Annotated in this window: 54 protein-coding genes and 1 other RNA gene (2 of these 55 only partly in view); 45 read left to right on the forward strand and 10 right to left on the reverse strand. The window is 64.9% G+C overall.

What is annotated here, in order from left to right; translation table 11 throughout:
* From GSQ92_RS22930 to dut, 3 genes are all read left to right on the forward strand, one after another.
* On the forward strand, window positions 1-108 hold the 3' portion of the coding sequence (locus tag GSQ92_RS22930) for a class I SAM-dependent methyltransferase (protein ID WP_158805986.1). Its footprint begins 654 nt before the window's first position; 108 of the gene's 762 nt are visible here — the last part of the coding sequence; its start codon lies beyond the left edge, outside the window; it ends in the stop codon at window positions 106-108.
* Window positions 109-198: 90 nt separating this feature from the next.
* Window positions 199-1,422, forward strand: a complete 1,224-nt coding sequence (gene coaBC / locus GSQ92_RS22935; RefSeq protein WP_158805987.1) for a bifunctional phosphopantothenoylcysteine decarboxylase/phosphopantothenate--cysteine ligase CoaBC — start codon at window positions 199-201, stop codon at window positions 1,420-1,422.
* On the forward strand, window positions 1,419-1,874 hold the full coding sequence (gene dut, locus GSQ92_RS22940) for a dUTP diphosphatase (RefSeq protein WP_158805988.1): 456 nt from the start codon (window positions 1,419-1,421) through the stop codon (window positions 1,872-1,874). The genes coaBC and dut overlap by 4 nt, the downstream gene beginning before the upstream one ends.
* Before the next feature lie 13 nt (window positions 1,875-1,887).
* On the opposite strand, the gene GSQ92_RS22945 is transcribed toward dut, so the two are convergent.
* Window positions 1,888-3,381 carry a DUF2142 domain-containing protein gene (locus GSQ92_RS22945; protein ID WP_159014099.1) on the reverse strand — a complete coding sequence of 498 codons (1,494 nt, stop codon included), beginning with the start codon at window positions 3,379-3,381 and terminating at the stop codon, window positions 1,888-1,890.
* 130 nt (window positions 3,382-3,511) lie between these two features.
* On the opposite strand from GSQ92_RS22945, the gene GSQ92_RS22950 reads away from it, so the two are divergent.
* From GSQ92_RS22950 to ftsZ, 24 genes are all read left to right on the forward strand, one after another.
* Window positions 3,512-5,233, forward strand: a complete 1,722-nt coding sequence (locus GSQ92_RS22950) for an ABC transporter permease subunit (protein ID WP_158805990.1) — start codon at window positions 3,512-3,514, stop codon at window positions 5,231-5,233.
* A gap of 31 nt (window positions 5,234-5,264) precedes the next feature.
* Entirely contained in the window at window positions 5,265-6,623 is a 1,359-nt protein-coding gene (locus GSQ92_RS22955; RefSeq protein ID WP_158805991.1) for an AAA-associated domain-containing protein, read from the forward strand.
* Between the two features lie 248 nt (window positions 6,624-6,871).
* Window positions 6,872-8,050, forward strand: coding sequence for a pyridoxal phosphate-dependent aminotransferase (locus GSQ92_RS22960; RefSeq protein WP_158805992.1), 1,179 nt, complete (start codon window positions 6,872-6,874; stop codon window positions 8,048-8,050).
* A complete protein-coding gene (locus GSQ92_RS22965) occupies window positions 8,047-8,736 on the forward strand; it encodes a hypothetical protein (RefSeq protein ID WP_158805993.1) in 690 nt (229 codons plus the stop codon). Before GSQ92_RS22960 ends, GSQ92_RS22965 begins: the two co-directional genes overlap by 4 nt.
* Window position 8,737: 1 nt before the next feature.
* The gene (locus GSQ92_RS22970) at window positions 8,738-9,427 is read left to right on the forward strand and encodes a ribonuclease HII (protein ID WP_158805994.1); all 690 of its coding nucleotides are present in this window, start codon (window positions 8,738-8,740) and stop codon (window positions 9,425-9,427) included.
* 50 nt (window positions 9,428-9,477) lie between these two features.
* The gene (locus tag GSQ92_RS22975; RefSeq protein WP_158805995.1) at window positions 9,478-10,566 is read left to right on the forward strand and encodes a DNA methyltransferase; all 1,089 of its coding nucleotides are present in this window, start codon (window positions 9,478-9,480) and stop codon (window positions 10,564-10,566) included.
* 17 nt (window positions 10,567-10,583) lie between these two features.
* A complete protein-coding gene (locus tag GSQ92_RS22980; protein WP_158806102.1) occupies window positions 10,584-11,273 on the forward strand; it encodes an N-acetylmuramoyl-L-alanine amidase in 690 nt (229 codons plus the stop codon).
* 32 nt (window positions 11,274-11,305) lie between these two features.
* Window positions 11,306-11,728: RNase P RNA component class A (gene rnpB / locus GSQ92_RS22985), an RNA gene on the forward strand.
* Between the two features lie 327 nt (window positions 11,729-12,055).
* Window positions 12,056-12,523, forward strand: a complete 468-nt coding sequence (mraZ, locus tag GSQ92_RS22990; RefSeq protein WP_158805996.1) for a division/cell wall cluster transcriptional repressor MraZ — start codon at window positions 12,056-12,058, stop codon at window positions 12,521-12,523.
* Complete coding sequence (gene rsmH / locus GSQ92_RS22995; protein ID WP_158805997.1) at window positions 12,523-13,464, forward strand: 16S rRNA (cytosine(1402)-N(4))-methyltransferase RsmH; 942 nt, start codon at window positions 12,523-12,525, stop codon at window positions 13,462-13,464. Before mraZ ends, rsmH begins: the two co-directional genes overlap by 1 nt.
* A complete protein-coding gene (locus tag GSQ92_RS23000) occupies window positions 13,461-14,459 on the forward strand; it encodes a hypothetical protein (protein ID WP_158805998.1) in 999 nt (332 codons plus the stop codon). The genes rsmH and GSQ92_RS23000 overlap by 4 nt, the downstream gene beginning before the upstream one ends.
* Before the next feature lie 12 nt (window positions 14,460-14,471).
* Window positions 14,472-16,487, forward strand: a complete 2,016-nt coding sequence (locus GSQ92_RS23005) for a penicillin-binding protein 2 (protein WP_254065938.1) — start codon at window positions 14,472-14,474, stop codon at window positions 16,485-16,487.
* Window positions 16,474-17,958 carry a UDP-N-acetylmuramoyl-L-alanyl-D-glutamate--2,6-diaminopimelate ligase gene (locus tag GSQ92_RS23010; RefSeq protein ID WP_158805999.1) on the forward strand — a complete coding sequence of 495 codons (1,485 nt, stop codon included), beginning with the start codon at window positions 16,474-16,476 and terminating at the stop codon, window positions 17,956-17,958. Before GSQ92_RS23005 ends, GSQ92_RS23010 begins: the two co-directional genes overlap by 14 nt.
* Entirely contained in the window at window positions 17,955-19,334 is a 1,380-nt protein-coding gene (gene murF / locus GSQ92_RS23015; protein WP_158806000.1) for a UDP-N-acetylmuramoyl-tripeptide--D-alanyl-D-alanine ligase, read from the forward strand. Before GSQ92_RS23010 ends, murF begins: the two co-directional genes overlap by 4 nt.
* Window positions 19,334-20,422, forward strand: coding sequence for a phospho-N-acetylmuramoyl-pentapeptide-transferase (mraY, locus tag GSQ92_RS23020; RefSeq protein WP_158806001.1), 1,089 nt, complete (start codon window positions 19,334-19,336; stop codon window positions 20,420-20,422). The genes murF and mraY overlap by 1 nt, the downstream gene beginning before the upstream one ends.
* Window positions 20,422-21,759 carry a UDP-N-acetylmuramoyl-L-alanine--D-glutamate ligase gene (gene murD / locus GSQ92_RS23025; protein ID WP_158806002.1) on the forward strand — a complete coding sequence of 446 codons (1,338 nt, stop codon included), beginning with the start codon at window positions 20,422-20,424 and terminating at the stop codon, window positions 21,757-21,759. The genes mraY and murD overlap by 1 nt, the downstream gene beginning before the upstream one ends.
* Entirely contained in the window at window positions 21,759-22,880 is a 1,122-nt protein-coding gene (locus tag GSQ92_RS23030; protein WP_158806003.1) for an FtsW/RodA/SpoVE family cell cycle protein, read from the forward strand. The genes murD and GSQ92_RS23030 overlap by 1 nt, the downstream gene beginning before the upstream one ends.
* Window positions 22,877-23,998 carry an undecaprenyldiphospho-muramoylpentapeptide beta-N-acetylglucosaminyltransferase gene (gene murG, locus GSQ92_RS23035; protein WP_158806004.1) on the forward strand — a complete coding sequence of 374 codons (1,122 nt, stop codon included), beginning with the start codon at window positions 22,877-22,879 and terminating at the stop codon, window positions 23,996-23,998. Before GSQ92_RS23030 ends, murG begins: the two co-directional genes overlap by 4 nt.
* Window positions 23,995-25,434 (forward strand): UDP-N-acetylmuramate--L-alanine ligase, encoded by a 1,440-nt coding sequence (gene murC / locus GSQ92_RS23040; protein WP_158806005.1) that lies wholly within the window; start codon window positions 23,995-23,997, stop codon window positions 25,432-25,434. The genes murG and murC overlap by 4 nt, the downstream gene beginning before the upstream one ends.
* Window positions 25,431-26,381 carry a UDP-N-acetylmuramate dehydrogenase gene (gene murB, locus GSQ92_RS23045; RefSeq protein ID WP_158806006.1) on the forward strand — a complete coding sequence of 317 codons (951 nt, stop codon included), beginning with the start codon at window positions 25,431-25,433 and terminating at the stop codon, window positions 26,379-26,381. The genes murC and murB overlap by 4 nt, the downstream gene beginning before the upstream one ends.
* The gene (locus tag GSQ92_RS23050; RefSeq protein WP_158806007.1) at window positions 26,378-27,295 is read left to right on the forward strand and encodes a D-alanine--D-alanine ligase; all 918 of its coding nucleotides are present in this window, start codon (window positions 26,378-26,380) and stop codon (window positions 27,293-27,295) included. Before murB ends, GSQ92_RS23050 begins: the two co-directional genes overlap by 4 nt.
* The gene (locus tag GSQ92_RS23055) at window positions 27,283-28,206 is read left to right on the forward strand and encodes a cell division protein FtsQ/DivIB (protein ID WP_158806008.1); all 924 of its coding nucleotides are present in this window, start codon (window positions 27,283-27,285) and stop codon (window positions 28,204-28,206) included. The genes GSQ92_RS23050 and GSQ92_RS23055 overlap by 13 nt, the downstream gene beginning before the upstream one ends.
* 18 nt (window positions 28,207-28,224) lie before the next feature.
* Window positions 28,225-29,511 (forward strand): cell division protein FtsA, encoded by a 1,287-nt coding sequence (gene ftsA / locus GSQ92_RS23060; RefSeq protein WP_174246747.1) that lies wholly within the window; start codon window positions 28,225-28,227, stop codon window positions 29,509-29,511.
* A gap of 97 nt (window positions 29,512-29,608) precedes the next feature.
* The gene (gene ftsZ, locus GSQ92_RS23065; protein WP_158806010.1) at window positions 29,609-31,174 is read left to right on the forward strand and encodes a cell division protein FtsZ; all 1,566 of its coding nucleotides are present in this window, start codon (window positions 29,609-29,611) and stop codon (window positions 31,172-31,174) included.
* 220 nt (window positions 31,175-31,394) lie between these two features.
* Here the strand turns inward: ftsZ and GSQ92_RS23070 are convergent, their stop codons facing one another.
* Complete coding sequence (locus GSQ92_RS23070) at window positions 31,395-32,366, reverse strand: glycosyltransferase family 2 protein (protein WP_371418087.1); 972 nt, start codon at window positions 32,364-32,366, stop codon at window positions 31,395-31,397.
* Window positions 32,367-32,602: 236 nt separating this feature from the next.
* Between GSQ92_RS23070 and glgX the strand changes: the two genes are divergently transcribed.
* From glgX to GSQ92_RS23090, 6 genes are all read left to right on the forward strand, one after another.
* Window positions 32,603-34,735 (forward strand): glycogen debranching protein GlgX, encoded by a 2,133-nt coding sequence (glgX, locus tag GSQ92_RS23075; RefSeq protein WP_216856923.1) that lies wholly within the window; start codon window positions 32,603-32,605, stop codon window positions 34,733-34,735.
* Window positions 34,732-36,522, forward strand: a complete 1,791-nt coding sequence (gene treZ, locus GSQ92_RS23080; RefSeq protein ID WP_159014100.1) for a malto-oligosyltrehalose trehalohydrolase — start codon at window positions 34,732-34,734, stop codon at window positions 36,520-36,522. Before glgX ends, treZ begins: the two co-directional genes overlap by 4 nt.
* Before the next feature lie 65 nt (window positions 36,523-36,587).
* Window positions 36,588-38,411, forward strand: coding sequence for a DNA helicase RecQ (recQ, locus tag GSQ92_RS23085; RefSeq protein WP_159014102.1), 1,824 nt, complete (start codon window positions 36,588-36,590; stop codon window positions 38,409-38,411).
* Between the two features lie 112 nt (window positions 38,412-38,523).
* Entirely contained in the window at window positions 38,524-38,826 is a 303-nt protein-coding gene (locus GSQ92_RS31840; protein ID WP_371418084.1) for a DUF6932 family protein, read from the forward strand.
* A complete protein-coding gene (locus tag GSQ92_RS31845) occupies window positions 38,817-39,101 on the forward strand; it encodes a DUF6932 family protein (protein WP_371418088.1) in 285 nt (94 codons plus the stop codon). The genes GSQ92_RS31840 and GSQ92_RS31845 overlap by 10 nt, the downstream gene beginning before the upstream one ends.
* Window positions 39,098-40,033: a hypothetical protein gene (locus GSQ92_RS23090; protein ID WP_158806014.1), complete on the forward strand. Its 936-nt coding sequence runs from the start codon at window positions 39,098-39,100 to the stop codon at window positions 40,031-40,033. Before GSQ92_RS31845 ends, GSQ92_RS23090 begins: the two co-directional genes overlap by 4 nt.
* Before the next feature lie 108 nt (window positions 40,034-40,141).
* On the opposite strand, the gene GSQ92_RS23095 is transcribed toward GSQ92_RS23090, so the two are convergent.
* Window positions 40,142-40,372 carry a hypothetical protein gene (locus GSQ92_RS23095; RefSeq protein WP_216850606.1) on the reverse strand — a complete coding sequence of 77 codons (231 nt, stop codon included), beginning with the start codon at window positions 40,370-40,372 and terminating at the stop codon, window positions 40,142-40,144.
* 163 nt (window positions 40,373-40,535) lie between these two features.
* On the opposite strand from GSQ92_RS23095, the gene GSQ92_RS23100 reads away from it, so the two are divergent.
* The 5 genes from GSQ92_RS23100 (at window position 40,536) to GSQ92_RS23120 (ending at window position 44,177) form a co-directional block, all read left to right on the forward strand.
* Window positions 40,536-40,805, forward strand: coding sequence for a hypothetical protein (locus tag GSQ92_RS23100; RefSeq protein WP_158806015.1), 270 nt, complete (start codon window positions 40,536-40,538; stop codon window positions 40,803-40,805).
* Window positions 40,806-41,109: 304 nt separating this feature from the next.
* Window positions 41,110-41,925 carry an ABC transporter ATP-binding protein gene (locus GSQ92_RS23105; protein WP_158806016.1) on the forward strand — a complete coding sequence of 272 codons (816 nt, stop codon included), beginning with the start codon at window positions 41,110-41,112 and terminating at the stop codon, window positions 41,923-41,925.
* 34 nt (window positions 41,926-41,959) lie between these two features.
* Window positions 41,960-42,736 (forward strand): transporter substrate-binding domain-containing protein, encoded by a 777-nt coding sequence (locus tag GSQ92_RS23110; protein WP_174246741.1) that lies wholly within the window; start codon window positions 41,960-41,962, stop codon window positions 42,734-42,736.
* A gap of 69 nt (window positions 42,737-42,805) precedes the next feature.
* The gene (locus GSQ92_RS23115) at window positions 42,806-43,480 is read left to right on the forward strand and encodes an ABC transporter permease (RefSeq protein ID WP_216850607.1); all 675 of its coding nucleotides are present in this window, start codon (window positions 42,806-42,808) and stop codon (window positions 43,478-43,480) included.
* A 4-nt stretch (window positions 43,481-43,484) separates the two neighbouring features.
* Entirely contained in the window at window positions 43,485-44,177 is a 693-nt protein-coding gene (locus tag GSQ92_RS23120; protein ID WP_158806017.1) for an ABC transporter permease, read from the forward strand.
* Between the two features lie 193 nt (window positions 44,178-44,370).
* Here GSQ92_RS23120 and GSQ92_RS23125 read toward each other — a convergent pair whose 3' ends face one another.
* Window positions 44,371-44,991, reverse strand: coding sequence for a YqgE/AlgH family protein (locus GSQ92_RS23125; RefSeq protein WP_158806018.1), 621 nt, complete (start codon window positions 44,989-44,991; stop codon window positions 44,371-44,373).
* A gap of 153 nt (window positions 44,992-45,144) precedes the next feature.
* Here GSQ92_RS23125 and GSQ92_RS23130 point away from each other — a divergent pair, with 153 nt between their 5' ends.
* The gene (locus tag GSQ92_RS23130) at window positions 45,145-45,624 is read left to right on the forward strand and encodes a peroxiredoxin (RefSeq protein WP_158806019.1); all 480 of its coding nucleotides are present in this window, start codon (window positions 45,145-45,147) and stop codon (window positions 45,622-45,624) included.
* 12 nt (window positions 45,625-45,636) lie between these two features.
* Here the strand turns inward: GSQ92_RS23130 and GSQ92_RS23135 are convergent, their stop codons facing one another.
* Window positions 45,637-45,909, reverse strand: coding sequence for a DUF2312 domain-containing protein (locus GSQ92_RS23135; protein WP_158806020.1), 273 nt, complete (start codon window positions 45,907-45,909; stop codon window positions 45,637-45,639).
* 258 nt (window positions 45,910-46,167) lie between these two features.
* On the opposite strand from GSQ92_RS23135, the gene GSQ92_RS23140 reads away from it, so the two are divergent.
* Entirely contained in the window at window positions 46,168-46,683 is a 516-nt protein-coding gene (locus tag GSQ92_RS23140) for a hypothetical protein (RefSeq protein WP_158806021.1), read from the forward strand.
* 62 nt (window positions 46,684-46,745) lie between these two features.
* Here the strand turns inward: GSQ92_RS23140 and GSQ92_RS23145 are convergent, their stop codons facing one another.
* Window positions 46,746-46,994, reverse strand: coding sequence for a DUF1244 domain-containing protein (locus GSQ92_RS23145; protein WP_158806022.1), 249 nt, complete (start codon window positions 46,992-46,994; stop codon window positions 46,746-46,748).
* A 220-nt stretch (window positions 46,995-47,214) separates the two neighbouring features.
* Here GSQ92_RS23145 and GSQ92_RS23150 point away from each other — a divergent pair, with 220 nt between their 5' ends.
* Window positions 47,215-47,715, forward strand: coding sequence for a hypothetical protein (locus GSQ92_RS23150; RefSeq protein ID WP_158806023.1), 501 nt, complete (start codon window positions 47,215-47,217; stop codon window positions 47,713-47,715).
* Window positions 47,716-47,797: 82 nt separating this feature from the next.
* Here GSQ92_RS23150 and GSQ92_RS23155 read toward each other — a convergent pair whose 3' ends face one another.
* The 3 genes from GSQ92_RS23155 to GSQ92_RS23165 form a co-directional block, all read right to left on the reverse strand.
* Entirely contained in the window at window positions 47,798-48,052 is a 255-nt protein-coding gene (locus tag GSQ92_RS23155; RefSeq protein ID WP_158806024.1) for a DUF1244 domain-containing protein, read from the reverse strand.
* Between the two features lie 8 nt (window positions 48,053-48,060).
* A complete protein-coding gene (locus GSQ92_RS23160; RefSeq protein WP_158806107.1) occupies window positions 48,061-49,665 on the reverse strand; it encodes an electron transfer flavoprotein-ubiquinone oxidoreductase in 1,605 nt (534 codons plus the stop codon).
* 81 nt (window positions 49,666-49,746) lie between these two features.
* Window positions 49,747-51,159 carry a short-chain fatty acyl-CoA regulator family protein gene (locus tag GSQ92_RS23165; RefSeq protein WP_158806025.1) on the reverse strand — a complete coding sequence of 471 codons (1,413 nt, stop codon included), beginning with the start codon at window positions 51,157-51,159 and terminating at the stop codon, window positions 49,747-49,749.
* 137 nt (window positions 51,160-51,296) lie between these two features.
* On the opposite strand from GSQ92_RS23165, the gene aceA reads away from it, so the two are divergent.
* The 4 genes from aceA (at window position 51,297) to GSQ92_RS23185 (ending at window position 55,134) form a co-directional block, all read left to right on the forward strand.
* The gene (gene aceA / locus GSQ92_RS23170) at window positions 51,297-52,583 is read left to right on the forward strand and encodes an isocitrate lyase (protein ID WP_158806026.1); all 1,287 of its coding nucleotides are present in this window, start codon (window positions 51,297-51,299) and stop codon (window positions 52,581-52,583) included.
* Window positions 52,584-52,593: 10 nt separating this feature from the next.
* The gene (locus GSQ92_RS23175; RefSeq protein WP_158806027.1) at window positions 52,594-52,776 is read left to right on the forward strand and encodes a hypothetical protein; all 183 of its coding nucleotides are present in this window, start codon (window positions 52,594-52,596) and stop codon (window positions 52,774-52,776) included.
* Between the two features lie 166 nt (window positions 52,777-52,942).
* The gene (gene pyk, locus GSQ92_RS23180; protein WP_158806028.1) at window positions 52,943-54,391 is read left to right on the forward strand and encodes a pyruvate kinase; all 1,449 of its coding nucleotides are present in this window, start codon (window positions 52,943-52,945) and stop codon (window positions 54,389-54,391) included.
* A gap of 5 nt (window positions 54,392-54,396) precedes the next feature.
* A complete protein-coding gene (locus GSQ92_RS23185; protein ID WP_158806029.1) occupies window positions 54,397-55,134 on the forward strand; it encodes an SDR family NAD(P)-dependent oxidoreductase in 738 nt (245 codons plus the stop codon).
* 545 nt (window positions 55,135-55,679) lie between these two features.
* On the opposite strand, the gene GSQ92_RS23190 is transcribed toward GSQ92_RS23185, so the two are convergent.
* Window positions 55,680-56,242, reverse strand: the final stretch of a protein-coding gene (locus tag GSQ92_RS23190) for a GNAT family N-acetyltransferase (RefSeq protein ID WP_158806030.1). 898 nt of this gene lie beyond the right edge of the window; the window shows 563 of its 1,461 coding nt (coding positions 899-1,461); the start codon falls outside the window, past its right edge; the stop codon is at window positions 55,680-55,682.

The following is a 56,242-nucleotide window of genomic DNA, read 5'->3' on the forward strand; positions in this document are numbered from 1 at the left end:
GACCAGCAGGAACTCGCGGAGATGATGCGATCGGCAGGACTGGGCCGCGTGGTCCTGCGGAATCTTTCCGGTGGCATCGCGGCGATCCATTCGGGCTGGCGGCTATAGGAGCCAGAGGCTCAGACTGTTGTCATACCAACTTCCGTCGGCCTCGGTCGTTACCGATAGCGATGGGTCGTTGGCTGAGTAGGAATCACGATGGCTGATCTCTCTGGCCTGGCCGGAAAACGTGTTCTCCTCATCGTCTCCGGCGGGATCGCGGCCTACAAGGCGCTCGAACTTATCCGCCTGCTCAAGAAAGAGGATGTCGGCGTGCGCTGTGTGCTGACGCGCGGCGGGGCGCATTTCGTCACCGCGCTCTCCCTGCAAGCGCTGTCGGAAGAAAAGGTACATGAGGACCTCTTCTCGCTGACCGACGAGAGCGAGATGGGACACATCCAGCTTTCCCGCTCAGCCGACCTCCTCGTCGTGGTGCCCGCCTCGGCTGATCTGCTGGCACGGATGGCAGGCGGTCTGGCCGATGACCTCGCGACGACCCTGCTGCTGGCCACCGACAAGCCCGTTCTGGTAGCGCCGGCGATGAATGTGCGGATGTGGCAGCATGCCGCGACAGTCGCCAACCTCGCCACGCTGAAGGCGCGCGGCGTGCAGGTGGCGGAGCCGGGCGAAGGTGCCATGGCCTGCGGTGAATGGGGCCCTGGCCGTCTCGCCGAGCCGCCGGAGATTCTGGAGGCCATCGCGGGCCTTCTGGCGCCTCGGCCGAAGCCGCTCGCCGGGCGTCATGCTCTCGTCACCAGCGGCCCGACCCATGAGCCCATCGACCCCGTGCGCTACATCGCCAATCGCAGCAGCGGCCGCCAAGGCCGTGCCATCGCCGCCGCCCTCGCGGCTCTCGGCGCGCGGGTGACGCTGGTGCGTGGGCCCGTGTCGATCGCCGACCCAACCGGCGTGACGGTGGTGCCGGTCGAGACGGCGGAGCAGATGCGGGACGCCTGCCGTGATGCGCTGCCGGCCGATGTCGCCGTCTTTGTCGCGGCGGTGGCGGATTGGCGGGTCGCGGCGCCTGAGGCGCGGAAGCTCAAGAAGGTGCCGGGCGGTGCGCCGCCGGAACTGCGGCTCGTCGCCAATCCGGATATCCTGGCGGAATTTTCGCTTCCTGGCCCCGATCGCCCGCGTCTTGTCATCGGCTTTGCCGCGGAGACGGACGATCTCGTCGCCAATGCCGTGAGCAAGCGACGGCGTAAGGGATGCGACTGGCTCCTGGCGAACGATGTTTCGAAAGCGGGAGGTGCCATGGGCGGCGCCACGAACAGCATCCAATTCGTGACCGCCGAGGGCGTCGAGAGCTGGCCGCAATTGCCGAAGGAGGCCGTGGCGGCGAGGCTGGCAGAACGCATCGCTGTAGCGTTGGACCCGTCATGACCGGCGGTTCGGCCGAGATCGCGGTTCAGCGGCTGCCTCATGGTGAGGGCTTGCCGTTACCCGGGTATGCCACCGCCGGGGCCGCCGCGATGGATCTGCTCGCGGCGGTGGACTCCCCGCTGGTTCTGGCTCCGGGCGCTCGGGCCGCGGTGCCAACCGGTTTGATGGTGGCGCTACCGTCGGGCCACGAGTTGCAGATTCGGCCGCGCTCGGGGTTGGCGCTCAATCACGGGCTGCTGGTGGCGAACTCGCCGGGAACGGTGGACGAGGATTACCGGGGGGAGATCAAGGTCATCCTCCTCAACACGGGCGACGCGGCCTTCACCGTCACACGAGGCTTGCGTATCGCCCAGGCGGTGCTGGCGCCGGTGACGCGGGCGGTGTGGCGGGAGGTTGAGGCGCTGGACGAGACGGCCAGGGGTTCCGGAGGCTTCGGATCGACAGGCACATAACGAAAACTGCATGTCACGGCCAGTAATAGGCTCGCAGGATCACCAGCGGCGTGGCGATAAGCCCGGCGCAAAGCGCGGCGACGGGCAGAATGACCCAAACGCCTCGCGGCAGGCGAAGCAGTATGCGGAACCTGGGTATCGCGAGGATGAGAATGGGCAGGAGGGGCAGAAAGTAGCGCCCCTGCACACCCTCGATCAGCGACGCGCCGACCGGCGTCCAGGTCATATAAAGGGTTAGATATATAAGCAACAAACAACACAGGAGCATGCCCAGCACGGCGAGACGCCCGAGCGTCGCGTGGGGGCTCGCTTCAGGCGTTGCGCGAGTGGGTTCCGGCTTGGGGATCGCAACGGCGGTCAGTCCCGCCGCGATGGCGGCGAACCACAGAGCATAGACTGGCAAGGGCAGGGGGATGTCGAGGAAGCCGAAGAGGCCGACGCACTCCTCGCTCAGGGTCTTCCAATGTGCCGCCAGGGAATGCAGCGGCAGAAGCACGGCCTGGACGGGATGATGCAGCAGCACTGTGAGTTGCGCGCCGGCATTGGACGAGCGGAAGAGCCGATGAGGATCGCCCGGCCAAAGCGGACCGGGCAGGTAATCGACGCCCGCCCGGAGCGGCACGGCGACCCAACGGGCCACCGCCGCTGACCATAGAAGTGCGGGTGCAGCCATAAGAGCGCTCTTCAGCAGGCGCTCGCATAGCGGGCGGCCAGGTGATCCCGCGACGAATGGCAGCAGGACGAGCGGCAAATACGGCGGCCTCTGCATGATGACGAGCGCGAAGATCACCGCGCCCCACCAGTCGCCCCGGCGATCTCCGCGCGTGAAGAGAGAGACGCCGAGGCAGGCGAGTGCGATCAGCAGCCCGTCCTGCCCGGCGGCGGAGGCAAGGGCCAGCGTCATCGGCAGGCCCAGCACGACCAGCAGCATCAGGCGGCCACGACGCGCGAGCAGCAAAGCGAGGCCGCCGATCGCGAGGAAGACGGCCACATTGGCGAACCTTGCCCAATGGATCGCGGCATAGGGGCCGAAGCCCAGCAGGCGCGCCGTCCCGAGGCCCATCGCGGCGGGAATGTAGGTCAGCGGTCCGTAAGCGGCCGTGTTCGGCGCGCTCATGAAAATCGGCTTTGGCCACCAGGGTAGCGACCGCAGCATCTTCAGCCGCGCCGGAGAGACCTTCTTCTGTGCCAGAGGCGTAAGAAGATCGAAGCCCTGGGCGGCGACCGCGAGGCCAGGATCGGAGGTCACTCCGGCGTCCGGCGCTCCGGTTCCCGGGTTGAGCGTCGCGACCCTGTGCCCGATCAACTGGCCGTGGAGCAGGCTATCCGCGCGCATGAGATGCATCGGCTCGTCGGGCGGCTCGCCTGTCGGCATCATCACGGCGAGGATCAGCAGCACCGGGGCCGCCAGCAGCACGAAGGCGAGAACGGCCAGCCAGCGTTCCGTGACCTTCGGCCGCGCCCTGGGCTCGGCGGTCTCTGCGAGGCCGCGGCGATCCAGTTCCAAGGAAGCGCGCCCTGTCATCGCTTCGTCATCCAGCATCCAGGTGACAGGCGGCGGCGCACTAGGATAGAGGCCCCTACACAAACCGTCGGCGTCCTCCTAAGCGATCAATCCCACCTATCCAAGGCGCCGCATGACGATTTTGGCTCCGCCTGCCTTCGTGAACGGCCGCCGCATGCCCAATCTTTGGGACGGTGCGGCGATCCTCTGCGTGCTCGGTGTCCTGGTTCTGGTCGCCCATGCGGCGCAGGGAACGCTGGCGCCGCTGCCGCATCCGAATGCGACGCCAATCCATCTCGATCCGCGCTATCTGCCCTTCTACGCGCTCCGCACCACCATGCGGATGTTCGCCGCGCTCTTCTTCTCGGGCCTCTTCACCCTGACCGTGGCGCCGCTGGCCGCCAAAAGCCGACGTATCGGGCTCATTCTGATCCCGGCGCTCGATATCCTGCAGTCTGTGCCGATCCTGGGCTTTCTCTCTTTCACAGTGCTGTTCTTCATGAGCCTGTTTCCCGGCCGCGTGCTGGGGGCGGAACTCGCGGCCATCTTCGCGATCTTCACAAGCCAGGCCTGGAATATGGCCTTCAGCTTCTATCAGTCTCTCACCACCGTGCCGCGCGATCTCGACGAGGCGTCCCGCGCCTTCCGGCTGACCACCTGGCAGCGGTTCTGGCGGCTGGAGGTTCCCTTCGCCATGCCGGGCCTGGTGTTCAACACCATGCTGTCGATGTCCGGCGGCTGGTTCTTCGTGGTCGCGTCGGAGGCGGTGACGGTCGGCAATACGACCTTTCTGCTGCCAGGGATCGGTTCCTACGTCTCGGTCGCGCTCCAGCAGCGCAACCTGCTCGCGGTTTTCTACGCCATCCTCGCGATGCTCGCGGTCATCCTGATCTACGACCAGCTTCTGTTCCGCCCGCTCGTTGCCTGGTCGGCGAAGTTCCGCTTCGAGATGACGAGCGGCGGCGGCGTGCGCGACCCCTGGGTGCTGAGCCTGGTCCGCCGCACCCACCTGTTGCGGGTGATGGGCGAGGCGCTCGGGGATTTCGCGGCGCGGCTCGGTGGCCTCCGCCTGCGGGTCTCGGTCTTCGCCGGGCTGGAGCGGCGCGCCAATCCCCGGGTCGTCGATGTATTGTGGTTCGGCTTTATCGGTATCCTGGTGGCGCTCGCGCTGTGGCGCATCGTTGCCTTCGTCGCCGGCACGATCACGCTTAGCGAGTTCGGCCATGTGGTTCTGCTCGGAGCCTATACGCTCGCGCGGGTTGCCGCTGCGATCGTGATCTGCACCCTCGTCTGGGTGCCCATTGGAGTATGGATCGGGCTGCGGCCGCGCTGGGCGCAGCTTATCCAGCCGATTGCGCAGTTCCTCGCGGCCTTCCCGGCGAACCTGCTGTTCCCGGTCATCGTCATCGTCATTGTCCGCTTCGCGCTCAATCCGAATATCTGGCTGACGCCGCTGATGATCCTCGGCACGCAGTGGTACATTCTGTTCAATGTCGTGGCCGGCGCCTCGGCCTTCCCCACGGATCTCAAGGAGGCTTCCGCCAATCTGCGCGTGCGGGGGCTGCTATGGTGGCGCCGCGTCATCATTCCCGGCATTTTCCCCTATTACGTTACGGGCGCGCTAACCGCTTCGGGCGCCGCCTGGAACAGCTCGATTGTCGCCGAGGTGGCGTCCTGGGGTCACACCACGCTGACGGCCACCGGCCTCGGCGCCTATATCGCTGAGGCAACGACCAATGGGAACGGCGCCGGCATTATGCTCGGCGTCTGCGTCATGACGGGCTACGTCTTCCTGCTAAACCGCGTGCTGTGGCGCCCGCTGCATGCTTATGCCGTCCGCCGCCTGACCTTCTAACCGAGAACCCCCGGCTTCCGGAGTGCCGCCCATGGACCAGATCGCACCCGTCGAGGGCAAGGCCGCGGGAGAATTGCTCGTCCGCGTCGAGGGCTGCCGCCAATCCTACCACAAGGAAGCTTCGGCCGACGTCATCGTGCTCGACGATGTCAATCTGTCGCTGCGGCAGGGCGAGATCGTCGGGCTGCTCGGCCGCTCCGGCTCGGGGAAATCGACGCTGCTGCGCATCGTTTCCGGCCTGCTCAAACCGACAGCGGGCGAGGTGCGTTGGCGCGGCAAGCTGCTCGATGGCCCGGCCGAGGGCGTGGCGATGGTTTTCCAGAGCTTCGCGCTGTTTCCGTGGCTGACAGTCGAGGAGAATGTCGAGCTTGGGCTGGAGGCGCAGGGTGTGGCGCGCGCGGAGCGTCATAGCCGCGCCGAGGATGCGATCGATCTGATCGGGTTGGGCGGGTACGAGAACGCCTATCCGAAGGAGATGTCAGGCGGCATGCGCCAGCGCGTCGGCCTCGCCCGCGCCTTGGTGGTCCATCCCGACCTGCTGCTGATGGACGAGCCCTTCAGCGCGCTCGACGTGCTGACGGCGGAAACGCTGCGCACCGATCTCATCGAGCTTTGGTCGGAAGGGCGGCTGCCGGTGAAGTCGATCCTGATCGTAACGCATAACATCGAGGAGGCGGTGCTGATGTGCGACCGCATCCTGGTGTTCTCCTCAAATCCGGGCCGTGTCGCGAGCGAATTGCTGGTGTCATTTCCGCATCCGCGCAATCGGCTGGACCCCGCGTTCCGCCAGATGGTGGACGACATCTACGCGCTGATGACGCGGCGCCCCGTCGAGCCGCCCAAGCCGCTGGTGGCGGAGCGCGGCACTGTGGCCGCGGCGCCGCAGAGGACAACGGAACCTCTCCCGACGGTTTCCACCAATCTCATGGCAGGACTCATGGAGACGATCGCTGGCGAGCCTTACAATGGCCGCGCCGATCTGCCGGCCCTCGCGAACGCCTTTCAGATGGAGGCGGATGAGTTGCTGCCGATTGGCGAGGCCTTGCAGCTACTCGGCTTCGCGGTGTTCGAGGAGGGCGACATCGGCCTCACCGATAACGGCCGTGGTTTCGTTGAGGCTGAGACCGACGAGCGCAAGGAGCTTTTCGCCGCCGCGGCCCGGCTGCATGTACCGCTGATCGCCCAGATCAAGCAGGTGCTGGAGGAGCGCTGGAATCACCGCGCCCCGGCGCTGCGCTTCCGCGATGAGCTGGAGGACCACATGTCTCCGGATTACGCAGCAGCCACGATGCGCGTCGTGATTTCATGGGGCCGCTACGGCGAATTGTTTGGCTACGATCAGGAGGCTGATCAGTTCACGTTGGAAGACGAGGACGAGAAGGAAGATTGAGAGGGGTTCCCTGGGCGTTTTCGATTTCCACCTTGAGTAATTGGCGAGTGTGATGATCGATACGGAACCGTTTCGCAAAGATCCGTCATGGCACGCGGAGGCGTGCCATCCACGCCTTGCCTTCGTCACGCAAGCAAAGGCGTGGATGCTCGGCCTTCGCCGAGCATGACGTGAGAGAGTGGTTCCCGACCAACAATCCTGAAATCCGCCTCTCGCTTCGGCGCGGCGGGCTGTGGTAGCCGGGGCAGATGGTGTCGCCACAGTTTGATCTCGCAAAACTTCCCGGTTCCCGGATCGTCTCGGTGGCCCGTCTCGCCTTCGGACATCCGGAGACCGACATTCTGTGCTTCGGCGAATCCGACCAGCCGAGCCCCCATGGCGCGCGCACGGCATTGCTGGAAGCGCTCGACCGCGGTGAGACGCGCTATCCGGATGTGCGCGGCTTGCCATCCCTGCGGGAATCGATCGCCGAATACCTCACCGGACTGCATGTGCGGCCGGTCGATGAAAGCCGCATCCTCGTTACCGCCTCGGGCATGGCGGCGCTCGCCATCGCGCTGAGCGCCATCGTGACGCCCGGCAGTCGCGTCGTTTTGCACGAGCCCGCCTGGCCCAATGCCGGCAATGCCGCGCGGCTCCGTGGTGCCGAGGTGGTGGTGGTGCCGTTGGACGCGTCGCCGGAGGGGCGTTTCAGCCTGGACCTCGCCAAGCTGGATGCCGCGCTGGCCGGCGCGCGCTGCTTCATCCTGAACTCACCGAATAACCCGACCGGCTGGACCGCGACGGCGGAGGAATTGCGCGCCATTCTCGAACTCTGCCGGCGGCACGGCTGCTGGCTGTTGTCGGACGAAGTCTATAGCCGGCTCGTCTATGACGGTTCAGGCGTGGCACCCTCCATCCTGGACATCGCAGGGCCGGATGATCGGGTCATCGTCTGCAATAGTTTCAGCAAGACCTGGGTGATGACCGGCTGGCGGCTCGGCTGGCTGGTGGTGCCCGAGGGCACGCGTGATGACCTCGCCGAACTCATCGAGGTCACGCATTCCGGTGTCGCGCCCTTCATCCAGCGCGGCGGCCTCGCGGCCATCGCTGATCCCACGGCGCTGCTCGGCTTCCGTGCCCATTGCGCCGAGGGGCGGGAGATCTTCCGGCAACAGGTCGCGGGACTGCCGGGCGTCATCTACGCATCGCCCGATGGCGCCTTCTACGCTTTCCTCAAAGTGGCCGGTGTGCGGGATACCGTCGCCCTCGCCCAGGATCTGGTGATCCATCACAAGGTCGCCGTCGCACCCGGCTCGGCTTTTGGCGAGAGCGGCGAGGGGTGGTTGCGCGTCTGCTTCGCGATCGCGCCGGACCGTTTGTCGCGTGCGGTCAGCCGGCTTGCCCAGGGATTGGCGGCGCTCGCGCCGGCGAACCGGGCGGCATGAACCTTTGTTCGGTCTGTGGCGCCCCGGTGCGCCCGCCCTATGAACCACCGGCGGCGGAACTCTCGCCCGATCTGGACTTTCGGCAGGGTGAGCCCGCGCGTTCGACGCTGAAGCGCTGGATTGCCGAATGTTCGGGCTGCGGCGCCGCCGCTCCGGACCTCACTGCGCTCTCGACCGAGAGCGGAGAAGTCGTGCGGAGCGATCCGGAATATGCGGCGATCCGAAGTCAGGCGCCGGCTTTCGCGCGGCCGTTTTTGCTCTGGGCGCTGATTTGCCAGCGCGGGGACAAGCAATGGGGCGCCGCTGAGGCGCTGCTACAAGCCGCCTGGTCGGCCGATGATGCCGACGAAGCCGAATGGGCTGTGGCGTGGCGCGCTCAGGCCGCCGGGCTTTGGCCGGAGAGCAAGGAAACTCGCCCGCGCCTTTGCCTGATCGATATCTACCGCCGCGCCGGAGACTTCCCGAATGCCGCCGCGGTCGCGGAATCCTTGGCCTTGTCCGAACTCGACGAGTCCTCCGTCGCGATCCTCGATTTCCAGCGGCGGCTGGTGGCGGCGCGAGAGACGGGTCGGCAATTGCTGAGCAGCGCGCTGCGGCCACCGGCGACGCGCCCGCATGTTTCCTACAAGCAGAAGATGGCGCCGCGCCCTGGCGGGTTCTGGCATCGCCTGATGGGACGCGGCTGACATGGCGCCGCATTTCCGCATCGAGAAGTCGCTCGGCGGCCGGGTGGCGGGGCTGGACGAGGTTGGGCGCGGGCCGCTCGCCGGTCCGGTCGTCGCGGCGGCCGTGGTTTTCCCGCGTGGTCTGCCGCGCGGCCTGGGTAAGCTGCTCGATGACTCGAAGCGCCTCACCGCGGAAAAGCGGCTGGCCGCCTCGATCGCGCTCTATGCTTGCGGCGCGGCGGAGATCGGGGTCGGCGCGGCTTCGGTGGCGGAGATCGCGCGCCTCAACATCCTGCATGCGAGCCTGCTTGCCATGCGCCGCGCGGTCGCCAAGCTGCCGAGCCCGCCGGATCATGCGCTGGTCGATGGCAACATGCCGCCGAAACTGACTTGCGCCGTGCGCTGCGTGATCGGCGGCGACGCGACCAGCTTCTCGATCGCCGCTGCCTCGATCATCGCGAAGGTGGCGCGCGACCGGCTGATGGCCCGACTCGCTGTGCGCTTCCCGCATTACGGCTGGGAGACCAATGCCGGATACGGCACGCCCTTCCATTGCGCCGCGCTGGCCGAGGTCGGGGTAACGCACCACCACCGCCATGGTTTCGCTCCGGTGCGGGCGATTCTGGCGGGGGCGCTGGGGTCGCAGGCTAGCCTGGATTGGGAGATGCTTGACCCGGCATCGCCGATGCTGATCAACTCGCCAGCCGGATAGACTTCTTGCATGCGGAACAGATGCGCCGTGCGGCGCCGGTGGCGCGCGGCATGAGGGGAAACGTGGACCTCACCCGCGACCTGCCGCTCGACCAGCTTCTGCTGGGCGACTGCATCCAGCACATGCGGATGCTGCCGCCGGCCTCGGTTCACTGCGTCTTCGCGGATCCGCCCTATAACCTGCAGCTACAGGGCCAGCTTCGCCGCCCTGATGACAGCCTGGTCGATGGCGTTGACGAGGAGTGGGACCGCTTCACCGACTTCGCCGAATACGACCGCTTCACGCGCGAATGGCTCACCGAATGCCGCCGCCTGCTGCGGAAGGACGGCACGCTGTGGGTGGTCGGCTCCTACCACAATATCTTCCGCATCGGCGCGATCCTGCAGGAACTCGGCTTCTGGGTGCTCAACGACATCATTTGGCGCAAGGCCAATCCGATGCCGAATTTCCGCGGCCGCCGCTTCACCAATGCCCATGAGACGCTGATCTGGGCCGCGCGCGGCAGGGACAGCCGCTATCGCTTCAACTATCAGGCGATGAAGACCTCCAACGACGATCTGCAAATGCGGAGCGACTGGTTCATCCCGCTCTGCGGCGGGCCTGAGCGGCTGCGCAACCAGCACGGCCTGAAACTGCATCCAACGCAGAAGCCCGAGGCGCTATTGCATCGCGTCCTGCTGGCATCGACGGCCGAGGAGGATATCGTGCTCGACCCCTTCGCGGGCACCGGCACGACCGCTGTCGTCGCCAAGCGTTTGCATCGGCACTTCATCGGGATCGAGCGTCATCCCGCCTATGTCGAGGCGGCCTGGGGGCGGCTGCGCGAGACCAAGCTGCTGAGCCTGCAGGCGCGTTCCGTTACGGTGTCGCGCAAGGAGATGCCGCGCATCGCTTTCGGCACGCTGGTCGAGAGTGGTGCTATCGCGGCCGGTACAGTGCTGACGGATCGTCAGCGGCGGGTGTCCGCCGTGGTGGGCGCCGATGGCAGTGTGAGTGCAGGCAATATGCGCGGGTCGATCCACAAGGTGGGTGCCGCGTTGCAAAGCGCGCCGTCCTGCAATGGCTGGACCTTCTGGCATTTCGAGCGCGCGGGCGTGCTGGTGCCGCTCGACGTGCTGCGCCAGCCGCCTCCCGCCTAGGGTTGTTGCTGTTGCGGCTGATCCAGGATCGCCCCTCGCCGAACCACGACGCGCGGGAGGAGCCGGTCGATATCCTGGTGCTGCATTATACCGGCATGCAGAGCGCGGAAGCCGCCATCGAGCGGCTATGCGATCCGGCCTCCCGCGTCTCCGCGCATTATGTCGTCGAGGAGGACGGCCGCATCTGGCGGCTGGTAAAGGAAGGGCGGCGGGCGTGGCATGCCGGCGTGTCCTTCTGGCGCGGCAACGAGACGCTGAACGGCCGCTCAATCGGCATTGAAATTGTCAATCCGGGCCACGAATGGGGCTACCGGCCGTTTCCATCGGCGCAAATGGCGGCGGTGACGGAGCTGTGCCAGGGCATTCTGTCGCGTCACGCCATCCCCGCGCGCAACATCGTCGGGCATAGCGACATCGCACCGGACCGCAAGCAGGACCCGGGCGAGCTTTTCGATTGGCCGGGTCTAGCGCAGTCGGACATCGGTCTGTGGCCGGACTTCTCGGCCGCGCCCTCAATCCAGGCCTCGGCCGAGCGGCTGCGCGCCGATCTCGGCCGTATCGGCTATCCGATCTCCGGCGACCTTGCGACCGTCGTCACCGCCTTCCAGCGCCGCTACCGTCCGGCGCGGGTGGATGGCCAAGGCGATGGCGAAACCGTCGCGCGCGCGGCCTTGCTCGCAACGCTTGTGGACGGCGCCGTGGGTTGACGGCGCTAACCTCGCGGCGCAAGGACACGCGGCCAGACGGTTGGACGGCCGCTGTCATGCTCGCAAGGGTGTGGTGGAGGAAAGTCCGGGCTCCACGGGAATGCGGTGCCGGCTAACGGCCGGCGGGGGCGACCCCAGGGAAAGTGCCACAGAAAACAAACCGCCCACCGAGGTCGGACGCAGGTCCGGCTCGTGGGTAAGGGTGAAACGGTGCGGTAAGAGCGCACCGCCCCGGCGGTAACGTCGGGGGCAGGGCAAACCCCACCGGGAGCAAGACCGAATAGGGGCGGCCGGCGAGATGGCATGCGCGAGCATGGCGTGGACGCGAGGGCATTCCCGCCCAGTCGCCCGGGTTGGTCGCGTGAGGCACGCCGCGAGGCGGGTCCCAGAGGAATGGCCGTCCAAGACCGCGCGAGCGGTCCGGACAGAACCCGGCTTACAGACCGTCTGGCGCTTTCAAGGCAGGATTTTGGCAATATATCGTTTTTGAAACGAACAGCTAAAACATTGCGAAAGCATTAAACCCAATATTCAAAACAAGAACAGATCATAAACAAGGAGTGGCTTCGGGCTTTGTCAGTCAGCGTAAGTGGAGCCGCCTAATTCTTTGTTTTTCACAGAGTTTCCTCGGATTTTTCCTGTCCCAATTTGGTAAATCCCTTTGACGCCCAATTTTGCCCATGGTAACCCATGACATCCCAAACGAAGCCGTGATCGTTTGAACGGGTTCGTTTCAGTAGCGCCAGGGCAGGCAGAGCCAACGGGAATGGAAAGGGGGCCGGATGACGCATTTCCTCGGCACCCACCAGAACAGGTTGGACGCAAAAGGACGCGTTTCGGTTCCAGCGACTTTTCGTTCCGCGCTTAAGGCTCTGGACGATGGGCAAGAGGGTGGCGCCGGCATGGTGCTGCGGCCGTCCCACAAGCATGATTGCATCGAGGCTTGGCCGCTTGCGACGTTCAAGGAACTCGCGAATCCGCTCGATCGCCTCGACCTCTTTAGCGAAGCGCATGATGATCTGGCGTCCGCGCTTTACGCGGATTCCTACGCGCTGGAAGCCGACAAAGAGGGTCGCATTATTCTTCCGGAGCCGTTAGTCGCCCATGCTGGATTAACGGACATAATTGTCTTCATGGGACTCGGACGGATCTTCCAGATTTGGGAACCCGCGGCCGCGGAGCGTCGCCGGGCGGAGGCGCGAGACCGGGCGAGGGCGCGCAGCCTGACGCTGCCCGGAGGAACCACCTGATGTCTCGCCATCTCCCTGTCATGTTGACCGAGGTTCTGCTGGCCCTCGCGCCGGCCGAAGGTGCCGTGTACCTGGACGGAACCTTTGGTGGCGGCGGTTATACCGCCGCGATCCTTGGCGCCGCGCAATGCACCGTCTGGGCGATCGATCGTGATCCGGATGCGATCGCGCGCGGAGCCGCTCTCGTCGCGGCGCATCCTGGCCGATTGCATCTGATCGAAGGTCGCTTCGGCGATCTCCTCCGTCTGCTCGCCGAGCGCGAGGTTGGAGCGCTTGACGGTGTGGTGCTCGATCTCGGTGTTTCCTCCTTCCAGATCGATCAGGCGGAGCGCGGTTTCAGCTTCCGCCAGGATGGTCCGCTCGACATGCGGATGGGCCGGGAAGGGACGAGCGCCGCCGATCTCGTCCGCGACATGCCAGTTGACGATCTTGCGGACCTGCTCTTCCGATTCGGCGAGGAGCGGCAGTCCCGCCGTATCGCGCGCGCGATCGTGGCGGCACGGGCCGAGACGCCGATCACCACCACCGGGCGGCTTGCCAGCATCATCCGCAGCGTCATGCCGAAGGATGGCTCTGGCATCGATCCCGCGACGCGCAGTTTCCAGGCACTACGCATCGGCGTGAACGATGAGCTGGGCGAGATCGAACGCGGTCTGGCTCAGGCTTGCCGCGCACTGCGGCCGGGCGGCCGGCTGGTCGTCGTTTCTTTCCATTCCCTCGAAGATCGGATCGTCAAGCGCTTCATGACAGATGCCTCCGGCCTCACCCCCGCGCCGTCCCGCCATGATCCTCGCGGCCTGATGCAGATGGGAAGACCGGAGTATCGGTTGCTCACGCGGCGCGCATTGAGACCGAGCGAGGCAGAGGTTGCCGCAAACCCCCGCGCACGCAGTGCCCGGCTGCGCGCTTTATGCCGCATCGAGGCGGAGGCCGCCGCATGATCCGTCCTGTCACCTGCATCTGTCTCGTGCTCGCCGCCGGTTCGGGTCTCTATCTGTATCAGGTCAAGCAACGGGCTTTCGTGCTCGATGCTGATCTGCGCTCGACTTATCACTCGATCGACATGGCGCGCGACCGCACGCGCATGCTGCGCGCCGACTGGGCGCTCATGAACGATCCCGAGCGGCTCCAGGCGCTCGCCGACCAGTATCTTTCGCTCAAGCCGATGGCGCCGTCCCAGCTCAAGACGCTCGACCAGCTTGCTTCCGCGCTGCCGGCACCGGGCACGACGCGAGACGGCAAGCCCATCGTCCCGGTCCCCGCGCTGCCGGGGCCGTCGCTCGGTGTTCCAATGGTCTCGGCGACGCCGCCGAAGCTCCCTGGCGTAGCTGATACCGGGCCGCGGCTTGCTCTGGCGCCGCCTGTGCAAGTCACAACGCCCTTGCAGGCGGCACCGCCCGACCAGACAGCGCTTCAGGCACCTTCGGCCCAGCCAACGCCCGATGTTTCGCTGGACGCGGACGCGGATGCGCTGCCGGAGCCGCCCGTCGCTCAGCCGCCCGCGCCGCCTTTGGCGGCGTCGGCGCCGGATACGCAGGTCGCCGTCAACGCGCCTCTCGCCCCGCCGCGTCCCCTCGCGCCACCGGCCGTTGCGAAGCGGCCAGCGCATGTGCGTGCCGCGGCGCACAAGCCGGAGCCGCCGACTGACCAAATCGCCAGCGGTGATGCGACGACTTCCGCCGCTGGTCTGGCACCCGCCATCGCGAGGCCGCGCCACCACCATCAAGCGGCGCCGAGCTTCGTGCGTGCTCCTGGCCAACTCTATGCGGCGAACGAGCCTCCCGCACGGCCACCGGCGCCGTTGCGGACCGCAATGCCGATGCGCATCACGCCGCCGGCCGCGACCGTTATGTATAGGGCGCCAGTATCCGGCTCCTCGCTCGGCATGGCGGCCGCTGATTTGCCGCCGCCGCGTCCGCTCTACTCGTCGCAATAGGCGCCGCGCCCGGTGAACGACGCGCCGCCCCCCGACACCACGCCGAACCACCCCTGGGGCCGCATGCCAGGCGCGCGAGACGACGCGCTGCGTGCCGAGACCTTGCGCATCACGCAGCCCGACCTAAAGCGCCGCGCGGTGATGGAAAAAAGCCGTGGCCGACTGGTCGCCGTCGCGGCGGTGTTCTTCCTGCTGTTCCTCGCCGTGGCCGCCAAGCTGACGGACGCCACGATCCTCAACCCGCTCAAGCCGGCGCCGCGCGTGGTCGAGCATTTCGTGCCCGATCCTGTCACCATTCCGCCGCCGCCCCCCGGTCGCGCATCCATCATCGACGCGAACGGCCAGATCCTCGCCGTGTCGCTGCCGGTCGCGAGCCTCTATGCCGATCCGCGGCAGATGATCGACACCGACAAGGTGGCACAGGATCTGAAGCAGGTTCTGCCTGATCTGAATGAACCTGAGATCGCCAAGCGTCTCGCCTCCGCCAAGGCTTTCGTTTACATCGCGCGCACCGTCACCCCGGCGCAGCAATTCGCCATCAACAATCTCGGCGTGCCCGGCCTGTCGTTCCAGATGACGCAGGTTCGGCGCTATCCGCTCGGCGATACTGCGGCGCAGGTGCTCGGCGGCGTCGATATCGACGAGGATGGTGTCGCCGGCGTCGAGAAGTTCTTCAATACGCGCCTCAATACGAATACGGCTCCGCTGCGGCTTTCGATCGATGTGCGCGTGCAGGCGATCCTGCGGGACGAGGTTGCGGCTGCGGTCAAGACCTATTCGGCGATTGGCGGCTGCGGCATCGTGCAGGACGCCCATACCGGGCAGGTGCTTGGTATGGTGAGCATCCCCGACTATGACGCCAATGATCTTGGCTCGGCGCCTCCGGCGTCCCGTTTCAACCGCTGCGCGACCGGCACCTACGAGCCGGGTAGCGTGTTCAAGCTGCAGACCGCGAGCATGGCGCTGGACGACAGCGTCATCCACATGTGGGATTCCTTCAACACCACACATCCCATTCCCATCGGCCGCTTCCACATCACGGATTTCGAGCCGAAGCATTATTGGATGCAGCTTCCCGACATCATGCGTTTCTCCTCCAATATCGGCGCCTCGCGGATTTCCGTACTTATCGGCAAGGATCGTCAGCGTGACTGGCTGAAGAAGCTTGGCCTGCTGTCGCGTGAGCCGATTGAACTGCCTGAGGCCGCGCTGCCGCAGGTGCAGGCGGAAAACCGGTGGGGCCGCGCGACCGTGATGACGGTGTCCTTCGGCAACGGTATCGCCGAAACCCCGCTGCATATTTCGAACACCGCGGTTGCCATCGTGAATGGCGGCACGTTGTACAAGCCGTCGCTGCTCGCCAGCAATCCCGGCGACCCGCCCTGCACGGGCACGACGGTGATGCAGCAATCGACCTCGGATACGATGCGCAAGCTCATGCGCCTGATTGTAGTCGATGGCACCGGCAACTTCGGTGAGGTGCCGGGTTATTTCGTGGGCGCTAAAACCGGCACGGCGCAGAAAGTCGCGGCGCATGGCGGCTACGTGAAGCACACCAACTATAGTTCGTATGTCGCGGCCTTCCCGATCTACGCGCCGCGCTATGTGGTTTATATCGCCATCGATTCCGGTCATGCGACGGCGGCGACCCATGGCTTTACCACGGGCGGCTGGATGGCTGGTCCCTCGGTCAGCCATGTCATCGCGCGCATTGGCCCGATGCTGAACGTGATGCCGCGCTTCACCGATGTCGAAGCGATCAACGCCTCGCTTGCGATTCCCGCGCATGTGCCGGCGCCGCCCGGTGCCGTGCCGCTTGGTCCCAATAACCCCGGCGAGCCGGATAACATCGCGATGGGCGACACGCCCGCGAAGCCCGCGCATCATGCGACGCGTGAGGCGGCAGCGGCGACGACGCCGGCGGCGCCAGGCTGGACCGCGAATGCCGCGAGCGCTGCCGGGTTGCGTCACGATGCGATGTATCGCGTTCCGATGCCGGCCGCCGCGTCCGCTCATGCGGGTCACTGAGCTCATGCAGCGCATGCCCGGCAGTTTCACACCTTCCGCCCGTGCCGCCTGGGCCGCGCAAGCTGCGGGACTGTCGGTGAGCGGGATCACCGCGAATAGCCGCGAGGTCCGGCCCGGCTTCGTCTTCGCCGCTTTGCCAGGTTCGGCGCAGGATGGGCGGCGCTTCATCGGCGATGCGGTCGCGCGCGGCGCGGCGATGGTTCTGGCCCCGCCCGGCACCGAATGGCCAGCGGGCGTGCCCCCTCGGCCGATGATCCTGGACGACCAGCCGCGCCGTCGCCTGGCGCAAATGGCGGCAGCGCTGGCAGGCGCGCAGCCGCGCGTCATCGCCGCCGTCACCGGCACGAATGGCAAGACCAGCACCGTCGATTTCCTGCGCCAGATCTGGATGTTCGGCGATACGCCCGCGGCTTCCCTGGGCACGCTCGGCCTCGTCGCGCCCGGCATGCCGCCGGGTGCCGGACTGACGACGCCCGATCCGGTCAGCCTTGCCGCGACATTGGCGGCCCTGGCCGCCGCCGGCATACAGCACGCGGCGCTTGAGGCTTCGTCGCATGGGCTCGATCAGTTCCGGCTAGACGGGGTGCGCCTTGCGGCGGGCGCCTTCAGCAATCTGACGCGGGATCATCTCGACTATCACGGCGGCATGGAGGCTTATCGCGCCGCCAAGCTCCGGCTGTTCAGCGAACTCCTGCCGCGCGGCGCTCCCGCGCTCTCCTCCACGACGCTCGACGCCGATAGCCAGGCGATGCTGCGGCAGACGGCAGCCAGGGCCGGCCTGGTTCTCGGCACGGTGGGCGAGAGCGGCTCGATCATTCGCCTTGACCGCGCGACGCCTGTGGCGGCGGGGCAGGTGCTGGAACTTACCTTGGCCGGTGGCCGCAAGCTTTCGCTGACTTTGCCGCTGCCCGGAAGGTTTCAGGCGGAGAACGCGCTGCTGGCGGCGGGCCTCGCTTGCATGCTCGGTCTACCGAGCGCGGTCGAGCAGCTTGCCAGACTGCAAGGCGTGCGTGGTCGTCTTGAGCGCGCGGCGACATTGGCGAACGGCGCTGCCGCATATGTCGACTACGCGCATACGCCCGACGCCATTTCCCGCGCGCTGGACGCGCTGCGTCCGCATGCCGCGGGCCGTCTCGTCATCGTGCTCGGTGCCGGCGGGGATCGCGATCGCGGCAAGCGTCCGCTCATGGGCGCGGCCGGACAGGCCGGTGCGGATGCGGTGATCGTGACGGACGACAATCCGCGCACGGAGACGGCCGCGACCATTCGCGCGGCCGTTATGGCGGGTTGCCCTGGTGCCATCGAGATTGGTGATCGTCGCGCGGCGATCGCGGCGGGTCTGGAGATGCTCGGTACAGGCGATGTGCTGGTTGTCGCGGGCAAAGGCCACGAGCTCGGGCAGATCGTCGGTCGCGAGACATTGCCCTTCGACGACGCCGCCGTCATTCGCGAACTCGCGGGCGCCGCATGACCGTGCTTTGGTCCGCCGAGAATCTGGCGGCGGCGACTGGCGGCTCCATGAGCCGGCCCTTCACCGCGACGGGACTCTCCATCGACACCCGCAGCATTGTTCCGGGCGAGCTTTTCGTGGCGTTGCAAGGTGAGAACCGCGACGGCCATCTTTTTGTCGCCGAGGCTTTGGCGGCGGGTGCCTCAGGTGCGCTGGTCGATCGCGAGGTAGAAGGCTTGGCGGAGGATGCGCCACTCCTCCGCGTTGACGATACGCTGAGCGCGCTGACGGCACTCGGGCGTTTTGGCCGCGACCGGTTCAAGGGCCGGGTCGTTGCCGTCACCGGCAGCGTCGGCAAGACGACGACCAAGGAAATGCTGCGGCGGATTCTCGCGGCCAGCGGCGAAACCCATGCCGCCGTCGCGTCCTACAACAACCATTGGGGCGTGCCGCTGACCTTGGCTCGGTTGCCGCCCGGCGCCGCCTTCTGCGTGGCCGAGATCGGCATGAACCATGCGGGCGAAATCGCGCCCTTGGCGGCGCTCGCACGGCCGCATGTCGCGGTGATCACCACCGTCGAGCCCGTGCATATCGGCCACATGGGCAGCCTGGAGGCGATCGCCGATGAGAAGGCGGCGATCCTGTCCGGACTGCTGCCCGGCGGAACCGCCGTGCTGCCATCCGATAGCCCGCAATTCAAGCTTCTTAGCTCCCGCGTGCGAGGTGCCGCGATCGTCCGTTTCGGCACTCAGCGCCAGGCCGAGGCGCGCCTTGTCGCGGCGGTCAGCGATGTCGAAGGCGTTTCTGTCTCTGCGGTTTTTGGTGAAATCGAACTCGCTTTCCGTCTGGCCGCGCCGGGTCGGCACATGGCGATGAATGCAGTCGCCGCCATCGCCGCCGCCATGGCGCTTGGCGTCGAGCCGCATCATGCCGCCGCGGCGCTGGATGGCTTCGCCGCGGTCACCGGCCGTGGCGTCCGGCGGGTTATCGCGCTGACTGATGGCGAGGCTATTCTGCTCGATGATAGCTACAACGCTTCCGGTCCCTCGGTGCGCGCGGCGCTCGCCGTCCTTGGCCTGCAACCGGCGACGCGGCGCATCGCGGTGCTCGGCGACATGCGAGAATTGGGCGACGCGAGCATCGCCGAGCACATCGGCCTCGCCCCCGATGTGGAAGCGCATGCCGATCTCGTTTTCGCCTGCGGACCGGAGATGCGGCGGCTTTTCGACAGCTTGCCCGCCGCCCTGCGTGCCGGCTGGGCCGAGGATTCGGACAGCTTGGCGCCGATCGTCGCGGCGGCGCTGCGGCCCGGCGATGCGGTATTGGTGAAGGGCAGTCTTGGCAGCCGGATGGCGCGCATCGTCGCGGTCTTGCCGGCACCGGCGGGAACGGCCTGATGCTGTACAATCTCCTCCTGCCGCTCAGCGAGCACTTCCACGGTCTCAACCTCATTCGCTATCTGACCTTCCGCTCCGGCGGCGCGTGCCTGACCTCGCTCGTCATGAGCTTTGTTCTGGGTCCGCGCGTCATTGCCAAGCTGCGGTCGCTGCAGAAGCAGGGCCAGCCGATCCGTCTTGACGGACCCGAGCGGCATCTGATCGAGAAGAAGGGCACGCCTACCATGGGCGGCGTGCTTATCCTCAGCGCGCTGACCATCTCGACCCTGCTCTGGGCGGATTTGCTGAATCCTTATGTGTGGTCGGCGCTTTTCGTCACGCTCGGCTATGGTGCGCTGGGGTTTGGTGATGACTATCTCAAGCTTACCAAGCGCAACACCAAGGGTCTTTCGGGGCGGCTGAAGCTGATCGGGCAAGCGGTGATTGGCTTGCTGGCCTCGGCCTGGATCGCGTTTCACATCGGCGGACCGCTCGGCACCGGCATTTCCATTCCCGACTTCAAGAATGTGCTGATCCCGCTGGGCATCTTCTTTCCGTTTTTCGGCATGCTGGTGATGATGGGCGCATCGAATGCCGTGAACCTGACGGATGGGCTGGACGGGTTGGCGATGGTGCCGACCATTATCGCCGCCAGCGTCTTCGCGCTGATCGCCTATCTCGTCGGCAATCGCATCTTCGCGGGCTATCTGGAATTGCCTTTCGTTCAAGGTTCCGGCGAGCTGGCGATTTTCTGCTCGGCGCTGATTGGCGCGGGACTCGGTTTCCTGTGGTTCAACGCGCCGCCGGCGGCGGTGTTCATGGGTGACACCGGGAGCCTCGCCCTTGGTGGCGCCTTGGCATCGGTCGCGGTCACGACGAAGCATGAGATCGTGCTTGCGGTGGTCGGCGGATTGTTTGTGGCGGAGACGGTTTCGGTCATCATCCAGGTCTTCTGGTTCAAGCGTACCGGACGCCGCGTGTTCCTGATGGCGCCGCTGCATCATCATTTCGAGAAGAAGGGCTGGGCTGAGCCGACCATCGTCATCCGCTTCTGGATCATCTCGATGATCCTGGCACTCGCGGGTCTCGCGACCCTGAAGATTCGCTGATGGATTTTCCCACCACGCTCTTCGCGGGAAAGCGTTTCGCCATTCTCGGCCTCGGTCGCAACGGCCTGCCGGTGGCGCGCGCGCTGCGCGGCATGGGCGCCGAGACGATGCTATGGGACGACGGCGCCGCCGCCCGCACGGCCGCCGAGGCGGAAGGATTCACGGTGCGGCCGCTGATGGAAGCCGGCGAGCCGCTGCCGGATGCGCTGATCCTCTCGCCCGGCATTCCGCACAACCTTCCAGCGCCGCATGCCGTGGCGGCAAGGGCGACGGCGGCGGGCGTGCCGATTCTTAGCGATGCGGAGCTGCTGTTTAAGGCGGTTCGCGCGGCCGACTCGGCGGCTCGTTTCGTCGGAATTACCGGAACGAACGGCAAATCGACGACGACGGCCCTGCTGGCGCATATTTTATCGACCGCCGGCTTGCCTGTCGCCGCGGGAGGAAATCTTGGAATAGCAGCCCTGTCGCTCCCGTTGTTGCCAGACTCTGGAATTTACGTCCTGGAAATGTCTTCTTACATGTTGGAGCGAATCGCGACTCTCCGCTTTTGTGCGGCAGCGATGCTCAACCTCAGCCCCGATCACCTGGACCGACACGGCGACATGGCCGGATATGCACGCGTCAAGCGCGCGATCTTTGCCCGGCAGACGGCCGCCGATTTAGCGGTGATCGGTGTGGACGATTCCCTTTCGGCGGCGATGGCCGATGAACTGGACTCTGGTCCGGCGCGCGTCATCCGGGTGAGCGGTGTGGAAGTTCAGACGCTACCGCCGTCGCTGCCCGGCGCGCATAACGCGCAGAATGCGGCCGCCGCGCGGGCACTGGCGGAGTCGCTTGGGATTGACGCGGCGACAATCGACCGAGGCATTGCGAGTTTCCCAGGTCTCGCTCATCGCCAAACATTGGTCGCGACGCGTGACGGCGTTGCTTTCATCAATGACAGCAAAGCCACGAACGCCGATGCCGCCGCGCGGGCACTCGGCTGCTACGACCGGCTCGTGTGGATTGCCGGTGGCATCGCCAAGTCCGGCGGCATCGACTCCTTGGCTGAGTTTTTCCCGCGCATCGCGCAGGCTGAACTGATCGGCCGTGACGCCGCTTTGCTCGCTGAAACCCTCGCGCGCCACAAAGTTCCTCATCGCATTGCCGGAACTTTGGAGGACGCGGTGCCAGCCGCGCATGCCGCCGCCCGCAGGCTTGGCGTTCGCACCGTGCTGCTATCACCGGCTTGCGCGAGCTTCGACCAGTTCACAGGATTCGAGGCGCGGGGTGACCGTTTCGCCGCGCTAGCCGCCGCGCTGGACCAACCTGGTGCGACCGCGGGGAGGGCCGCGTAATGCCCGCATTGTCCCGCACCGATACATCGACGCTCGGCCGCTGGTGGTGGACGGTCGATCGCTGGACTTTGGTTTGCATCGGCACACTGATCGGCTTTGGCTATGTGCTGGTTCTGGCATCGAGCCCGGCGGTGGCGCATCGCATTGGCGATCCGCGCGACATGCTTATCATCAAGCAGGTCCTGTTTCTTGGCTTGGCTGGCGCGATCGTCGTCGGCGTTTCCCTTTTGTCGCCAAAAGGCATTCGGTGGCTGGCTTTGACCGGAACCTTGGTGGCACTTCTGCTCACAGCCTTTACCCTCGTCCATGGCGTCGAGATCAAGGGTGCCCGGCGGTGGATTAACATTCCGTTCCTTTCGCTTCAGCCCAGTGAGTTTCTCAAGCCGTTCTTTGCGGTGCTGACGGCTGGCTTGCTGGTGGAAGCGCGGAACACGGTGCGCTTTCCGGGCCGCATCCTCGCTTTCATGCTTTATGCCGTCATCGCGCTGTTGCTGAAATCGCAGCCGGATGTCGGCATGCTTGCAGTTGTGAGTGTGGTGTTCCTGTCGCAGCTTTTCCTCGACGGATTGAATGTCGCGCTGGTCGGCGCGGCGGCGGGTGCGCTGGTCGTCGCTTTCGTCGCGGCATTCTTCCTGATGCCGCATGTCCATGTTCGGGTTGAGCGATTCCTGCACCCGACTCACGAGACGGCCTATCAGGCGCTGACCGCGTTGCAGGCTTTCGGCAATGGCGGGCTTCTGGGTCGCGGACCGGGCGAGGGCATGGTCAAGGACATCCTGCCCGATGCCCATGCCGACTTCGTCTTTGCCGTCGCGGGCGAGGAATTCGGGCTGATCGTCTGCCTCATCATCATCGGCCTTTTCGGCGCGATCGTGATGCGGGGCTTGCTCCGGCTGATCGCGGAGAACGATCAGTTCATTCTTCTCGCCTCGGCCGGACTGCTCATCAGCTTCGGTTTGCAGTCCTTCGTAAACATGGCCTCGTCGTTGCAACTCATCCCGACCAAGGGGATGACGCTGCCCTTCATCTCCTATGGCGGATCCTCGGCGCTGTCCGTGGCACTTGAGATGGGAATGCTGCTGGCGCTCACTCGCCGCCGGTTCACGGGGGAACGGGTATGAGAGGCCCGCGCGTGACGCCCATCGTAATCGCTGCCGGCGGTACTGGCGGCCACTTCTTCCCCGCCGAGGCGCTCGCCGAAACGCTCGCCAAACGCGGCCACCGCGTTGTGCTGATGACGGATGCGCGCTCTGCCGGACGTGCGAGCCCCGTTTTCGATCCAGCGGATCGCCATGTGCTGCCGGGCGCCGGTATCGCCGGCCGTGGTGCTTTGCGCGGTGCCAAGGCCGCCGCGGCGCTCGCGGCGGGAACCTTTGCGGCGGCGCGCATCCTGCGTCGCTTGCAGCCTGGTGCCATCATCGGTTTCGGCGGCTATCCTTCCGTGCCGCCGGTTGTCGCTGCTCGTCTCGCGCGGCTTGGTGTGCCGGTGATCCTGCACGAGCAGAACGCCGTGTTGGGGCGAGCAAACCGCGCATTGGCGCGAAGTGCCACCACGCTCGCGCTGAGCTTCGCGGGCACGACGCGGTTGCCGAGCGGCACAGGGACCGTCATTACCGGCAATCCGGTGCGCCCGCCCATCGCGGCGCTTGCGGACATGCCCTATGTCGCGCCCGAGCCGGACGGCCCGATCAACCTGCTCGTCACGGGCGGCTCGCTCGGCGCGCGGGTGTTGAGCGAGGTCGTGCCAGCCGCGCTGCTCCTGCTGCCCGAGGCACTGCGCCACCGCTTGCAAGTCGTGCAGCAGGCCCGCGCGGAGGATGCCGCGAACGTGCGCATCGCCTATGCCGGCGCGGGCATCACCGCCGAGGTCGCGCCGTTTTTCACTGATATGGCGAGCCATCTTGCCGCCGCGCATCTCGTTATCGCCAGAGCCGGCGCCTCCACGGTTGCCGAACTCGCCGTTGTCGGGCGCCCCGCGATCCTGGTGCCGTTGCCGCATGCGATCGACGACCACCAGACCGCGAATGCCGCCGCGCTGGCGCGGGCTGGCGCTGCCTGGACCATGCGTCAGACCGAATTCACGGCACCCGCTCTCGCCGCTCGCCTCGCGAGTTTGTTTGGCGCGGATGCGGCTCTCGCTGCGGCGGCCGAGGCCGCGCGTGGCGAGGGCCGCTCCGATGCCGCCGCCGTTCTCGCCGATCTGGTCGAGCATGCGCTGACGCCGGAGCGGTTGCCATGAGGGCTCTTCCACTCACCATCGGCACAATTCATTTCGTCGGCATCGGCGGCATCGGCATGTCCGGGATCGCCGAGGTGCTGCATAATCTCGGCTATTCCGTGCAGGGCAGCGACCTGGCCGATTCCGCAAACGTCAAACGTCTGCGCGGTGCCGGCATCGACGTGACCATCGGCCATGCCGCCGCGAATATCGGCAAGGCGCAGGTCGTCGTCGTTTCCTCAGCCGTTAAAGCCGATAATCCGGAAGTGCAGGCGGCGCGCGCGCGTCTCGTGCCCGTCGTGCGGCGCGCCGAGATGTTGGCCGAACTCATGCGGCTCCGCTGGTCCGTGGCGATTGGCGGCACGCATGGCAAGACGACCACGACCAGCCTCATCGCGGCAGTGCTGGAAGGCGCCAATCTCGATCCCACCGTGATCAATGGCGGCATCATCAACGCCTACGGCACCAATACGCGCCTGGGCGCTGGCGACTGGATGGTGGTGGAGGCCGATGAGAGCGACGGCAGCTTCCTGAGGCTGCCCGCCGTCATCGCTGTCGTCACCAATATGGACCCCGAGCATCTAGACCATTGGGGCACGCAGGAGGCGATGGAAGCGGGCTATCGCCAATTCGTCGGCAATATTCCGTTCTACGGCTTCGCGGTGCTCTGCATCGATCATCCGGCGGTGCAGGAGATGATCCCGCGCCTCGCCGATCATCGCATCATCACCTATGGCTTCAGCCCGCAGGCCGATATTCGCGCCGAGCGTCTGGTTGCCGACAAGGCTGGCTCCAACTTCGAGGTCGTCGTCACTGACCGGCTGCGCAACCGTAGCCGCCGCATGGGGCCGTTCCGCTTGCCGATGCTCGGCCAGCACAATGTGCAGAACGCCCTCGCGGCGATTGCGGTCGGCGTGGAGATGGAGATCGGCGAAAGCGCGCTGCGCACCAGCCTCGCCGCTTTCCGGGGCGTCAAGCGCCGCTTCACCAAAACTGGCGAGACCGGCGGGATCACCGTGATCGATGACTACGGTCATCATCCGGTGGAGATCGCCGCCGTGCTGAAGGCGGCGCGTCAGGCGCAGGCGCGCAACGTGATCGCCGTGGTGCAGCCGCATCGCTATTCGCGGTTGCAGTCGTTGTTCGCTGAGTTCTGCACCTGCATGAACGATGCGGGCACCGTCATCGTCGCCGATGTCTATGCCGCCGGTGAAGCGCCGATCGAGGGCGTCAGCCGTGACGCGCTGGTCGAGGGTCTTCGCGCACGCGGTCATCGCAGCGTCGTGTCGCTGCCTGGGCCGGACCACCTCGCCGAAATGGTGCATGCGATCGCGCATCCCGGTGACTTCGTCGTTTGCCTCGGCGCTGGCACGATCACCGCTTGGGCGACGGCACTGCCGGCACAACTAGCGATTCTGCAGAACCAGGACAGCCAGCGAGCGGGGGCGGTCGCATGATGGCCGCCGAGCGCCTGCAGGACCTCATCGACCGCCTGCCGCCGCTCGCGGGCCGGGTGGAGGCGGGCGCCGCTTTGGGTCCCGCGACCTGGTTCCGCACCGGCGGACCGGCGGAGATTCTGGCGAAGCCGAAGGACGCCGCCGACCTCGCGCGCTTTCTTGGCGCGCTCCCAGCAGATGTTCCGGTGACGGTGATCGGCGCCGCATCCAATCTCATCGTGCGCGACGGTGGGATCTCCGGTGTCGTGTTGCGCCTCGGCCGCGGCTTCGGCGGCATCAAGGTTGAGGCGGACGGCATCGTCTGCGGTGCGGCGGCGCTCGACATAACGGTTGCCGAACACGCGGCGGCGGCGAGCCTTGCCGATCTCGAGTTTCTCTCCGGCATTCCGGGCAGCATCGGCGGCGCCGTCGCCATGAATGCCGGCGCCTATGGCAGCGATATCGCGGCTTGCCTCGACTGGGCCGAGATCGTGACGCGCGGTGGCGAGACCCATCGGTTGACGGCGCAGGAACTGCGGCTTTCCTATCGCCACTCAAGCCTGCCGCCCGGAGCGGTCGTCACCCGCGCACGTTTGCGCGCTACCTCCGGGGATGCGTTGCTCATCGCGAGCCGAATGGCGGAGATCCGCGCGTCCCGTAGCGCGACCCAGCCGGTGCGTGCGCGGACGGGTGGTTCCACCTTCGCAAATCCGCCGGGCATGAAAGCCTGGGAGCTTATCGACGCCGTTGGTGGCCGCGGCCTCGCGCGCGGCGGCGCGCAGGTCAGCGAATTGCACTGCAACTTCCTCATCAACACCGGCAATGCGACTGCCGCCGATCTCGAAGGTCTCGGCGAGGAATTGCGCCGCCGCGTGCAGGCCGCCACGGGCGTTACCTTGGACTGGGAGATCAAACGGCTCGGCCAGCCGCTGCCGCGCGCCGAAGTTCTAGGCGAGGTTCCGCAATGACGCGCGTCGCGGTTCTCTATGGCGGCATCTCTGCTGAACGCGAGGTCAGTCTCTCCTCCGGCCGTCAGGTGATTGCTGCGCTGCGTGAAGCCGGCTTCGACGTGTTGCCTGTAGTTGTCGGCGAGGATCTGCGCGAGACGCTCGCGGCGCTCGATCCGAAGCCCGATGTCGTGTTCAACGCTCTTCACGGCCGTTTTGGCGAGGATGGCGCGATTCAGGGTGTGCTCGACTGGATGGGCATTCCCTACACGCATTCCGGCGTGCGCGCCTCGGCGCTAGCGATGGACAAGGTGGCGGCGAAGGCGATCTTCGCCTCGGTCGGCCTGCCCATCGCGCGGCATCGCGTCGTGACGGTCGAGGAGTTGGAGGCCGCCGATCCTCTGCCGCGTCCCTATGTCATTAAGCCGCAGAACGAAGGCTCGTCGGTCGGTGTGGAGATCATGCAGGCGGGCGACAACCGTCGCGCGGAAATCGCCCGGAGCTGGCGCTACGGCCGCACTGCGCTGGCCGAGGAATTTATCCCTGGCCGCGAATTGACGGTTGGCGTCATGGGCGATCGCGCTTTGGCGGTGACTGAGATCGCCGCGTCGCATGCCTTCTACGACTACGAATCGAAATACGCGGATGGCGGCTCGACTCATGTCATTCCCGCGAAGGTGCCGTCCGAGATCACGGTTCAGGCCATGGATGTGGCGTTGCGCGCGCATACGGCGCTCGGTTGTGCCGGCGCCTCGCGTTCGGATTTCCGTTACGACGACACGGAAGGTTCGCCGGGCCGGCTGGTGCTGCTCGAAGTGAATACCCAGCCGGGACTGACGCCGACATCGCTGCTGCCTGAACAGGCGGCGTTTCTCGGCATTGGGTTCCCGGCGCTCTGCGCCTGGATGGTGGAGCAAGCGCAATGCCACGCGTGAGCAAACCCATCCCGCCGCCGCGCATGGCGAGCACCAGCGTCGTTGACCGGCCAAGCCATGCCGCGATCGTTCTGCGCCGCGCCCGCCGCTTTCTGCGGCCACTGATCGGCGGCTTTGCCATTCTGGTCGTGATCTTCGCGCTCAGCCTGGTGTTCCGCGCCGCGGATCACAGCGGAAGCGTCAATGCCATGCGCACCGCGCTCGGCGATGTCGGTGCGGGGATGGGGCTCAAGCTGCGCCATATCGTGATCGAGGGCCGCGCCAATACGCCCGAGCCAATTCTGCGCACGGCGCTCGGCATCACGACCGGCACTCCGATCCTCGGCTTCTCCGTCGCCGCCGTCCGCAGCCGTGTCACGGCACTCGGCTGGGTGCAGGACGCCGTGGTTGAGCGCCGTCTGCCCGACACGCTGCTGGTGCGGCTCACGGAGCGTGCGCCCTTCGCCGTTTGGCAGGATCACGGCCGGTTCCGTCTGCTGGATCGCGCTGGCGCCGTGATGGGTGACAAGGATGTGGCCCGCACCGCACGCGAATTGTCGCTCCCGCTTGTGGTCGGTGACGGTGCGCCCGACGCGACCGCCGAGTTGTTCGACGAAATGGCACCTTTCCCCGACATCACCAGCCATATGGTCGCCGCCGTGCGCGTCGGACAGGAGCGCTGGAATCTGGTGATGAAGTCCGGTGCGACTGTGATGCTGCCGGGCGAGAACCAGGACCAGGCGCTTGGCCGTCTTGGCGCGTTGAACACCCGGATGAAGCTGCTCGATCGTCCGCTGCAGATCGTCGATCTGCGTCTTGCCGACCGCGTTGTCGTTCGTCCCTATCCTCCGCCGCCTGCTCCGCCGCCCATCGGGAATGATGGCAGCGACAAGAGCGCCCGCGACGCAGCAACCTCGCGCGATCATGCGTAGGACACAGCCGTGAACGATATGTCCCGACGCAGCCTGTCACCCGCCGTGATCGAGCCATTGGGCCGACCGCGCACACCGCGCATGGGCGTATTCGGCGCGCTGGATATCGGCTCGACCAAGATCACCTGCATGATCGGCCGCACCGAAGCCGATGGCACACGCCGCATCCTGGGCTTCGGTTGGCAGAAGGGGCGCGGCATTCGCTGCGGTGGGATCACCGATCTCGACGAGGCTGAGCGTGCGATCCGCGCCGCCGTCGGTCAGGCCGAGGATATGGCCGATACGCGGCTTCGCGCCGTCTACGTCAATCTCGGTTGCGGCCAGCCGGAAAGCCGGCTGTTCAATGTGCAGTGGCCGGTTGGCGGCCGCGTGGTGACGGAAGAAGATGTCCGCCGCGTCGTCGTGGAAGGCCGCGCCCGTGTCGCCTCCGAAGGGCGCGACGCGATCCACACTTTGCCGCTCTCCTTTTCGGTCGATGAAACCAACCGCGTCGAGGATCCGCGCGGATTGCATTGCGAAACGCTCACGGTGCGGTTGCATGTGATCGACGCGATCGCCCCGGCTTTGCGCAATCTCGCCACTTGCCTGCACCGCTGCGATCTGGAAATCGCAGAACTTGTCTCGGCACCCTTCGCCGCCGGACTTGCAACCCTGGTGGAAGATGAGCGCGAACTCGGCACCACGGTCATCGACATGGGCGGCGGTTCCACCAGCTTCGCGGTCTTCGCCGAGGGGCAACTTCTGCACACAGCACAAACGCAGATCGGCGGCCTGCACATTACCAACGACATCGCGCGGCTGCTCTCGACGCCGGTCGCGCATGCGGAGCGGCTGAAGACGCTATATGGCAGCGCGCAGACAAGTCCGGATGACGACCGCGAGATGCTGCCCGTGCCGCTGGTTGGCGAGGAAGAGCACCAGATCGCTCGCGTGCCGCGCAGCATGATCGTCAGCATAATCCGGCCCAAGCTTGAGCAGACTTTCGAGATGGTGAAGAGCCGCCTCGAAGAATCAGGACTATCGCGTATCGCCGGCGCCCGCGTGGTGCTGACCGGCGGCGGCTGCCAGCTCGCCGGTGCGCGAGAATTGGCGGCACAGATCCTCGGCAAGCAGGTGCGTCTTGGCAGGCCGATCGGTTTGCGCGGGCTGCCGGACGCGGCATCAGGACCGGCTTTCGCCACGGGGGCCGGGCTGCTCGCCTGGGCTTCGGGCGAGGGCCGCGTGATGCAGGATATCGACTTGGAGACGCGGCGGCCGAGTGGCCCACTCAAACGCTTCGTCACCTTCCTCAGGGAGCGTGTGTGATGCGCTTCCCCGGCTCGAACAGCTTCAACCGCCATTCATGCCAGGCAGCGCCAAGGGCAAGCGCGCTTTCGGGCCCGACAATTCAAGGAGACCGCTCATGACCCTCAACCTGACCGTCCCCACCGAAACGCATGCGGATTTCACGCCCAAGATCATGGTGATCGGCGTCGGCGGCGGCGGTACCAATGCTGTCGATAACATGATCGCGCTCAATCTGCCGGGCGTGGATTTCATCGTCGCGAATACCGATGCGCAGCAGCTCATGCGCAGCCGCGCCGATCGCCGTATTCAGCTTGGGCCGACCATCACCCAAGGCAATGGCGCGGGCGGCAAGCCGGAAGTGGGCCGTCTCTCGGCGGAAGAGGCGGAAAGCGATCTGGAGCGTCACCTCGAAGGCGTCCACATGGTGTTCATCACCGCCGGCATGGGCGGTGGCACGGGCACAGGCGCGGCGCCGGTCATCGCACGCCTCGCACGCAAGCATGACATCCTGACCGTCGGCGTCGTCACGAAGCCCTTCTCCTTCGAGGGCGTGAAGCGTGCCCGCGCGGCGGAGGCCGGCATCGCCGAACTGCAGCAATATGTCGATACGCTCATCATCATCCCGAACCAGAACCTGTTCCGGATCGCCAATGAGCACACCAGCTGGAAAGAAGCCTTCCAGATGGCTGATAACGTCCTCTACATGGGCGTGCGCGGCGTGACCGATCTCATGGTCGTGCCCGGTCTCGTGAACCTCGACTTCGCAGATATCCGCACCGTGATGTCCGAGATGGGCAAAGCGATGATGGGCACGGGCGAGGCCGAGGGCGACAACCGCTCGGTGCGTGCCGCCGAGGCCGCCATCAGCAATCCGCTGCTGGAAGACACCAATATGGCGGGCGCGCGCGGCCTGCTGATCAACATCACCGGCGGCGAGGATATGACGCTGTTCGAGGTCGATCAGGCCGCGAACCGCATCCGCGAGGAAGTCGACGAAGAAGCCAATATCATCTTTGGCTCGGCGATCGACAGCAGCCTCAACGGCCGTATCCGCGTCTCCGTGGTCGCGACCGGCATAGACTCCGCGGCGATGGAATACCGGCCGAGGCTCGAACTCGCGACCAGTAACGACCGTATGGTGACGCCGATGGTCGCGACACAGCAGCATGCGGCGAGCAATGCCACGGTGATGCCCGTCGCGGCCGTCGCCGAGATCCAGATGCAGGCCACGGGGACACATGGCGGCGCGGTTTCACTGGATCAGAACTACAGCCAGCCTCCGGCGCAACCACAATGGGGACGCGGTGGCGGAACGGGAATTTCTCAGCCTGCCGACGCGCCTCGGACGACTTTGCCGCAGCGCCCTGCCGCGACGCCGACGGGGACTCGCGGCCTCTTCGCGGACTCTGTCCGCACGACGGATTCCAGTCCTCGCGTGAAGGAGACGCCGGCCCCGAGCGGCAATAGTCTTTTCAGCCGCGTGACGAAGCCTTTCGCCAACAAGCTGGCCGCCGCGACCGGCGGGCCTGTGCCGCAACCCGAGCGGCAAGAGCCGGTCGCCAAGCCCGCACCGGAGGTGCGAGCCGATAACGTGCGTGCCCCGGCGCAGACGAGTCCGGACCACCAGCTCGGCATCTCGATCCCGACCTTCCTGATCCGCCAGGACAAGCAGGTCCACTGAACGCGGGCCGAGATCGCGCTAAGCCGCGCACTCGGCATCGCTTTCCTTACGGCGCCTCCCTCTCTTCCCCTCCCTGTAAGGGAGGGATTGGGGTGGGTTTTGGGCGTCGATGGCTTCACCTAGCGCAACAAGCACCCACCCCGGCCCTTCCATTGCAGGGAGGGGAAGAGACCCGCGCGGCCCTGGAACTACACACCCGGCTGGTGCAGGCGCCGCCTATTCAGGTCGGCGGCGGTTGCTTGGCGTTCCAGCTCTGCCGGATGATGTAGAGCGGGCGCTGTTTGGTTTCCTCGTAGATCCGGCCGAGGTATTCGCCGATCACGCCGAGCGCCACGAGTTGCACTCCGCCAAGAAACAGAATCGCCACCATCATCGACGGGTAGCCGCTCACCAGGTTCCCGTAGAGCATCGTTCGCAGCAGCAAAAAGACCCCGTAGAGGATCGAGAGCGCCGCCACGCCGAGGCCGAGATAGGAGGCGACGCGAAGCGGGACCTGGCTGAACGAGGTGATGCCCTCTATCGCGAAATTCCACAGCCGCCAATAACTCCAGCTCGATCGCCCGGCATGCCGCCCGTCGCGGTCATAGGTGATCGTCGCGGTAGGAAACCCGACCCAGACGAACATGCCTTTCATGAACCGCCGCCGCTCGGGCATCAGCCGCAAGGCCTCCACGACGGCATGGGAGATCAGGCGGAAATCGCCGGTGTCGAGCGGAATGTCGATCGAGCTCAGCCGGTTGATGACCCGGTAGAAGAGATGGGCGGTGTAGCGCTTCGGCCAGCTATCATGGCGTCTCGTGCTGCGCTGGGCGTTGACGACATCATAGCCCTCCCGCCATTTCGCGACGAGTTCGGGGATGACCTCGGGCGGGTCCTGGAGGTCGGCATCCATTGGAACGATGACGTCGCCATGCGCCTGCTCCACCGCCGCGGTGAGCGCTGCCTCCTTACCGAAGTTGCGCGAGAGGTCATGGACGTGGACCCTGTGATCGCGGCGGCCGAGCGCCACCAGTGCGGCCAAGGTGCCGTCCCGGCTGCCATCATTGACGCAGACGAGTTCCCATAAAAAAGGACGGTCGTTCAGGGCACCGCTGAGACGCCGGTATAGCGGCTCGACATTCTCGGCCTCGTTGTGGAATGGGACGACGATCGAGACCAGCGGAATCTCCGGGCGCTCCCGGGACTCCAGCACAGGCGATAGCTCGGGCAGGCGGGCTGAGGCCTGGGACACAATCCCTTCGTAGCGGCCCCAGGGCGCCAAGAACAGATCGGAATCGTTACAAATTGCCCTATCCCTCAGGAGGCAACCCCGAGGTGAAGTGATGGGGCCGAGCCTGCCGCATCCCTCGGCGTCTCTTGAGGGTGGCGCCGCCGGGGCCATCTAGGTGACGCCTTAGCCGCTAGCCCCTGACAATCCGGAGCCCCACCTTGCCCGAAAACTCGACCATTCGCCTTCGCGAGGGCCTGCCTTATCCCAGGGGCGCGACATGGGACGGGGAGGGCGTCAACTTCAGCCTCTTCTCCGCCAATGCGACCAAGGTCGAGCTTTGCCTGTTCGATGCCGAGGGCAAGAAGGAGTTGCACCGGATCGAGCTGCCGGAATACACCAACCAGACCTTCCACGGCTGGGTCGGCGGCATCGGCCCCGGCCAGGTCTATGGCTACCGCGTCCATGGGCCCTACGAGCCGGAACAGGGCCATCGCTTCAACCCGAATAAGCTGCTGCTGGACCCCTATGCGAAGGCGCATACGGGCAAGCTGGAATGGAACCCCGCCATCTTCGGCTACCAGATGGAAAGCGGCGACGACACCACCTTCGACGAGCGCGACAGCGCCCCCTTCATGCCGAAATGCGTCGTGGTGGATCCCGATTTCGACTGGAAGGGCGAGCCCAACCGCAACCCGATCGCTTGGGATCACACGATCCTCTACGAGACCCATGTCAAAGGCTACACCAAGAAGCACCCCGAAGTGCCCGAGAAGCTGCGCGGCACTTACGCGGGGCTCGGCCAGAAGCCGGTGGTGGACTACATCAAGTCGCTCGGCGTCACCTCGATCGAGCTGCTGCCAATCCATAGTTTCGTCGATGACAGCCAGTTGTTGGAAAAAGGTCTCGTCAATTACTGGGGCTACAACACGATCGGCTTCTTCTCGCCGGCGACCCGCTACGCTTCAGACCGCGCCAATAGCCTGCGCGAGTTCAAGGAAATGGTGGCGAGCATCCATGACGGCGGGCTCGAAGTCATTCTTGACGTCGTCTACAACCATACGGCGGAAGGCAACGAGCTGGGGCCGACCTTGTCCTTCAAGGGCATCGACAATGCCAGCTACTACCGTCTGCTGCCCGACCAGCCGCGCTATTACATCAACGACACTGGCACCGGGAATACGGTCAATCTCAGCAATCCGAACGTCATGCGCCTCGTCACCGACAGCCTCCGCTACTGGGTGGCTGAGACACATGTGGACGGCTTCCGCTTCGACCTCGGCACCATCCTCGCGCGTGAGCCGCATGGTTTTGACGAGCAGAGCGGCTTCCTCAAAGCCTGCGGCCAGGATCCGCTGCTGGCGACCGTAAAACTGATCGCCGAACCGTGGGATTGCGGACCCGGCGGCTACCAGGTGGGTGGCTTTCCGCCGGGCTGGGCCGAGTGGAACGACAAGTTCCGTGACACCGTGCGGGATTTCTGGAAAGGTGAGGCCTCGGCGGCGGCGCTGGTGCCGCGCCTTTGCGCATCCGGCGATCTATTCGACAAGCAGGGGCGCAAACCACAAGCCTGCGTGAATTTCATCACCGCGCATGATGGTTTCACACTGAACGATATCGTCACCTATAACGACAAGCACAACGAGGCGAATGGCGAGGACGGCAAGGACGGCAGCTCCGACAACCGCTCCTGGAATTGCGGCGTCGAGGGACCCAGCGACGATCCCGAGATCGAGGCTTTGCGCGCCCGCCAGATCCGCAACATGCTGACGACACTTCTGCTGGCTCAAGGCACGCCGATGTTGCTGGCCGGCGACGAATTCGGCCGCACGCAACAGGGCAACAACAATGCCTATTGCCAGGATAGCGACATCAGCTGGGTCAATTGGGAGATCGAGGAGAAGGGGCAAAACCTAATCGCCTTCGTCAAGACGCTGACCGGGCTGCGTCATCGCTACCCGATCCTTCGCCGCACACGTTTCCTGACGGGCGCCTATAACGAGGAACTCGGCGTCAAGGACGTCACCTGGATCAACACATCCGGGGAGGAAATGGATGACGCGCAATGGGGCGACGAGGGCATGAAGTGTTTCGGCATGCTGATCGACGGCCGGGCGCAGGCGACGGGCATTAAGAAGCGTGGCGGTGATGCTACCATGCTGCTGGTCTTCAACGGCGCGGCGGATGGCGTGAACTTCACCATTCCCGACACGCTCGGCGGCGAAGGCTGGAAGATGGTGCTCGACACCAATATCCCTGAAGGCTCGGACAGCAAATTCAACACCGGTGATGTTTATACGATGACAGGCCGCTCCGTGCTCGTTCTCGCCCATGTCGATGAGCCCGCCGCATGAGCGTGACGCGAAGCCACGTCCTGCCGCAGGGCGCGGAGTTGCATGAAGGCGGCGTGCGCTTTCGCCTTTGGGCGCCGAGCCAGACGCATATCGGCATCGTGATCGACGACCGCGAGCCGGTGGCGATGGCGCATCAGCCGGAGGGTTGGTTCGAGCTTGTGACGGTCGGCGCGCATCCCGGCTCGCGCTACCGCTACGTGCTGCAGGACGGTTTGCAAGTTCCCGATCCCGCCGCGCGTTTCCAGCCCGAGGATGTGCACGGCCCCAGCGAGGTCATCGATCCGGCAGCCTATGACTGGAAGGATGCCGATTGGCGCGGACGGCCGTGGGATGAGGCAGTGGTCTACGAGCTGCACATCGGCACCTTCACGCCCGAGGGCACATTCCGCGCGGCAATTGGCAAGCTCGACTATCTCGCGGATCTCGGCATCACGGCGATCGAGATCATGCCGGTTGCCGATTTTCCCGGGCGCCGGAACTGGGGCTATGACGGCGTGCTGCTCTACGCACCCGACAGCGCCTATGGCCGGCCCGAGGATCTCAAGGCGCTCATCGATGCCGCCCATGAGCGCGGGATCATGGTGCTGCTCGATGTCGTGTACAACCACTTCGGACCGGACGGGAACTACCTTCCGGTCTATGCGCCAACGTTCTTCACCGAGCGTCACCACACACCATGGGGTCCGGCAGTGAATTACGACGGCAAGCACAGCCGTCCGGTGCGCGATTTCGTCATCCAGAACGCACTCTATTGGCTCGAGGAATACCATTTCGACGGCCTGCGCTTCGACGCCGTGCATGCCATCATCGATGACAGCAAGCCGCATTTGCTCGTCGAACTCGCTGACACCGTGCGGCAGACCATCACCGACCGCCCGATTCACCTCATCCTTGAAAACGAGGAAAACGGCGCGCATCGGCTGGAGCGCGAGGCGCCGGGGAAGCCGTGCCATTACACCGCGCAATGGAACGACGATGTGCATCACGTTCTGCATGTCGCGGCGACGGGCGAAAGTGCCGGCTATTACGGGCAATATCGCGGCCGCACAGATCTTCTCGGGCGCGCGCTGACCGAGGGTTTCGCTTTCCAAGGCGAGCACATGGAATATAGCGGCAAGACGCGTGGCGAACCGAGCGGCCATTTGCCACCCGCCGCTTTCGTGGCTTTCGCGCAGAATCACGACCAGGTTGGCAACCGCGCCTTCGGCGAACGCCTCGCGGCGATTGCGCCGGCAGAAGCGGTGCGCGCGGTTTCCGCCGTCACGCTGCTACTGCCTCAGACGCCGATGATCTTCATGGGCGAGGAGATGGGTGCGACCACGCCCTTCCCATTCTTCGCCGATTTCGACGGCGAACTTGCCGATAAAGTGCGCGAAGGACGCCGCGAGGAGTTCGCCAAATTCCCCGAATTCCAGGATCCCGAGAAGCGCGACCACATTCCCGATCCTCTCGCCGACAGCACCTTCGACTCCGCCAAGCTGCCCTGGGACAGCTTGGACCAGAACACGCTGGACTGGTTCCGCCACATCCTCGCGGTGCGCCGTGCCGAGGTCGTGCCGCTGATCCCCGCCATCACGCGAGGTGGCACCTACGAGGAACTGGGCGAAAGCGCCGTGTCGGTGGTGTGGCAGGCCGGGACTCGGCGGCTGCGACTCCTCGCCAATCTCTCGGCTCAATCCGTCAGCGGCGCGCCGGCTGCCATCGGCCGCATCATCTGGACGGAAAACACTACCGAGACCGCGGCACTCGGCCCCTGGGCCGTGGTCTGGAGCATCGAAACGGCCTGACCGCTCATCGCCTTCAGGCTCCCATCCCTGTAAAGGAGGGGGGGCCTGATGAGACGGACCCAGCCTTGCACCCTTTCGCCGACCCAGCCGAGGTCCTGAACCGCGTCTTCGGTTTCCCGGGCTTTCGCGGCCTGCAGCAACAGGCGATCGAGCATGTCGTGGCGGGCGGCGACGCCCTCGTGCTGATGCCGACCGGCGGCGGCAAAAGCGTCTGCTACCAGGTGCCCGCCCTCTGCCGCTCTGGCACCGCGATCGTCGTTTCCCCCCTCATCGCGCTGATGGATGACCAGGTCGCCGGCCTCCGCCAGCTCGGCGCCTCCGCCGGCGCGCTGCATTCCGAGCTGGAGCCGGAGGAGAGCCAGCGGGTGTTTCGCGCGCTGATGGATGGCACGCTCGACATCCTCTACCTTTCGCCCGAGCGCATGCTGTCCAACGGCATGATGGATCGCCTCGCGCGCCTCCACATCGCTCTCATCGCGATCGACGAGGCGCATTGCGTCTCCGCCTGGGGCCATGAATTCCGGCCCGAGTTCCGCGCGCTAGCCTGCCTGCCCGAGCGCTTCCCCAATGTCCCGCGCATCGCATTGACCGCCACCGCCGATCCCCGAACGCGCGCGGACATCCTGCAAGCGCTCGACATGCCGGAGGCGAAAGTCTTCGCCGCCAGCTTCCATCGCCGCAATCTGCACATCGCCGCGAGTCCCAAGACCAGCGAGACGGCGCAGCTCGCGAGCTTCCTGCGCCGCCATGAAGGTGCTGCCGGCATCGTCTATTGCGGCAGCCGCGCCAAGACCGAGCGCACCGCCCAGCGTCTCCGCGAAAAGGGTCTGCCCGCGCTCGCCTTCCATGCCGGACTGGCGCCCGAGGAGAAACGCGCGAACCTCGCGACCTTCCGCTCCGGCGAGCCGGTCATCATCTGCGCCACCATCGCTTTCGGCATGGGCATCGACCGCCCGGATGTGCGCTACGTCGTGCATCTCGACATGCCCGATAGCCCCGAGGGCTACTACCAGCAGATCGGCCGCGCCGGTCGGGACGGCGACCGTGCCGACACGTTGCTGCTGTATGGCGGAGAGGATATCGGCCGCGCCCGTCACTGGCTGACGCAAAGCCAGGCGCCCGAGACGCAGAAACGCGTCATGCGCGAGCGGCTGGAGGCGATGATCACCCTCAGCGAAACCACCGCCTGCCGCACCCGCACGCTGCTCGCCTGTTTCGGCGAGGAACTGGCGGAGCCTTGCGGCCATTGCGACACCTGTCTCTCGCCGGTGGCTTTGTTCGATGGCACGGAAGCGGCGCGCAAGGCGCTCTCCGCCGTCTACCGCACCGGCGAGCGTTTCGGCGCGCTGCATGTGGTGTCCGTGCTGCGCGGCGAGAAGACCGAGGCGGTGGAGCGCCATCACCACGATGCTTTGCCGCTGTTCGGCATCGGACGGGACCGCAGCGTGTCCTTCTGGCGCGGCGTGTTGCGTCAGCTCATCGCGCGCGGCGCTTTGCGCACGGGCGAGGGCGATTACGCGACCTTGGCGCTGGACGCGGATTCAGCGCGCCCCATCCTGCGCGGCGAGCAATCGGTGATGCTACGCGCGGACGAGGTGGCGCAGAATCTGCCACGCGAGCGGGGTGCCGCGCGTCGCGGGGACGCGCCCGCGCCGGCGGATGTGGCGCCGCCGGAGGACGCGGATACGTTCGCGGCGTTGCGGGCGTGGCGGAGCGAGGAGGCACGACGGCAGGCTGTGCCGCCTTACGTGATTTTCCACGACAGCGTGTTGCGGGACGTGGCGGCGCTGCGGCCGGCGACGCTGGGGGCGCTCGGGCGGATCAAGGGCGTGGGGGCGAGTAAGTTGGAGCGATATGGGGAGGGGGTGTTGGGGGTTTTGGGGCGATAGACGGAGACAGATCGCCCTCAAAACCCTGGATCGAGTTACGTCAGAGCAGGAAAGGGCTATCCCGGCCCAAAATCTACCGATATCGTAACCATTCCATAATCTTGTGACGCTAATGATTCCTTCTCTGTCTCATTCTGGTTTGTTGCCTCCATTCTTGGGTGGCGATCCGGCGGTGTCCGCCGATCGGGCACCTTACCTTACTGACATGGCAAATCTTGCAACTACCTTCGCAACGTCGATAACCAGAGGGAGCATGTTAGAGGGTCTACTTCGCTATCGAGAGAAGCTTGAGGCGCTTGGTTTTACCGGCTTCCAGTGGATTGCGGGTAGCTTCGTTGAGGACTGCGAAAATCTGCGGGGTCGTCCCCCAGGTGATATTGATGTCGTTTCGTTCGTTCACGGCCGATTTCAGTAAGGGCGCCCGCGCAATGGACGCAATTCGTCGAGGCTGAACTTTCCACATTAGCGGGGCTTTTCATGCCGGCCTCAAAACTCGACTTTAACTGTGATGCGTATATAGTGGAACTAGACGTAGAGTCTGCCAGCTTGGTGCCGTTGACGCATTATTGGTACGGTCTCTTCAGTCATAGCCGGAATGGGGAGTGGAAAGGGATCCTGCAGGTTCCTTTCCCTGATCCTGCGGCCGATGCGCTAGCTGGAGCTGCGCTGTCGCAGAGGAGAGCGTTGTGAACCGTAAGCTAACCCGTGACATTCTCTTCGCAGAACAGGCAGCTTTAAATCGTTTGGTCGATCAAGTGCCGTCAGATGCGCTGTTGACATCAATCTCGCTTCGGAGTCGCCGCGATGCGGTCGCCGAGGAGATAAAGGCTTTAGATACTTCCACAGATACGACGGGTACCGCGACGCTGGTTTTCGGTGGCCCGCGAGTGCAAGGATCACGCTCAATCGATACAGACTTTGCTGCTCGCAGTCTCGCAGCATATCAGGATTTGATCACAAAGCAGGCCGTCGGCCGTGTTCACGGTACTTTTCGTCAGAGTGGTCCGATCCCCGATCGCGTACAAGCGCGGCTAAATATCACTGGAACATTGCATGGCTCATTCGGGTTCGTGCTTGAGGAAGAGGGAGCGGAGGAGCCCCAACTGTTCGCTTCGACCGTAAAGATAGCAATTTCTGAAGTCACTGATCTAATACATCACTTTGCCTATGCAGAGGACTTGGAGTTTGAAAAAGCTCTCGACAATATTGATAACCGTCTGATGATCAGTTTGAGAGATTTGATAAAGGCTTTGCAAGATTCCGAAGGGACTTTGCGTATAATAGAAAGTGACCGTGAGCGTTACTTTAACAGACAAGCCGTAAGTCGCGCGTCGTTTCGAGCCAATGATAGCAGCATCTCTGAAAGAGAAGAAAAGGTAAGGGGAAAACTCGTTGGACTCTCTCCTGTTGCCAGGACATTCGACTTTGTTCGCGAAGATAATGATGAGACTATAACTGGTGTGGCTGGCTCTCAGCTCAGTCAAGCATTTTTGAGCCGCATTAAGGATGAAGGCCTCGAGCTTGGACGCCGCTGGTTGGCAACAATTTCAATCAAAACTATCGAGCGGTCTCAATTCTCGAAGCGGTCATATATTCTAACCGACCTAACGGCAGACGAATAACATCCAGAGGAACATTGAGAAGCGCTTTTAGTATCTTCCCTTACGATCGAACCCCCACACCTACCTCTCTAGATACCGATAATACAAAACAAAATCCCCGCCTGCGGGTTACCCCGAGGACCAAGCATCCGAACCAGGCTCTTCGGTAGCCCCGACCGTCTTGCCCAGTGTCTCGAAGCCGACGGTTGCCTTGATGTAGTCGCGCAGGATCGCCTTGCCGGTGTCCACGTCGCCGGTTAACAGCGCGTCGATCCCCTCGCGCAGCAACGCCTCGCCGAAAGAGGGCTCGCGCGCGATGCGCGTCTGCACCAGATCCTTGAAACTCCGCGTCAGCGCCATATCCAGCCTCCACTCACCCCGGCCTCAGCCGTCGTCGTTTATAAGCTGCCCACAACACCCTGCGCCGCCGCCATCTCGTTACCGACGCTCTTTCGACCGGCCGGCCAACTGAACACGACAGGAATTTGCGAGTTCTTAACGTTGAATAGGTTAGGATCTCGGGATGCAGCCGATCGATATCACCTGGGGTAGAGTATTCCGCATTTACTGGCTTTTTCTTTGGCGAGGATTTGTCGGAGGTGTGGGGCTGGGAGCCTTGTCGGGCGTCGGGATAGTAATCTTCCGACATTTCTTTGTGTCGCTGGGGCATGCTGGTGTGGTTTTGGCTACGTCAATAGGGGGAGTGATCGGCATTGTTTGGGCGGTCGTCGTCATTCGCATGGCGCTTCGAAAACGATATCGTGGCTTTCGTCTTATTATGATTGAGGCATGAAGCTGTAATCGCGAAATTCACCGTAGAGCGCGCATCTTGGCTTAGCCTGCCCGGCGAGGCCAATTGTCGGCATACTTCTCAAAGAGTCCGGATCTACTTACCATCGGACCGCCCCGAAGAAGGCACGTAGCAGCGGATATGCCCCGCCGTGGCCCATGAGGTGAAGCAGGAGCAGCGGTTTAAGCGGAACGCCGCAAAATCGCCCACTAGTCCCCGCCCGAGATCAAACCCACCCCACACCCCCAGCTTGACACCCGCACCCCGTCCACCCAACTTCGCCCTCGCCCAGCGGAGGCCCATCGCCATGTCGACCACCACCGTCCTCGACGCCAGCACGCCGCGCGGGACGGCCGCCGAGGCGCTCCGGATCGAGGACCTGCATAAGTGCTTCGGCCCCCTCGAGGTGCTCAAGGGCGTCTCCCTCACTGCCCATGACCATGATGTGATCGCCATCCTCGGCAGCAGCGGCTCCGGCAAATCGACCCTGCTGCGCTGCATCAACCTGCTCGAAATGCCCAATGCCGGGGAGGTCTGGGTCAATGGCGAGCTCATCGCCATGCGCCGCCACAAGGATGGCACCCAGGCCCCCGCCGACCGCCGCCAGGTGGAGCGGATTCGCCGCCGTCTCGGCATGGTGTTCCAGCAATTTAACCTCTGGACCCATATGACGGTGCTGCAGAACCTCATCGAGGCGCCATGCAATGTCCTGGGACTGTCGAAGCGCGAGGCGACCGAGCGGGCCGAGGCGATGCTCGCCAAGGTCGGCCTCGCCGAAAAGCGCAATGCCTATCCGGTGCAGCTTTCGGGCGGCCAGCAGCAGCGCGTCGGCATCGCTCGCGCGCTCTGCATGGAACCCGCCGTGATGCTGTTCGACGAACCGACCTCGGCGCTCGATCCCGAACTGGTGGGCGAGGTGCTGGCCGTGATGCGAGATCTCGCGCGGGAGGGCCGCACCATGCTGGTGGTGACGCATGAGATGGCCTTCGCCCGCAGCGTGGCGAGCCGCGTCATTTTCCTCCATCAGGGGCGGGTGGAGGAGGAGGGCACGCCCGACGAGGTCTTCCTGCGCCCGAATTCCGAGCGCTGCCGTCAGTTCCTCTCGCGGATGCTGACACATTGATGTTCACGACTGCAAAACGAGAAAGAGGCGTCTCATGAGAAACTGGCTTTGGGGTGCGGTGATCGCGGGCGGCGCGATGTTTACGGTGCATGCCTATGCGCAGGATGTCGTGCGCATCGGAACCGAGGCGGACTATCCGCCCTTCGAATACACCGCCGCCAGTGGCCAGTTGAAAGGCATGGAGATCGAACTCGGCAACCAATATTGCGCCGTCGCGAAGATCCAGTGCAAATGGGTGAATATGAGTTTCGACGCGATGATCGCGGCGCTCAATGCGCATAAGATCGACGCGGTGCTGTCGCAGATGGGCATCACCGATGCGCGTGAGAAAAGCGTGTCGTTTACCTCGCCCGTGACCTTTAACGGCGTCGTGGTGGTCGGTCCCAAAGGCTCGGCGATCACCGAGGATCCGGCCACGATGAAGGGCAAGACAATCGGCGTGCAGAGCGGGACGATTGAGGAAGTCTGGGCCAACAAGACTCTGAAGGGTATCGCGACCGTCAAATCCTATGACGGACAGGACCAGGCTTTTCAGGATCTGCAGGCGCAGCGGATCGACGCCACGGTCTGCGACCAGCCCGTCGCCTATGATTTCCTGCGCAAGGGCGGCAAGGCGGAGTTCGATTACCTCGGCAAGCCTTTGGTCGATCCGGCGACGCTGGGCTCAGGCAATACCGCCATGGCGGTACGCAAGGACGACACCAAGCTGCGCGATACGCTGAACGCCGCGATCACTCAGGTGCTTAAGGATGGTTCCTTTGCCAAGGTGAACGCGGAATATTTCCCTTTCAGCATGGCGCCGAAGTCCTAGCGCCGATTCTGTCGCCGTCATGCTCGGGCATTCTTCACCGGGGATGACGGTGATGTCGCGGGTCATCACGTGATCGATCTCCAGGGTTACGGCTGGCAGTTGCTTGTCGGTGTCGCCGTCACCCTGGAACTTGCCTTTACCTGTCTGGTCTGCGGCCTTCTGCTCGGCATGTTGCTGGCGGGTGCCAAGATGTCGCGGAACGTCGTGTTGCGGCGGGTGGTGACGGCGGTCACCAATCTCATCCGGGGCATTCCGGAATTCGTCATCCTGCTGATCTGCTATTTCGGCCTCACCAATCTCATCTACATGGTGACCAAAGCGGACGCGCAGCTCAGCCCCTTCGCGGGTGGCGTCTTCGCGCTTTCCCTCGTGCTCGGTTGCAATTCGTCGGAGACGTTTCGCGGCGCTTTCCTCGCGGTGCCGCATGGCCAGATCGAGGCGGGACGTGCTTTTGGCATGCGGCCGGGCCATGTTTTTCTGCGCATTCATCTGCCACAGGCTTGGCGCGTTGCTTTGCCCAGCCTCAACAACCTTTGGCAGAATCTGTTGAAGGATACTTCGCTGGTTTCGGTTCTTGGGCTGCAGGAACTCATGGAGAAGGCGAATATCGGCGCTCAGGTCACACGCGCGCCTTTCACGTTCTTTCTTGTCGCTGCCTTTCTCTATCTTCTGCTTCTCGCGGGCTCCACGCCGGTGTTTCACGCGTTGGAGCGCTTCTCCAGCCGCGGCGTGCTGCGGAGATGAGGCGATGAACACGCTTTCCGCCTTCTGGACGAATTACGACGGCCCAGGCTTCATCGCTGGCACGCTGCTGACCATTCAGCTCGTCGCGATCTCGGTCGTAGCGGCTTTCGTGCTCAGCCTGCCCTTGGCGCTCGCACGGTTATCGCATAGCGCTGTGCTGCGGAGTGTCGCCTTCTGCTACGCCGCTTTCTTTCGCGGCACGCCGCTGCTGATCCAGATTTTCCTGATCTATTACGGCCTCGGACAATTCGCCTTTCTCCGTCACTCCTTCGCCTGGGTCTTCTTGCGCGATGCCTATCCCTGCGCCCTCATCGCTTTGACCTTGAACATGGCGGCCTATCTCGCGGAGGTCGTGCGCGGCGGCATTCTGGCGGTGCCGCATGGCGAGCGCGAGGCGGCAACCGCCATTGGCATGAGCCGGGCGCTTGCCTATCGCCGCATCATCCTGCCGCGCGCCTATCGCCTGATGCTGCCCGCGCTCAGCAACGAGGTGGTGATCCAGCTCAAATCCACGGCGCTGGCGAGCACCATCACGCTCATGGAATTGACAGGGGTCGCGCGACGGCTTGTGGCGGTCAGCTACTCGACCAATCCGCTGCTTATCGCGGGGGCGATCTATATTGTGCTGACCTTCATCATCACCCGCGGATTCGGCTTCGCCGAAGCGCGTCTCAACCGCCACATGATCCGAAGCTAGCGTGGAATGTCTTTAATTTGCACCGCAGTCATTCCACCTCGTCATGCTCGGCGAAGGCCGAGCATCCACGCCTTGCTAGCTTCACAAAAGTAAGGCGTGGATGGCACGGGGTGCCCCGCACGCCTTCGCGTGCCATGACGGATCTTTTGGGCGCGGTTCAGTATAAGGTCATCATGCGCCGTAGCGCCCCCGCCTAGCCGTGCCCAGCGGTTGGTGAGAGCAACGCCGGATCGACATGCAGCTTGTCGAGGGCCCGGCGCCAGCGGCTGCCATTGTCGGCGTCGAAGATGAGGGCCTCGTCCGAGGGCACCGATAGCCAGGCGTTGTTGCCGAATTCCTCGTCGAGCTGGCCGGGTCCCCAGCCGGCATAGCCCAGGGCCAGCAGGCATTCGCGAGGACCATTGCCCTCGGCCACCGCCTTGAGGATGTCGAGGCTCGTGGTCAGCGCGAAATCCTCATCGACCGCCAGGCTGTTCTCGGCCGTCCAGTCCCGCGTGTGCAGGACGAAGCCGCGCACGCTGTCGATCGGGCCGCCGGCGCAAAGGCGAATCTGCCGCTGCGGCGGCACCGGGCTGATGTCGAGCTGCTTCAGCAGCCCCTCGAAATTCGGCCGGTCGAGCGAACGGTTCAGGATGATGCCCATCGCCCCATCGGCATTGTGGGCACAGACGAGAATGACGCTATGAGCAAAGCGCGGGTCATCGAGCAACGGCATCGCGGCGAGGATCTGGCCGGTCAGCCGGCGATCCGCCTCCTCTGACGCGGGCGTAGGCGCGGGCGGGTCGGAGTCGAAGGATGCGAGCTTTTTGGCCATCCTCGAAATTTGGCGCGGCCAGGGCTCCTCCGCAAGCGGGGCGCTCTGCGGTATCGCACGATGCCGCGTGTCGTTGAGGTCTTCGCGCCTAGGTGACTCGGCGGCGGGCCGGGGTTAGGACTTCGCGTTCAACGTGAGAGCACGGAGCATCCCATGATCAAAGTCGGCGATACCATCCCCAGCATCAAGCTGACCCAGGCCACAGCCGATGGCCCGCGCGCGGTGACGACGGACGAAATCTTCGGCGGCCGCAAGGTCGTGCTCTTCGCCGTTCCCGGCGCCTTTACGCCGACCTGCAGCGAGCGCCACCTACCCGGTTTCCTCGAGAATGCGGAGGCTTTTCGCGCGAAGGGCATCGATGCCGTGGCCTGCATCGCGGTCAACGACGCCTTTGTGATGCGCGCCTGGGCCAAGGACCGGGCAGTGGATGACCGCATCATCATGCTGGCGGATGGTTCGGCGGATTTCGCTTCCGCGCTCGGTCTGCAGCTCGACCTCATGGGCCGTGGCATGGGCATCCGCTCGCAGCGCTACGCGCTGGTCGCGGACGACCGCAAGGTGACGTTCCTCGGCGTTGAGGAGGCCGGCAGCTTCGAGGCCAGCCGGGCGGAGGATGTGCTGGCGGCGCTGTAGCGCCACCCGGCGTCACATACCGAGGGCGCGGCGGTAGACGTCGAGGAGGGTCTCCTGCTCCTCGACATCCGCCGGCTCTTGCTTGCGGATGCGGATCAGCTGGCGAAGCACCGCCACGTCGAAGCCCGCCGATTTCGCCTCGGCATAGATGTCCTTGATGTCGCTGCCGAGCGCTTTGCGCTCTTCCTCCAGCCGCTCAATGCGCTCGATGATGCTGCGCAGGCGGTCGGCCGCGATATTGCTGTGGGAGGCGGCATCGGCGGTTTCGGTGGTGTCGAGCGCCATGTCGGTAACTCCTCGGGCAACGGCGGGGGAGGGCGCATTAACCCGCCCGGACGGCGATGGTCAACCGCGCCCAGGCCCCTTCCTATGTCGCGAATCACAGCCGCCGCGGGAGCGCTGGAACCGTTGAGAGGCGCAAAAGGCCGTAAACGAGATCGAAGTTTACAAATGATAGATGAAAACCAAAAACGGCTCGCAACGTAATATTGTGTAAACGCTTTAGGCGGCTCCCTACGCATCTCCATTGAGGGGTTGCGCGCTATGAACATCGGTGCCTCGAACAACCGCATCGCCGCTTCACGAGCAGATCCTGCATCGCGTGCTTTGCGGCAGCAGGAAGATGCGTTTCGCGAACTGCTGAAGCCCAAGAAAATGAAAGATGGTGTTGGCCTTGGGGAAACCGGTGGCTTCGGCTTCGGTCCGCCGCCGCCGGGATTTTGGAAGTCGGTAGGAGACAGTATCTCCGGCGCCGCGAGCACCGCATATAGGGCGGTCGTTGGGTACCAGCCTAGGTACATGCGACCGGACTTAAACAAAACCTTTCGTCCCAAATCGGGCGGGGGTGAGCCGGTATACGCAGCGGGCGAACAGGGATACGCGGCGGGTGAAGCGATCTATCCTTACGTTCTGCCGGCCGTCGTTGTCGTTACTTTTGCTGGCGCTGGCGGCTATGTCGGCCATCGGCTCTACAGATGGTACAACGACCCCGCTTACCAGCTGGTCCAATCGCCCTATCCGGCTGAAGTCCTGCCGCCGATCCGGCGAGCCTCCGTCTGAAGCCTGATCAGGCTCTCAGGAGCGCAAGAAGGGCAACTTCGTCGGCTCATCCTGATCTGCTTTCATCCCGCCCTATAGTAGGCGCCTACTTCTGGAGGGAGCGCCTGCCATTCCTTGTAAGGCATTCCGTAGTCAATCTCGCGGGCATCGGGATCGGGCAGCGCCACGCCGCGCGTGTCAGCAACCTCGCGATAGCAGCGGGAGAGGCAGCTGCGGGAGAAGCTAGCCAGATCCGTGAGGTCGATGTTTTGCACATCGGACTGCTCGAGTAGATGCGCGACCAGGCCGCGGCATCGGCGAAAAGAGCACATCGGCCCGCCGTAGCGGCTGTGGTCAATCGAACACCGGCCCAATCCATCTCTCGAACCACTCCCGCTGCCCCGAGCGGCCGGAACCATTCAGGGGCGGAAAAGGCCGCAAACGAAATCATCGTTAAGAAAAGATAATCGAGACTCAAAATCGGCACCTAAAGTAATATTGTGTAAACCCTTTGAGATGTTTGCTGCAGGTCCTCATTGAAGGGATCGCGCTATGGGCATCGATACCTCGAACATCCGCATTTCCACGCGACAGGCAAACAATTCATCGCTTGATGCGCGACCGCAGAAAGATGGCTTCGGTACGCTTTTGAAGGCGAAGGATGGTGCAGGTTACGGAGCAACAGGCGGCTTCGGCGGTGGTCCGTCGCCGCCGGGGTTTTGGGAGTGGGTCAAAGGCAATATCGTCAGCGCTGCGGGTGCGGTGTCCAACGCGATCACCAATTTTGGCGATAACAGGCCCAATAAAACCTACTGGGGGACGCCCCCGGGGCTGTCCGGAGGCGTCAAAACCCGCATCAGTCCCAAAATGGGCGAAGATTGGCCAGTCTATTCATACGCGCTGCCGGTTGTGGGTGTCTTGGCAGCGGGGACGGCGCTCACCTACGGCGGCTATCGGCTCTACGACTGGTACTACAACGATCCGGGCTACCGGCAGGTTCCGCCGCGCATCCCCTCCAACTTCTTGCCGGAGATGCAGGAAACGCGCCTCTAGCGCCTGATCGGGATCTCAGAGGGCCAAGAAACGCTCGATCGGCTCACTCTGAGCCGATCTGCCCAATCGCGGCCGCAGGCGCCTACTTCTGGTGGAGCGCCTGCCATTCCTTGTAAGGCATGCCGTAGACGATCTCGCGGGCGTCGGGGTCGGGCAGCGCCACGCCGCGCGCTTCCGCCGCCTCGCGATACCAGCGCGAGAGGCAGTTGCGGCAGAAGCCGGCCAGATTCATGAGGTCGATGTTCTGCACATCGGTCCGCTCGCGCAGATGCGCGACCAGGCTGCGGAAGGCCGCCGCTTCCAGCTCCGTCCGCATCGTGTTGTCGATCTCGGTCATCGTTCGCCTCACATGCCGCCAGGATAATTCGGGCCGCCGCCGCCCTCGGGCGTGACCCAGTCGATGTTCTGCATCGGGTCCTTGATATCGCAGGTTTTGCAGTGGACGCAGTTCTGCGCGTTGATCTGCAACTGCGGATGACCCTCCGCGACTCCGACAGCCTCATAGACTCCGGCGGGACAGTAGCGGCTTTCCGGGCTGCGGAACTTCTCCCAGTTCACCGGCAACCATTCCGCCGGGTCGCGCAGGTGCAGATGCACCGGCTGGCCTTCCTCGTGGTTGGTGTTGCTGATGAAAACCGAGGAGAGGCGGTCGAAGGTCAGCACACCGTCCGGCTTGGGATAGACGATGCGATCGTCGTCGCGGGCCGGTTCCAGCGTCTCGTTATCGGCATGCGGGTGATGGAAGGTCCAGGGCGCCTTGCCGCGCAACAGCACGGTGTCGATCGCCGAGTAGAGAAAGCCGCCGAGGTTGCCGAACTTCGCGAAGGACGGGCGAATGTTTCGCACTGAGGATAGCTCCTCGTGCAGCCAGCTCCCGCGCACCTTAGCGGTGAAGCTGCTGGGCTCCATCGATCCTGTCGCCCGCGCCTCCGCTACCGCTTCGGCCGCCAGCATGCCGGATTTCATCGCCGCGTGGGTGCCCTTGATCTTCGGCACGTTGAGGAACCCCGCCGCATCGCCGAGCAACGCGCCGCCGGGAAAGGTGAGGCGGGGGATCGACTGTAACCCGCCCTCGCTGAGCGCCCGTGCGCCATAGCTGATGCGCCGCCCGCCCTCGAAATGTTTCCGAATGTGCGGGTGGGTCTTCAGACGCTGCATTTCGTCGAAGGGCGAGATCCAGCTGTTGCTGTAGTCCAGCCCGATGACGAAACCGTAGGATACCAGATTGTCGCCGAAATGGTACAGCCAGGACCCGCCATAGGTGCTGCGATCCATCGGCCAGCCGAAGCTATGCTCGATCAGGCCCGGCTTGTGATTGGCCGCCGGTATTTCCCACAGCTCCTTGATGCCAAGCCCATAGGTCTGCGGATCGACACCCCGTCTGAGATCGAAGCGCGCCATAAGCTGCTTGGACAGGCTTCCACGGCAGCCCTCGGCGAAGAGCGTATAGGGTGCGCGCAATTCCATGCCCGGCTGGTGGTTGGGGCCCGGATGCCCGCTCTTGTCGAGGCCCATGTCGCCCGTGGCGATGCCGACGATGCGGCCGCCTTCCTCTAGTAATTCAGCGGCCGCGAAGCCGGGGTAAATCTCCACACCCAGCCCCTCCGCCTGCGTCGCGAGCCAGCGGACGACATCACCGAGGCTTACGATGTAATTGCCGTGATTATGCATCTGGGGCGGCGTCGGCAGTTTGAAGGCGTGTTTCTCGGTGAGGAAATAGAAGCGATCGTCCTTCGCCTCGGTCTTGATCGGGCTGTCCATGTTGCGCCAGTCGGGCAGAAGCTCGTCCAGGGCGCGGGGCTCGATGACGGCGCCTGACAGGATATGGGCGCCGACCTCACTGCCCTTTTCGACGATGCAGATCGAGGTCTCGGGTTCGAGCTGCTTGAGGCGAATAGCGGCGGCGAGTCCGGCGGGGCCGGCGCCCACGATCAGGACATCGAATTCCATCGACTCGCGTTGCATGATTGCTCGTTCCTCTAAGTCTCGTGGCCGTTAGATGCCTGTGCCGTCCGCGCGTCGCAAGCCGCGCTAGGGGCGGGGCCGCGGCTCGAAACGATAGGGGCTATTGCCCTTCATATAGGGATCGAGCGCCAGACGATGCTCCAGCGGCGGAAAGGCCCGGCTGCGGCAATCCGCTCGCTCGCAGAGACGGCAGGCGAGACCGATGCCGGTGACGCCGCGCGCGACGTCCAACCCATCCGCATAGACCAGTTCCGTGGCGTGGCTCACGTCGCAACCCAAGGTCACGGCACGGATGGGCGGCGGATCGCCCCAGCCGGTGGCCGGTCCCGCGACCGTGCGGGCGAAGCAGAGAAAGGTCGCCCCGTCCGGCAATTGCGCCACCTGGACCCGCATGGCGCCGGGGGTGGTGAAGGCAGTATGGGGCACCCAGCGCGCGCAGGAGCCGCCATGCTGGAGGAACGGAAAACCGGCCGCCGAGAACCGCTTGGTGATATTCCCGGCCGGATCTGTGCGCAGGAAGAAAAACGGAATGCCACGCTCGCTAGGCCGTTGCAGCGTCGAAAGCCGGTGGCAGGCCTGCTCGAACGAAACGCAGAAGCGTGCGGCGAGCACGTCCACATCATGCCGCAGCGCCTGGGCAGCCGCCAGATAAGGGCGATACGGCATCAACAGGCAGCCAGCGCTGTAGTTGAGCAGACCGATGCGGATAAGCCCCGCCGCCTCCGGCGAGGAGGGCGCGATCTGAGCGACGGCCGTCTCCACCGTGTCGCGCGCTTCCAGCAGCATGAGCTGGAAGGCGAGGTGAAACCCCCGGCTTTCGCGCGGCAGTTGCTCCGACAGGATCAGCAACCGCGCCTCCGGATCGTAGGAGCGCAACGCGCCCTGCAACGGCGCTACCCGCACCACCAGACCGTGGCGCTGACGCAGCCGCTCGGCGATGGCGTGGTTGCGTTCGGCGGGTGCCAGCGAGGAGCCTTCGCTCGACATCGCATCGCTGAGGGCTTCGGCGGCGGCTTCCAGCGCGGGGAAGTGATTGTTGCGCTCGTGGAAGACATCGCGGGCTTCCTCGTTGGGCAGCATGATGCGGCGGCCGCTCGGCAGAGCGATGCCGCTCGCATCCTCCCGCGCCACGCGCAGCGCGCGATACAGCGCCAGGACAGCCTGGGACGCCTGCGGGATCGCGGCGAGTGCTGCGATGTCGGCCTCGGAAACCGCCTCGGCGCCGAGCAGCGGATCCGTAAGCGCCTCCCGCAGCCGTCCCTCCCGGTCGCGTTCCTGCACGCCGGAGAGCACGCCGAGATCGACCTCCAGAGTCTCGCCCAGCTTGATCAGCAGCGCCGCCGTTACCGAGCGCTGATCATGCTCGATGAGGTTCAGATAGCTCGCGGAGATGCCCAGCCGGGCCGCCAGCGCTTGCTGGGAGATGCCCTTCTCCTGACGAAGTCGGCGCACCGTGCGGCCGATGAGAGGACGCGACATTTACAAGCCTTTACGCCTTCACAAGCCTCTCCGTAAATCCAACAACGCTGTTGCCATCGTGAGACTGTAATCCCGGATGAACCTTGGCCGAGCTTGTGTCAAACATTGACTGAGACGCTGCCAAAGGAAACCGCGCCATGCTGGACGCCATCAGCCAAGACGACCCCGAACGTTTCAGCGGCATTCGCCGCGACTACACGCCGCAGGAAGTCGAGCGGCTCTCGGGCTCCTTCCGGATCCGCCATACCCTCGCCGAAATGGGCGCCCGCCGCCTCTGGCACCTGCTCAAGACCGAGCCCTATGTCCACACCCTGGGCGCGCTGACGGGCAACCAGGCGATGCAGCAGGTCAAGGCGGGGCTCAAGGCCATCTATCTCTCCGGCTGGCAGGTCGCGGCGGACGCCAATGTCGCCGGCGAGATGTATCCCGATCAGTCGCTTTACCCAGTCAACTCGGTTCCGGTTGTCGTCCGGCGCATCAACAATGCGCTGCGCCGGGCCGATCAGATCGCGCGGCTGGAGGGTGATGAGGGCCAGCCCTGGATGGCGCCCATCATCGCCGATGCCGAGGCTGGCTTCGGCGGCCCGCTCAATGCCTTCGAGCTGATGCGCGCGATGATCGAGGCCGGTGCGGCCGGGGTCCATTTCGAGGATCAGCTCGCATCCGAGAAGAAATGCGGCCATCTCGGCGGCAAGGTACTGGTGCCGATCAGCCAGCATATCCGCACGCTGAACGCCGCCCGCCTCGCCGCCGATGTCGAGGGTGTGCCGACGGTCCTGCTCTGCCGCACCGACAGCCACGCGGCGCAGCTTCTGACCTCGGATGTGGATGAGCGTGACAGGCCGTTCCTGACCGGCGAGCGCACACCGGAGGGCTTTTTTCGCATCCGGGAAGGGCAGGGGGTCGAATACGCGATCGCCCGCAGCCTCGCCTACGCGCCCTATGCCGATCTGCTGTGGTGGGAAACCAGCGAACCCAATCTCGAAGAGGCGGCGCGCTTCGCGGAAGCCATCCACGCGCAGTTTCCGGGCAAAATGCTGGCCTATAACTGTTCGCCGAGCTTCAATTGGAAGAAGAAGCTGCCGGACGCCAAGATCGCGGACTTCCAGCGCGAAATCGGCGCCATGGGCTACAAGTTTCAATTCGTCACACTCGCCGGTTTCCATAGCCTCAACCACGGCATGTTCACCCTGGCGCGCGGCTACGCGGAGCGCGGCATGGCGGCCTATTCCGAACTCCAACAGGCGGAATTCGCCTCGGAGGCCGCCGGCTATACGGCGACGCGCCACCAGCGCGAGGTCGGCACCGGCTGGTTCGATGCCGTCGCCGTCACGGCGAGCGGCGGACGCTCCTCCACCACGGCCATGGCCGGCAGCACCGAAACCGAACAGTTCCACGACACCCCCGCCCAGGCGGCGGAATAGGAGAAGACCGATGTCCCATTTGCACGATTTCGACGACGGCCTGGTGCATGCCCATAGCTGGGTCAGCGAACCACAACCTGTCCATCATAGCCGGGGCAGGATCAGCGCGAAGATGACTACCGACGCACCGCAGGCAAGCCTCGCGAACCGCGTCGTCAGCGAGCGCCGCGACGACGAGAGTGCGGCGGCCTGACTGCATAGGGAGGGGGCTCTTCACCCTCTCTTCTCACGCCGGTAGGGGTTGATTCACGTCCCGCAATGATGGCTGATGCCGCGGCTATCGACCTGCCCCGAGACACTGGGGCGGGCCGATATGCGCTCGGCCGCTCGGGCCGCCAATTCAAGCTGGGACGTCCCGCATGTCGCTCTCAAGAACGCCGATCGCCTCACAGCGGCTGCGCCGCCATCGCCGTACCAAAATTATCGCGACGCTCGGCCCGGCCAGCTCGACCACCGAGATCATCACCCGGCTGTTCCAGACCGGCGCCGATGTGTTCCGCCTCAATTTCAGCCATGGCAGCCACGAGGACCACGCGGCCCGCATCGCCTCGATCCGCGAGATCGAGCGCCGCTTCGACCACCCGATCGGCATCCTGGCGGATGTTCAGGGCCCCAAGCTTCGCGTTGGCCGCTTTGCCGGCGGCAAGGTGCATCTCCAGACCGGCCAGACCTTCCGGCTAGACCTGGACGCGACACCCGGCGATTCCCGCCGCTGCAACCTGCCGCATCCCGAGATCATCGCCGCCGCCGCCATCAACACCAACCTGTTGCTGGATGACGGCAAGCTGCGGCTGCGCATAACCCGCAAGCGCGACGATCATCTCGAGACCGAGGTGCTGGTCGGCGGCGCGCTCTCCGACCGCAAGGGCGTCAACGTGCCGGATGTCATCCTGCCGATCCCCGCGCTGACCAAGAAGGACCGCATCGACCTCGACTTCGCGCTCGCGGCCGGGGTCGATTACATCGGCCTGTCCTTCGTGCAGCGCCCCGAGGATGTGATCGAGGCGCGCGAAATCGCCGCCGGCCGGGCCTGGATCATGGTCAAGATGGAAAAGCCCCAGGCGCTGGAAAATCTCGACGAGATCCTGCGCTTGACCGACTGCGTCATGGTCGCCCGCGGCGATCTCGGCGTGGAATTGCCGCCGGAGGAAGTGCCGCTTGCGCAGAAGCGCATCGTTCGCGCCGCCCGCCAGCTCGGCAAGCCGGTGGTGGTGGCGACGCAGATGCTGGAGAGCATGATCACCGCGCCCGCGCCGACCCGCGCCGAGGCCTCCGATGTCGCGACGGCGGTGTTCGATGGGGCGGATGCCGTCATGCTCTCGGCCGAAACAGCGGCCGGACAATTCCCTTACGAGGCCGTCAATATCATGGACCGGATCGTGGCGAGGGTGGAGCAAGACGAGGGCTGGCGCGACATCACCAACGCCTCTCGCCCGGACCCCGACCCCTATTCGGCGGATGCCATCGCCGCGGCGGCTCAACAGGTGGCGCATACCATCGGCGCCTCCGCGATTGTCGCCTTTACCGCGAGTGGCGGCACCGCGCTCCGCGTCGCGCGGGAAAGGCCGGATTGCCCCATTATCGGACTGACCCCGCGCCCCGAGACCGCGCGCCGTCTCGCCGTTGTCTGGGGGGTCCATGGCGTTGTCTCTGCGGAAATCGACTCCTTCACGGATGCCGCCGAGCAGGCCCGCGAGGCCGCGCGGCAGGAAGGCTATGCCCAGCCGGGCCAGGAGATTGTTCTCACCGCCGGCATCCCGTTCCGCCAGTCGGGCGGCACCAACCTTCTACACGTGGCAAAGGTCTGAACACGATGTCCGGGGTTGTGATTGTTACCGGTGGGAGCCGAGGCATCGGTGCCGCCATCTGCCGCATCCTGGCGGCCCGTGGTTACGCCGTCGGCGTGAACTATGCCCAGCGGGCGGAGGCGGCTGAAAGCGTCGTCGCCGAGATCCGCGCTGCCGGCGGCCGCGCCGAGGCGCTCGCCGGCGATGTCGGCGACCCCGTGGCGGTGGGCGCGTTGTTCACCGCCGCCGATCGAGTCCTTGGACCGCTGACGGCGCTCGTCAACAATGCGGGCATTACAGGTGATGTGAGCCGGGTGGATGCGCATGAGCCGGCCGCGCTGGAACGCATTTTCGCGGTCAATGTGCTCGGCACAATTCTCTGCGCGCGGGAGGCTGTGCGCCGGATGTCGCGCGGTCATGGCGGCCAAGGCGGCGGTATCGTCAATATCTCATCGATCGCGGCCCGCACGGGTGGTCTTCCGGGGCTGACGGCCTATGCGGCGACCAAAGGCGCGGTGGAGAGCTTCACCAAGGGCTTCGCCAACGAGGTCGGCGGGGAGGGCATCCGCGTCAATGCCGTCGCGCCCGGCATGACGGCGACCGACATGGCGACTGAGGAAATGCGCGCGCTCGCCGCGCGGAGCGGCGTCGTCCTCGGCCGCATCGGAGAGGCCGAGGACATCGCCGAGGCGGTGGCCTGGTTGTTGTCTCCGGCGGCCTCCTATGTGACGGGCACGGTCGTCACGGTGTCGGGCGGGCGGTGACGCCTCTAGAGTTTGCTCTGAGTGTAGTAGTCGAGAGGCTTCGTGCACTCGGTACGAGGCGTCGGCGGCTGTTTTGGAACGGGTCCTTCGTACTCGAATAGATACCGTTGTCCCCAACAGTAGAAGGACCCAGGCTCGTCGTTTTCCTTAGCCCAAGGCTCATTGAAGACGGCGGGCGGCGGCATACTTCCGCCGAACTCGGGTCGCGGCGGCAAATAACTTGCTCGAGACTGAGTCTGTTGTGCTGGATGAAAGAGTCTCCCGTAAATCGGGTATCGCACAGGGACCGTTGGCGTACCGTACCTTCACATCCAGGTTGGTCATACGTCGCGTTACCGGGCGCTTGGCCATACCTCGCTCTATAGGGCTCGTAGACAGTCAGATGATGATTGGGGGCGTAAGCTCCTAAAGCAGACGACATCCGTATTTATCCTCTTTTTGTTCTGGAGCGCTCAAGTTTGCGCCACCGCTGAGAGGATTGATGAGTTGGTTCTAACAAAGTGTTTCAATGCCCGCCCGCGTGTGTTTCTGATTTAGCCACGCGCTCAATATCCCCGCGCGAAATCCACCGGCGTGAGCAACGGCTCACCCGTCTCCATCGCCGCCAGATTGGCGAAGAAAACGTCCAGCGAACGGGGGATGTAACTCACCACATCATCCACCGCGGCATGCGGCGTCATCACCAGGTTGCGCGTGGTCCAGATGCGATCATCGACCGGCACCGGCTCCGGGTCGAAGACATCGAGCACCGCTCCGCCCAGATGGTCGCCGTCGAGCGCGTCGCACAGCGCCGTCTGCTCGATCAGCGGGCCGCGGCCGATGTTGATGAGGAAGGCGCCCCTAGGCAGCAAAGCGAGACGCCGGCGGTCGACGATGTGGCGGGTCTTGTCGGTCAGCGGGCAGGAAACAAGCAGAAACTCGGTTTCCGGCAGCACCGCGTCCAGCATCTCCACGCCAACGACGCTGCGGCAGGCGGGATGCGGCTTGGGCGTGCCGCGAATGCCGGTAACCTCCATGCCGAAATGCGCCGCCTGCTCCGCCGAGGCGCCGCCCATGGCGCCCAGCCCGAGCACCGTCAGCTTGCGGCCGCGCAGCCCTCGGAAAAACC

The organism is Acidisoma sp. S159, from assembly GCF_009766125.1.
Taxonomy (GTDB): domain Bacteria; phylum Pseudomonadota; class Alphaproteobacteria; order Acetobacterales; family Acetobacteraceae; genus Acidisoma.

Excerpts from the sequence above, each read along its gene's own strand:
- GSQ92_RS23150 (WP_158806023.1), top strand. The coding sequence starts at position 47,215 with ATGGGCATCGATACCTCGAACATCCGCATTTCCACGCGACAGGCAAAC.
- GSQ92_RS23175 (WP_158806027.1), top strand. The coding sequence starts at position 52,594 with ATGTCCCATTTGCACGATTTCGACGACGGCCTGGTGCATGCCCATAGC.
- GSQ92_RS23050 (WP_158806007.1), top strand. The coding sequence starts at position 26,378 with ATGACGCGCGTCGCGGTTCTCTATGGCGGCATCTCTGCTGAACGCGAG.
- GSQ92_RS23165 (WP_158806025.1), bottom strand. The coding sequence starts at position 51,159 with ATGTCGCGTCCTCTCATCGGCCGCACGGTGCGCCGACTTCGTCAGGAG.
- ftsA (WP_174246747.1), top strand. The coding sequence starts at position 28,225 with ATGTCCCGACGCAGCCTGTCACCCGCCGTGATCGAGCCATTGGGCCGA.
- ftsZ (WP_158806010.1), top strand. The coding sequence starts at position 29,609 with ATGACCCTCAACCTGACCGTCCCCACCGAAACGCATGCGGATTTCACG.
- GSQ92_RS23055 (WP_158806008.1), top strand. The coding sequence starts at position 27,283 with ATGCCACGCGTGAGCAAACCCATCCCGCCGCCGCGCATGGCGAGCACC.
- GSQ92_RS22965 (WP_158805993.1), top strand. The coding sequence starts at position 8,047 with ATGAACCTTTGTTCGGTCTGTGGCGCCCCGGTGCGCCCGCCCTATGAA.
- GSQ92_RS23095 (WP_216850606.1), bottom strand. The coding sequence starts at position 40,372 with ATGGCGCTGACGCGGAGTTTCAAGGATCTGGTGCAGACGCGCATCGCG.
- pyk (WP_158806028.1), top strand. The coding sequence starts at position 52,943 with ATGTCGCTCTCAAGAACGCCGATCGCCTCACAGCGGCTGCGCCGCCAT.
- murC (WP_158806005.1), top strand. The coding sequence starts at position 23,995 with ATGAGGGCTCTTCCACTCACCATCGGCACAATTCATTTCGTCGGCATC.
- GSQ92_RS23100 (WP_158806015.1), top strand. The coding sequence starts at position 40,536 with ATGCAGCCGATCGATATCACCTGGGGTAGAGTATTCCGCATTTACTGG.
- mraZ (WP_158805996.1), top strand. The coding sequence starts at position 12,056 with ATGACGCATTTCCTCGGCACCCACCAGAACAGGTTGGACGCAAAAGGA.
- GSQ92_RS23140 (WP_158806021.1), top strand. The coding sequence starts at position 46,168 with ATGAACATCGGTGCCTCGAACAACCGCATCGCCGCTTCACGAGCAGAT.
- GSQ92_RS23185 (WP_158806029.1), top strand. The coding sequence starts at position 54,397 with ATGTCCGGGGTTGTGATTGTTACCGGTGGGAGCCGAGGCATCGGTGCC.
- GSQ92_RS23010 (WP_158805999.1), top strand. The coding sequence starts at position 16,474 with ATGCGGGTCACTGAGCTCATGCAGCGCATGCCCGGCAGTTTCACACCT.
- GSQ92_RS23130 (WP_158806019.1), top strand. The coding sequence starts at position 45,145 with ATGATCAAAGTCGGCGATACCATCCCCAGCATCAAGCTGACCCAGGCC.
- coaBC (WP_158805987.1), top strand. The coding sequence starts at position 199 with ATGGCTGATCTCTCTGGCCTGGCCGGAAAACGTGTTCTCCTCATCGTC.
- GSQ92_RS23000 (WP_158805998.1), top strand. The coding sequence starts at position 13,461 with ATGATCCGTCCTGTCACCTGCATCTGTCTCGTGCTCGCCGCCGGTTCG.
- aceA (WP_158806026.1), top strand. The coding sequence starts at position 51,297 with ATGCTGGACGCCATCAGCCAAGACGACCCCGAACGTTTCAGCGGCATT.
- murG (WP_158806004.1), top strand. The coding sequence starts at position 22,877 with ATGAGAGGCCCGCGCGTGACGCCCATCGTAATCGCTGCCGGCGGTACT.
- GSQ92_RS23030 (WP_158806003.1), top strand. The coding sequence starts at position 21,759 with ATGCCCGCATTGTCCCGCACCGATACATCGACGCTCGGCCGCTGGTGG.
- treZ (WP_159014100.1), top strand. The coding sequence starts at position 34,732 with ATGAGCGTGACGCGAAGCCACGTCCTGCCGCAGGGCGCGGAGTTGCAT.
- GSQ92_RS23160 (WP_158806107.1), bottom strand. The coding sequence starts at position 49,665 with ATGGAATTCGATGTCCTGATCGTGGGCGCCGGCCCCGCCGGACTCGCC.
- murD (WP_158806002.1), top strand. The coding sequence starts at position 20,422 with ATGGATTTTCCCACCACGCTCTTCGCGGGAAAGCGTTTCGCCATTCTC.
- GSQ92_RS22955 (WP_158805991.1), top strand. The coding sequence starts at position 5,265 with ATGGACCAGATCGCACCCGTCGAGGGCAAGGCCGCGGGAGAATTGCTC.
- GSQ92_RS23125 (WP_158806018.1), bottom strand. The coding sequence starts at position 44,991 with ATGGCCAAAAAGCTCGCATCCTTCGACTCCGACCCGCCCGCGCCTACG.
- rsmH (WP_158805997.1), top strand. The coding sequence starts at position 12,523 with ATGTCTCGCCATCTCCCTGTCATGTTGACCGAGGTTCTGCTGGCCCTC.
- murF (WP_158806000.1), top strand. The coding sequence starts at position 17,955 with ATGACCGTGCTTTGGTCCGCCGAGAATCTGGCGGCGGCGACTGGCGGC.
- GSQ92_RS23110 (WP_174246741.1), top strand. The coding sequence starts at position 41,960 with ATGAGAAACTGGCTTTGGGGTGCGGTGATCGCGGGCGGCGCGATGTTT.
- GSQ92_RS22975 (WP_158805995.1), top strand. The coding sequence starts at position 9,478 with ATGAGGGGAAACGTGGACCTCACCCGCGACCTGCCGCTCGACCAGCTT.
- GSQ92_RS23155 (WP_158806024.1), bottom strand. The coding sequence starts at position 48,052 with ATGACCGAGATCGACAACACGATGCGGACGGAGCTGGAAGCGGCGGCC.
- GSQ92_RS31840 (WP_371418084.1), top strand. The coding sequence starts at position 38,524 with ATGATTCCTTCTCTGTCTCATTCTGGTTTGTTGCCTCCATTCTTGGGT.
- GSQ92_RS22970 (WP_158805994.1), top strand. The coding sequence starts at position 8,738 with ATGGCGCCGCATTTCCGCATCGAGAAGTCGCTCGGCGGCCGGGTGGCG.
- GSQ92_RS23145 (WP_158806022.1), bottom strand. The coding sequence starts at position 46,994 with ATGTGCTCTTTTCGCCGATGCCGCGGCCTGGTCGCGCATCTACTCGAG.
- GSQ92_RS23105 (WP_158806016.1), top strand. The coding sequence starts at position 41,110 with ATGTCGACCACCACCGTCCTCGACGCCAGCACGCCGCGCGGGACGGCC.
- murB (WP_158806006.1), top strand. The coding sequence starts at position 25,431 with ATGATGGCCGCCGAGCGCCTGCAGGACCTCATCGACCGCCTGCCGCCG.
- GSQ92_RS23120 (WP_158806017.1), top strand. The coding sequence starts at position 43,485 with ATGAACACGCTTTCCGCCTTCTGGACGAATTACGACGGCCCAGGCTTC.
- dut (WP_158805988.1), top strand. The coding sequence starts at position 1,419 with ATGACCGGCGGTTCGGCCGAGATCGCGGTTCAGCGGCTGCCTCATGGT.
- mraY (WP_158806001.1), top strand. The coding sequence starts at position 19,334 with ATGCTGTACAATCTCCTCCTGCCGCTCAGCGAGCACTTCCACGGTCTC.
- GSQ92_RS22950 (WP_158805990.1), top strand. The coding sequence starts at position 3,512 with ATGACGATTTTGGCTCCGCCTGCCTTCGTGAACGGCCGCCGCATGCCC.
- GSQ92_RS23135 (WP_158806020.1), bottom strand. The coding sequence starts at position 45,909 with ATGGCGCTCGACACCACCGAAACCGCCGATGCCGCCTCCCACAGCAAT.
- GSQ92_RS22960 (WP_158805992.1), top strand. The coding sequence starts at position 6,872 with ATGGTGTCGCCACAGTTTGATCTCGCAAAACTTCCCGGTTCCCGGATC.